General features: G+C 64.3%; 51 protein-coding genes (1 of these 51 only partly in view). 13 read left to right on the top strand and 38 right to left on the bottom strand.

The window, feature by feature from the left end; all coding sequences use genetic code 11:
* A protein-coding gene (gene erdR, locus IB261_RS08330; RefSeq protein ID WP_024765291.1) for a response regulator transcription factor ErdR crosses the window boundary here: on the bottom strand, positions 1-526 show its 5' portion. The gene continues 125 nt to the left of window position 1, outside the view; 526 of the gene's 651 nt are visible here — the first part of the coding sequence; it begins with the start codon at positions 524-526; its stop codon lies beyond the left edge, outside the window.
* Positions 527-791: 265 nt separating this feature from the next.
* On the opposite strand from erdR, the gene IB261_RS08325 reads away from it, so the two are divergent.
* Positions 792-1676, top strand: coding sequence for a DMT family transporter (locus IB261_RS08325; protein ID WP_081517924.1), 885 nt, complete (start codon positions 792-794; stop codon positions 1674-1676).
* 66 nt (positions 1677-1742) lie between these two features.
* Here IB261_RS08325 and IB261_RS08320 read toward each other — a convergent pair whose 3' ends face one another.
* Positions 1743-2459, bottom strand: a complete 717-nt coding sequence (locus tag IB261_RS08320) for a tRNA-uridine aminocarboxypropyltransferase (protein WP_192381957.1) — start codon at positions 2457-2459, stop codon at positions 1743-1745.
* Positions 2460-2612: 153 nt separating this feature from the next.
* Positions 2613-4310: an OmpP1/FadL family transporter gene (locus IB261_RS08315; protein ID WP_192381955.1), complete on the bottom strand. Its 1698-nt coding sequence runs from the start codon at positions 4308-4310 to the stop codon at positions 2613-2615.
* A gap of 331 nt (positions 4311-4641) precedes the next feature.
* Between IB261_RS08315 and IB261_RS08310 the strand changes: the two genes are divergently transcribed.
* Positions 4642-5049, top strand: coding sequence for a quorum-sensing-regulated virulence factor family protein (locus tag IB261_RS08310; RefSeq protein WP_017518004.1), 408 nt, complete (start codon positions 4642-4644; stop codon positions 5047-5049).
* A gap of 9 nt (positions 5050-5058) precedes the next feature.
* The gene (locus tag IB261_RS08305) at positions 5059-5274 is read left to right on the top strand and encodes a DUF3820 family protein (RefSeq protein WP_045210039.1); all 216 of its coding nucleotides are present in this window, start codon (positions 5059-5061) and stop codon (positions 5272-5274) included.
* Positions 5275-5314: 40 nt separating this feature from the next.
* Here IB261_RS08305 and IB261_RS08300 read toward each other — a convergent pair whose 3' ends face one another.
* Entirely contained in the window at positions 5315-7720 is a 2406-nt protein-coding gene (locus IB261_RS08300) for a phosphoketolase family protein (protein WP_192224936.1), read from the bottom strand.
* A 125-nt stretch (positions 7721-7845) separates the two neighbouring features.
* Between IB261_RS08300 and IB261_RS08295 the strand changes: the two genes are divergently transcribed.
* Together IB261_RS08295 and IB261_RS08290 are read left to right on the top strand one after the other, a co-directional pair.
* Entirely contained in the window at positions 7846-9267 is a 1422-nt protein-coding gene (locus IB261_RS08295; RefSeq protein WP_192381953.1) for an MBL fold metallo-hydrolase RNA specificity domain-containing protein, read from the top strand.
* Between the two features lie 167 nt (positions 9268-9434).
* A complete protein-coding gene (locus IB261_RS08290; RefSeq protein ID WP_192381951.1) occupies positions 9435-10508 on the top strand; it encodes an LOG family protein in 1074 nt (357 codons plus the stop codon).
* Between the two features lie 61 nt (positions 10509-10569).
* On the opposite strand, the gene recX is transcribed toward IB261_RS08290, so the two are convergent.
* From recX to IB261_RS08275, 3 genes are all read right to left on the bottom strand, one after another.
* Positions 10570-11034, bottom strand: a complete 465-nt coding sequence (gene recX / locus IB261_RS08285; RefSeq protein WP_151186349.1) for a recombination regulator RecX — start codon at positions 11032-11034, stop codon at positions 10570-10572.
* A gap of 5 nt (positions 11035-11039) precedes the next feature.
* Positions 11040-12095, bottom strand: a complete 1056-nt coding sequence (gene recA / locus IB261_RS08280) for a recombinase RecA (RefSeq protein WP_081517917.1) — start codon at positions 12093-12095, stop codon at positions 11040-11042.
* 85 nt (positions 12096-12180) lie between these two features.
* Entirely contained in the window at positions 12181-12693 is a 513-nt protein-coding gene (locus tag IB261_RS08275; protein ID WP_081517916.1) for a CinA family protein, read from the bottom strand.
* Positions 12694-12775: 82 nt separating this feature from the next.
* Here IB261_RS08275 and mutS point away from each other — a divergent pair, with 82 nt between their 5' ends.
* A complete protein-coding gene (mutS, locus tag IB261_RS08270; protein ID WP_192381949.1) occupies positions 12776-15349 on the top strand; it encodes a DNA mismatch repair protein MutS in 2574 nt (857 codons plus the stop codon).
* Between the two features lie 65 nt (positions 15350-15414).
* Positions 15415-15738 (top strand): ferredoxin FdxA, encoded by a 324-nt coding sequence (gene fdxA / locus IB261_RS08265; RefSeq protein WP_015476292.1) that lies wholly within the window; start codon positions 15415-15417, stop codon positions 15736-15738.
* Between the two features lie 435 nt (positions 15739-16173).
* Here the strand turns inward: fdxA and rpoS are convergent, their stop codons facing one another.
* The 8 genes from rpoS to IB261_RS08225 form a co-directional block, all read right to left on the bottom strand.
* Entirely contained in the window at positions 16174-17178 is a 1005-nt protein-coding gene (gene rpoS, locus IB261_RS08260; protein ID WP_045210031.1) for an RNA polymerase sigma factor RpoS, read from the bottom strand.
* Positions 17179-17273: 95 nt separating this feature from the next.
* Positions 17274-18122 carry a peptidoglycan DD-metalloendopeptidase family protein gene (locus IB261_RS08255; protein ID WP_081517914.1) on the bottom strand — a complete coding sequence of 283 codons (849 nt, stop codon included), beginning with the start codon at positions 18120-18122 and terminating at the stop codon, positions 17274-17276.
* A 73-nt stretch (positions 18123-18195) separates the two neighbouring features.
* The gene (locus IB261_RS08250) at positions 18196-18831 is read right to left on the bottom strand and encodes a protein-L-isoaspartate(D-aspartate) O-methyltransferase (protein WP_139791561.1); all 636 of its coding nucleotides are present in this window, start codon (positions 18829-18831) and stop codon (positions 18196-18198) included.
* A gap of 25 nt (positions 18832-18856) precedes the next feature.
* Positions 18857-19615 (bottom strand): 5'/3'-nucleotidase SurE, encoded by a 759-nt coding sequence (surE, locus tag IB261_RS08245; RefSeq protein WP_081517912.1) that lies wholly within the window; start codon positions 19613-19615, stop codon positions 18857-18859.
* On the bottom strand, positions 19603-20661 hold the full coding sequence (truD, locus tag IB261_RS08240; protein ID WP_081517911.1) for a tRNA pseudouridine(13) synthase TruD: 1059 nt from the start codon (positions 20659-20661) through the stop codon (positions 19603-19605). Before truD ends, surE begins: the two co-directional genes overlap by 13 nt.
* On the bottom strand, positions 20658-21131 hold the full coding sequence (gene ispF, locus IB261_RS08235) for a 2-C-methyl-D-erythritol 2,4-cyclodiphosphate synthase (RefSeq protein WP_192381947.1): 474 nt from the start codon (positions 21129-21131) through the stop codon (positions 20658-20660). The genes truD and ispF overlap by 4 nt, the downstream gene beginning before the upstream one ends.
* Before the next feature lie 59 nt (positions 21132-21190).
* Complete coding sequence (gene fghA / locus IB261_RS08230; RefSeq protein WP_192381945.1) at positions 21191-22042, bottom strand: S-formylglutathione hydrolase; 852 nt, start codon at positions 22040-22042, stop codon at positions 21191-21193.
* 45 nt (positions 22043-22087) lie between these two features.
* A complete protein-coding gene (locus tag IB261_RS08225) occupies positions 22088-23200 on the bottom strand; it encodes an S-(hydroxymethyl)glutathione dehydrogenase/class III alcohol dehydrogenase (RefSeq protein WP_138522672.1) in 1113 nt (370 codons plus the stop codon).
* A 215-nt stretch (positions 23201-23415) separates the two neighbouring features.
* On the opposite strand from IB261_RS08225, the gene IB261_RS08220 reads away from it, so the two are divergent.
* From IB261_RS08220 to yedF, 3 genes are all read left to right on the top strand, one after another.
* Complete coding sequence (locus tag IB261_RS08220) at positions 23416-24309, top strand: LysR substrate-binding domain-containing protein (RefSeq protein WP_081517907.1); 894 nt, start codon at positions 23416-23418, stop codon at positions 24307-24309.
* A gap of 68 nt (positions 24310-24377) precedes the next feature.
* Complete coding sequence (gene yedE / locus IB261_RS08215; RefSeq protein WP_192224929.1) at positions 24378-25604, top strand: selenium metabolism membrane protein YedE/FdhT; 1227 nt, start codon at positions 24378-24380, stop codon at positions 25602-25604.
* Positions 25570-25818 (top strand): sulfurtransferase-like selenium metabolism protein YedF, encoded by a 249-nt coding sequence (gene yedF / locus IB261_RS08210; protein WP_081517905.1) that lies wholly within the window; start codon positions 25570-25572, stop codon positions 25816-25818. The genes yedE and yedF overlap by 35 nt, the downstream gene beginning before the upstream one ends.
* 219 nt (positions 25819-26037) lie before the next feature.
* On the opposite strand, the gene ispD is transcribed toward yedF, so the two are convergent.
* The 23 genes from ispD to rpsB all read right to left on the bottom strand — a co-directional run bounded on the left by ispD (position 26038) and on the right by rpsB (position 51739).
* On the bottom strand, positions 26038-26736 hold the full coding sequence (gene ispD / locus IB261_RS08205; RefSeq protein ID WP_151186279.1) for a 2-C-methyl-D-erythritol 4-phosphate cytidylyltransferase: 699 nt from the start codon (positions 26734-26736) through the stop codon (positions 26038-26040).
* The gene (gene ftsB / locus IB261_RS08200) at positions 26733-27017 is read right to left on the bottom strand and encodes a cell division protein FtsB (RefSeq protein WP_041711814.1); all 285 of its coding nucleotides are present in this window, start codon (positions 27015-27017) and stop codon (positions 26733-26735) included. The genes ispD and ftsB overlap by 4 nt, the downstream gene beginning before the upstream one ends.
* Before the next feature lie 73 nt (positions 27018-27090).
* Positions 27091-28380 carry a phosphopyruvate hydratase gene (eno, locus tag IB261_RS08195; protein WP_192381943.1) on the bottom strand — a complete coding sequence of 430 codons (1290 nt, stop codon included), beginning with the start codon at positions 28378-28380 and terminating at the stop codon, positions 27091-27093.
* Positions 28381-28487: 107 nt separating this feature from the next.
* The gene (gene kdsA / locus IB261_RS08190; RefSeq protein WP_192381941.1) at positions 28488-29333 is read right to left on the bottom strand and encodes a 3-deoxy-8-phosphooctulonate synthase; all 846 of its coding nucleotides are present in this window, start codon (positions 29331-29333) and stop codon (positions 28488-28490) included.
* Between the two features lie 2 nt (positions 29334-29335).
* Complete coding sequence (gene pyrG, locus IB261_RS08185) at positions 29336-30964, bottom strand: CTP synthase (RefSeq protein WP_024766069.1); 1629 nt, start codon at positions 30962-30964, stop codon at positions 29336-29338.
* 171 nt (positions 30965-31135) lie between these two features.
* Positions 31136-32455: a tRNA lysidine(34) synthetase TilS gene (tilS, locus tag IB261_RS08180; RefSeq protein WP_192381939.1), complete on the bottom strand. Its 1320-nt coding sequence runs from the start codon at positions 32453-32455 to the stop codon at positions 31136-31138.
* A gap of 69 nt (positions 32456-32524) precedes the next feature.
* Complete coding sequence (gene accA / locus IB261_RS08175) at positions 32525-33475, bottom strand: acetyl-CoA carboxylase carboxyl transferase subunit alpha (RefSeq protein ID WP_081517900.1); 951 nt, start codon at positions 33473-33475, stop codon at positions 32525-32527.
* A 123-nt stretch (positions 33476-33598) separates the two neighbouring features.
* Positions 33599-37129 (bottom strand): DNA polymerase III subunit alpha, encoded by a 3531-nt coding sequence (gene dnaE / locus IB261_RS08170; protein ID WP_081517899.1) that lies wholly within the window; start codon positions 37127-37129, stop codon positions 33599-33601.
* A 154-nt stretch (positions 37130-37283) separates the two neighbouring features.
* On the bottom strand, positions 37284-37895 hold the full coding sequence (gene rnhB / locus IB261_RS08165; protein WP_081517898.1) for a ribonuclease HII: 612 nt from the start codon (positions 37893-37895) through the stop codon (positions 37284-37286).
* Positions 37895-39037 (bottom strand): lipid-A-disaccharide synthase, encoded by a 1143-nt coding sequence (lpxB, locus tag IB261_RS08160; RefSeq protein WP_192289339.1) that lies wholly within the window; start codon positions 39035-39037, stop codon positions 37895-37897. Before lpxB ends, rnhB begins: the two co-directional genes overlap by 1 nt.
* A 2-nt stretch (positions 39038-39039) precedes the next feature.
* Positions 39040-39816 carry an acyl-ACP--UDP-N-acetylglucosamine O-acyltransferase gene (gene lpxA, locus IB261_RS08155; RefSeq protein WP_081517896.1) on the bottom strand — a complete coding sequence of 259 codons (777 nt, stop codon included), beginning with the start codon at positions 39814-39816 and terminating at the stop codon, positions 39040-39042.
* The gene (gene fabZ, locus IB261_RS08150; RefSeq protein ID WP_081517895.1) at positions 39813-40253 is read right to left on the bottom strand and encodes a 3-hydroxyacyl-ACP dehydratase FabZ; all 441 of its coding nucleotides are present in this window, start codon (positions 40251-40253) and stop codon (positions 39813-39815) included. The genes lpxA and fabZ overlap by 4 nt, the downstream gene beginning before the upstream one ends.
* A 48-nt stretch (positions 40254-40301) precedes the next feature.
* A complete protein-coding gene (gene lpxD, locus IB261_RS08145) occupies positions 40302-41363 on the bottom strand; it encodes a UDP-3-O-(3-hydroxymyristoyl)glucosamine N-acyltransferase (protein WP_192381937.1) in 1062 nt (353 codons plus the stop codon).
* Positions 41363-41866, bottom strand: a complete 504-nt coding sequence (locus IB261_RS08140; RefSeq protein ID WP_081517893.1) for an OmpH family outer membrane protein — start codon at positions 41864-41866, stop codon at positions 41363-41365. Before IB261_RS08140 ends, lpxD begins: the two co-directional genes overlap by 1 nt.
* Positions 41867-41914: 48 nt before the next feature.
* Positions 41915-44290: an outer membrane protein assembly factor BamA gene (gene bamA / locus IB261_RS08135; protein ID WP_081517892.1), complete on the bottom strand. Its 2376-nt coding sequence runs from the start codon at positions 44288-44290 to the stop codon at positions 41915-41917.
* Positions 44291-44363: 73 nt separating this feature from the next.
* On the bottom strand, positions 44364-45716 hold the full coding sequence (gene rseP, locus IB261_RS08130; RefSeq protein WP_192381935.1) for a sigma E protease regulator RseP: 1353 nt from the start codon (positions 45714-45716) through the stop codon (positions 44364-44366).
* A gap of 16 nt (positions 45717-45732) precedes the next feature.
* Positions 45733-46923 (bottom strand): 1-deoxy-D-xylulose-5-phosphate reductoisomerase, encoded by a 1191-nt coding sequence (gene ispC, locus IB261_RS08125; protein ID WP_192381933.1) that lies wholly within the window; start codon positions 46921-46923, stop codon positions 45733-45735.
* The gene (locus IB261_RS08120) at positions 46920-47735 is read right to left on the bottom strand and encodes a phosphatidate cytidylyltransferase (RefSeq protein ID WP_192224919.1); all 816 of its coding nucleotides are present in this window, start codon (positions 47733-47735) and stop codon (positions 46920-46922) included. The genes ispC and IB261_RS08120 overlap by 4 nt, the downstream gene beginning before the upstream one ends.
* Positions 47729-48484, bottom strand: coding sequence for a polyprenyl diphosphate synthase (gene uppS / locus IB261_RS08115; protein WP_192381931.1), 756 nt, complete (start codon positions 48482-48484; stop codon positions 47729-47731). The genes IB261_RS08120 and uppS overlap by 7 nt, the downstream gene beginning before the upstream one ends.
* A gap of 16 nt (positions 48485-48500) precedes the next feature.
* Positions 48501-49058 carry a ribosome recycling factor gene (frr, locus tag IB261_RS08110; RefSeq protein WP_045210004.1) on the bottom strand — a complete coding sequence of 186 codons (558 nt, stop codon included), beginning with the start codon at positions 49056-49058 and terminating at the stop codon, positions 48501-48503.
* A 1-nt stretch (position 49059) separates the two neighbouring features.
* Positions 49060-49797 (bottom strand): UMP kinase, encoded by a 738-nt coding sequence (gene pyrH, locus IB261_RS08105; RefSeq protein WP_017521181.1) that lies wholly within the window; start codon positions 49795-49797, stop codon positions 49060-49062.
* A gap of 206 nt (positions 49798-50003) precedes the next feature.
* Positions 50004-50873 (bottom strand): translation elongation factor Ts, encoded by an 870-nt coding sequence (gene tsf / locus IB261_RS08100; RefSeq protein ID WP_017521180.1) that lies wholly within the window; start codon positions 50871-50873, stop codon positions 50004-50006.
* Between the two features lie 125 nt (positions 50874-50998).
* The gene (gene rpsB, locus IB261_RS08095; RefSeq protein WP_045210003.1) at positions 50999-51739 is read right to left on the bottom strand and encodes a 30S ribosomal protein S2; all 741 of its coding nucleotides are present in this window, start codon (positions 51737-51739) and stop codon (positions 50999-51001) included.
* A gap of 317 nt (positions 51740-52056) precedes the next feature.
* On the opposite strand from rpsB, the gene map reads away from it, so the two are divergent.
* The 3 genes from map to dapC all read left to right on the top strand — a co-directional run bounded on the left by map (position 52057) and on the right by dapC (position 56930).
* A complete protein-coding gene (map, locus tag IB261_RS08090) occupies positions 52057-52839 on the top strand; it encodes a type I methionyl aminopeptidase (protein ID WP_081517886.1) in 783 nt (260 codons plus the stop codon).
* A 143-nt stretch (positions 52840-52982) separates the two neighbouring features.
* A complete protein-coding gene (locus IB261_RS08085; protein ID WP_192381929.1) occupies positions 52983-55682 on the top strand; it encodes a [protein-PII] uridylyltransferase in 2700 nt (899 codons plus the stop codon).
* 51 nt (positions 55683-55733) lie between these two features.
* Complete coding sequence (dapC, locus tag IB261_RS08080; protein ID WP_192381927.1) at positions 55734-56930, top strand: succinyldiaminopimelate transaminase; 1197 nt, start codon at positions 55734-55736, stop codon at positions 56928-56930.
* Positions 56931-56982: the final 52 nt, after the last annotated feature.

Here is a 56982-nt window from a genome sequence, read left to right as displayed (position 1 = left end):
CGAAGGCGATCTGCTTGTTCAGCAGGCCTTCGCAGACCATGGTCAGCACGCGGAACTGCTGCGGGGTGAGGCTGGCCAGACCGGCGCTGGCGGCGCGCACGTCGTCGCTCATCTCGGTCACGGCGTCCACCTGCGGCGGCCACCAGACATCACCATCGAGCACCGCACGCACGGCCTGCTGCAGCACGCTCAGCTCGCTGGACTTGGGGATGAAGCCGCTGGCACCGAACTCGCGGGAGCGCTGCACCACGGCGGCGTCTTCCTGGGCCGAGACCATCACCACCGGAATCTGCGGGTACTGCCCGCGCAGCAGTACCAGGCCGGAGAAGCCATAGGCGCCGGGCATGTTCAGGTCCAGCAGGACCAGGTCCCAGTCGGCCTTCTCGTTCAGGCGCGTCTCCAGCTCCGCGATACTCGCCGCCTCCGACAGCCGCGCCTCGGGGCCGAGACCGATGGTCAGGGCCTGGTGCAGGGCACTGCGGAACAGCGGGTGATCGTCAGCGATCAGGATCTCGTAGGAAGCCATGAATTTTCCTTGAAGGCCGCGCCGAAGTCCCGCCGTGGATAACAGCCAGACTTGCGCAGGAAAGGTCGGAGCACGGATAGAGCACTACTTGTCACATTGTACGCAAAGAGCGGCTTCGCTGTCCGCCGCGAATACGTCCCTCGCAGTACATGCACAATGGCCTGAAAGCCCCTGCCACTGTGCCCGCCGGGAACCCTGTCCCCTTTCCAAAGGCCCGGCGTTACGGCAGAGTTCCGCTTTTTTTCCTGCCCGTTACGAGAACAAGATGAAAAGCCATGCGCTGCGCGCCGATTTCCTGATGCTGTTCACCGCGATGATCTGGGGGGTCTCCTTCGTCGCGCAACGCCTCGGGATGGATGCCATCGGTCCCTTCCTCTATACCGGCCTGCGCTTCACCCTCGGCGCCGTGGCACTGCTGCCGCTGCTGGCCTGGTCGAGCAAGCGCGGCGCCCAGCCGTTCAACCGCGGCCTGATCCTGGCCGGTCTGGCCATCGGCACCGCGCTGACCGTGGGGATCAACCTGCAGCAGGTCGGCCTGATGTTCACCAGCGTGACCAACTCCGGCTTCATCACCGGCCTGTACGTCATCATCGTGCCGCTGCTCGGCCTGCTGATCGGTCATCGCGCCGGCACGGGCACCTGGATCGGTGCTGCGCTGGCGGTGACCGGCATGGCGATGCTGAGCATCGGCCCGGACTTCCACGTCGCTTCCGGTGACTGGCTGCAACTGACCGGCGCCTTCGTCTGGGGCGGCCACGTCCTGCTGGTGGGCCTGTTCGCCAGCCGCTACGACCCGATCCGCCTGGCCTTCCTGCAGTTCGCCACCTGCGCGGTGGTGAGCATGATCCTGGCGCTGGTGTTCGAGGAGATTCACCTCGACGCCATCCTCCAGGCCGGCCCTGCCCTGCTCTACGGCGGCCTGTTCGGCGTCGCCACCGGCTTCACCCTGCAGGTCATCGCGCAGAAGCACGCCATCGCCTCCCACGCGGCGATCATCCTCTCGCTGGAAGCCGTGTTCGCCGCCATCGCCGGCGCGCTGTTCCTCAACGAAACTCTGCACGTGCGCGGCTACTTCGGCTGCGCGCTGATGCTCGCCGGCATGCTGGTCGCTCAGCTGTGGCCGAAGAAGGCTGACGCCAAGGCGGCTTGAAACACCCAATAAGCCTGCAGGCGCGCGCATGGCCCGCGCCTGTAATGGTTGCGTTGGCGAGGCAGGCTATCGCTGGGTAAACGGCCTCAACGCCTGATGCGCCGGGCTCTGCTCGTCCAGCGGCTGCTGGCGCTTGGAGCCCAGGTAGCGTTCGCTGAACACATCCAGGTAGGCATCCAGCGCATCGCCGGCGCGGCGGTCGCCGGCCAGCCCCAGGCACAGCGCGGCAACCTCGGCGGTGCACAGGTGTTCGTCGAACTTGGAGCGGCGCAGGCGATAGCGCGACAGCGCATCGGGGGTGATGCTCAGCACCGGGAAGCGGTCCAGGTACGGGCTCTTGCGGAACATCTTGCGCGCCTCGTTCCAGGTGGCATCGAGCAGGATGAACAACGGGCGCTTGCCGTCCTGCGGCTCCACCGTGGTGACCACGCGCTCGGGCTGGACGAACTCGCCAGGGAACACCACATACGGCTGCCACTGCGGATCGTCGAGCAGCACCAGCAGCGCAGGGTCGACCTCGATGCGCGACCAGCCGAAGGCCCAGGTCTCGGGCACGGTCTCGGCGATCAGCCAGCCGGTGTTGCTGGGCTTGAGCGGTTCGGTGTCGAACATCACCAGGCACATCGCCGAGTTGGACTCGACCTGCGGGCGCAGGCTGCACATGCAGTAGTTCGGCCGCAGGCGGCAACCGGGGCAGCGCGGCGAGCGTGAGCCACGGGCGAAGAACGGCTTGATGCAGCGGGCCAGGCGTTCATCGCGAAGGCGGGCGACGGCGTGGCTCATGCTGCAGCCACCGGGATGAGGAAAAGCGAACGGGACATCGAAGGCTCGAACGGGACGACGGTTGCGGACCGCCGATTGTACCAGAGCCGCCGCCCGCCTCCCTGCGAGCGGCGCGGTGGCGTTCAAGGCAAGTAGCTTGGAGATAAGCGGCCTTCAGAAGCTGTGGTTAAGCGCCAGGCCGATGAACTGGATCTGCTGCTTGTATTCGCCCTTGTAGTTGCCTCCGTTGCCGGTGCAGCGCACGCCGCTATCGACGTAGAGCCCTCCGGAACCGGGCGCCCAGCCAGCCGGCGAGCAGCCGTCGGCGTAGTCCATCTTGCCGCTGTCGAACTTCACGAAGCTGTAGGCCAGGTCCACCGAGGTGTCCTTGGTGAAGTGGTAGTTGGCCCCCAGCGACAGCCACTTGCGATTGGCGTCGGGGAAGGCCGGGTGGCGTAGCCCGTCGCCGCTGACCGGGGTCTTGTCGTAGGCGATGCCGCTGCGCAGCAGCAGGTCGTCGTTGAACTGGTAGTTCATCCCAAGCGAGACCTTGTAGGTGTTCTTCCAGTCCTGCTTGACGCTCAGGTCCCCCTCGTTGACGCCATTGAAGTACGGGTAGCCCTGCACCTGGTCGATGCCGATATCCACCGAGTCCAGCCGCGAGTGCCGCGTCCAGGTCACGTCGGCCATCAGCGCGACCTTGTCGTTGAGCTGGTGGAAGCCGTTGATGGACAGAGATTCGGGCGTGTCGATGGTGACCTTGGCCTTGGAGTTGGGGTGCAGCCGGGTGGCGGCGAACTGGCCGGGGTTGACCCACTGGTCCGGGTCGAACAATTGCTGGATGGCGTCCTTGGGCGGCAGTTCGATGATGCCCAGGTCCAGGCCGCCGCTGAGGTCGGTATCCGGCGAGGGCACCGTGCCCTGCACGTCGGAGAAGCTCCACTTGGTCTTGCCTTCCAGCTCATGCTTGATCCGCGAACGGTAGGCGATACCAAAGCGCGTGCGCTCCGTGGGTTCCCACAGGTAGCCGAAGTTCCAGCCGTAGCCCCAGTCGTCACCCTTCACGCGGAAGTAACCGTCGCCCTGGACGTTGTCGGAAAAGTTTTTCGCCACGCAGTCGACGAAGGCATCACCGTTCTGGCCGTTACAACTGGTCACCTCCTCCGGCACCTGCACGCCGTAGACCAGCGGGATCACCGCCTGCCCCAGGGGCGAGGCGGCCAGTTCGGTGACGTCCTGATTCTCCCTGACGAACTGCCCGGCCAGTTGCCGCGAGGCACCCTTCACGTCGGCCGCGCCGCGCTGGATGGAGCGGATGTACTGAGCCGAGACGCCGAAACCGACGCTATGGTGCTCGTTGAGGCGGAAGGAAATGCTCGGGTTGAAGGTGACGGTTTCCAGCGAGGCCGACTGGATGCCGTAGCGGCCGCTCCAGTCCTTCTCGTAGTCGAGCTTGGCGCCATAGGGCGTGAAGATGCCCAGGCCGATGTTGATGGTGTCGTTCACCTGGTGGGAGAAGTAGAAGTTCGGCGCGGCGGCCGCGTCCGGCAGGTAGGAGCCGGCGTCGCCGTCGCCCTCACCGGTGCGGTTGCCGAACACGTCGGTGGAGCCGTCGTCATCGTACTCGCCCTTGGGCAGCAGGATGGTCAGGCCGCCGGTGACCTGGTTGCCGGGCAGGCGGGCCATGCCGGCGGGGTTGTAGAAGATGGTCGAGGCGTCGGCCGCTTCGGCGCCGTTGGCGTGGGCGGTGCCCTGGGCGGACACCGACTGTGAGCCGAAGTGATAACCGGACGCCTCGGCCTGCTGCGCGGGGACTGCGATCAGGCACCAGGAGCCCAGGGCAAGCGGCCAGGGGCGCAATACTCTTGTCATTGTTCTTCTCCTGCGATGGGATGATTCGCCCGACGCATCGACAAGAGTCCGCCCTACCGCAGAAGCAGCATGAAAATGGCACCGCCTTGCGCGGCGGCTGGACCTCCCGATGGTCGACCCTCCCGCTCGGAGGGCAGAGGTTGTGACCGGAGAGCGGCGCCATCCTCCCCCCATCCTTTGACGGGGTTGGCCGCCCGGCGGCGCGGTCTGGGGTCTGAGGTAACAGTTCCTCGGCAGGCGCGCCGTTTTAAGGGACAATAGGCGGCTTGAATGACCGTCGAACCCGAAAGGCTCGCCACGGTCGAATCGGCACCATTGTCAGGAGATGCCCATGCTGCGCCTCACCGCCCTCGCCCTCTGCCTCGTCATTCCCGTCGCGCACGCCGCGTCGAAGAAGGACTTCGAACTGACCCAGACCCTGGAAAAGGTCGCCAAGGAAAGCAGCGAAGGCACCCCGCGCGCCATCAACGAGGACATCCTCGACCAGGGCTACACCGTCGACGGCCCGCAGTTGATCAACCACCTGAGCGTGCGCGCCAGCCATGCCGAGCGCATGCGCGAGAACCCCGACAGCGTGCGCAGCCAGTTGGGCGACAGCGTCTGCAGCAACACCGCCTACCGCCAGTTGCTGGCCGAGGGCGCGATCCTCACTTACAGCTTCACCGAGTACAAGACCAACGCCCCGGTCGCCACCGAGCGCTTCGACGCTGGCAGCTGCAAGATCAAGCTGAAGAAGTAAGCCGCACCCATGCTCGACAAGGAAATGCTGCTGAAGATCGCGCGTACGCCGATGCCCTTCGGCAAGTACCAGGGTCGCATGCTGGTGGACCTGCCTGACGAGTACCTGCTGTGGTTCCACAAAAAGGGGCAGTTTCCGGCCGGCGAATTGGGCCGGCTGATGCAGCTGACCCTGGAACTGAAGATCGATGGCCTGGACGACCTGATCAAAGCGCTCAAGCGCTGAGGCCCGCGCAACCGCCCTGTGGCGGTTGCGCCAGCGCTCGTCAGCGCAGCACGGCGGGGTTCTCCTTGCCGGCCACCGCCGCTGCTTCGTCCGGCGCCAGCAAGGCGCTGCGCGGCACATCCAGCAACCGCGCGCAGGCCGCCAGCACGTGGGCCCAGCTGCAGCGGTTGGCGAACAGCATGCCCGCCTCGTCCAGCGTACCGCCCTGGTTGCGATAGCCCAGCACCGCCGTCTTCAAGGCGTCCGGCAGGATCGGCCAGAGGTGCCCGCGCGCCACTTCCGGACGCATGTGAGTGAGCAGCACGCGGCGCTGGTAATGGTCTGGGAACAAACGCATGGCCACGGACTCATCCGTCAGCGCCTGCAACTCCCAGTTGTCACGCGGCGCGCGGAAGCGCCCCGGCTCCTGCAGATAGACCAACCGATACGGATAACCGGCCTCCTCCAGCCGCAACGCGGCGCGACGCATCTCGGCCAGTTGGTAGCTGCCGTTGGCGATCAGCAGCAGTGGCTCGGCGCCGGGATGTTCGTCCATCAGGATCGCGCCATCGCGGGCCAGCTGTTCCGCCTGGGCCTGGTTGAACACGGCCGGACGCTCGCGCTTGGGTGCCACGATGCAGGCCAGTTGCCCGCGACTGCGGTAGATGTCCGGCAGCAGGGCCAGGTGACTGTTGTGGTCGGCCGGGAAAACCACCCGAACCATGTCGCTCATCTCGCCCAGCAGCGCCTCGCAGAAGGTGGTGTCCTGGTGTGACTGCTGGTTCTTGCCGTTCTCCCACGTATGCGAAGTCGCCACCAGCGGCCAGCCGAGCCAGCCCGCAGGACGCCCGGCTTCCTTCTGCTGGCGGGCAAAAATCAGCGTCTGGCGCACGGCCCCGAGCATCTTCACGCAGAAGGCTTCGTAGCTGGCCACCAGGTTCAGTCCACCCTGGTTGGCCAGGCAGGCGGAAACCACCGCTTCCTCGTTGAGCGCGGTGATGATCCGGCCATCCACGGCCTCCAGATCGCTTTCCGGCTCACTCACCCGGTGCCGCAGCGCCTTGAGCACGCCGCCCAGGCGGTTGCTCGCCAGCTCGTCCGGGTTGCCGACGCGGGCGCGCAGGTCCGGGTTGGCGCCGCACAGGTCAACGAAAAAGCGATCCAGCGCGGCCATGGGCGAGCATTCGTCGTTGCGGTAATGCAGCGGCGGAATCGAAGGTTCGATAGGCCGACGCACGGCCAACGGGTTGTCCCGCTCCAACACCCGGCCGCTGCGCGAGGCAGTGAACAGGCCGCAGGCCTCGGCGAGCTCTTCCGGCTCCACCCACAGCGGCGCCGCATGCTGGTTGAACAGCTCGCGCGCCTCGGCGTCCACTCCGGGGTTACCCGGGAGTGGCAGGTTGTGCGCGGCGTTGCTGCCGGCCCCGTAGAAGCCGTAACCCTTGGTCGTCTCGGCAATGCCATAGGGAATCGGCAGCGGATAGCGCAGGATGCCGCGCTCCTTCTCGTCGACGCGATGTTGCAGGCGTTCTTCCATTTCCCACAGGGCGCAGACGAATGCCGCCGGGTCACGTCCATCGAAGCTGATCGGGTCGAAGCCACAGCGCCGCAGGTGCAGCTTGAAGCCTTCCAGTCCCTCGTGGGTGCCCAGGTCGGTACGCTGCTCGATGCGCCGGCCGTTGGCGATCATCACCGGCAGCGCCGTGCCGCAATCTTCGGCGCGCCACCAGCGGGGAATCCAGTCGCTGCCGCGCTGTTCCTCGGCGGCGCCGTCGGAAAGAAACGCCACCAGGGTTTCGCCCGGTAGCGGCATGTGCGCATACATCAGCTCGGCGAAGCCGAGGTAGCCGCCTTCGGCAATGCCACCAGCGGTATGCGGGTTGACGTGGCTGCCCAGCGGCGCGGCGACCTTGCCGTCCGGCTGCTGGGCGTAGCTGTAGAAGTCCTGCAACAGCCGATCCAGCCCAGCCGCGCCACTTCCGTAGGCGGCAGCCTGTTCCGGATGCAGGTTACCGGTGAGCACGTTGAGCGCGTCGATCGCCGCCACACAGTGCCCCTGCCCCATAAGCCAGCCGCGGGTCTTGCCGCTCAGGGCATTCAGGGCGAGGTAACCGGCATAGGCCGGCACCATGTTCAGCGCACCGCCGGTGTGCCCTTCGGGCTGCGCCTTGAAATCCTCGGCCTGCAAGGGAGCGCCATCAAGGCGGACGCGCCTGGCGTAGGTCATGTGCGCCACCAGCCAGAGCCCGGCGCAGGTCAGCCGGTCCAGCGCGCCAAACAGTCGGTAGACGCTGGCCAGATCAGGTTGCAGACCGTACTGGACCAATTGATGAGCAACACGAAAGACCGCCGCCTGGGTCTGCGGGCTATGCTGAAGCGGTCCACGGCCTTGCCGCCAACGGGCAAATTCCGGCTCGGCTGCCGCGTGGCTGTCGAGTTCCTCGGGACTGGGCAGTATCTGTGGCATCTCGGCTCTCCCTTGGCTTTGCAGGAAAGTCTAGGTCGCCACGGATCGGACCGGCGCTGACATGTATCAACGAGCGCCCCGACCATTCGAGCAAGGCTGAAAGAGAATTCCCACAAGGAGACGACATGGCGCTTCTCACTTTCATCGGCGCGATCCAGGAAGTCACCGGCTCCTGCTACCTCCTGGAAACCCGCGACGGCGTCCGCGTGCTGCTCGAATGCGGGATGCGCCAGGGGCGCGGCGGCAACGAGGGTACCCGCGAAAACGAAGCGACCAACCGCACGCCCTTCCCTTTCGACCCGAAGGAGCTCGATGCCGTCGTCCTGTCCCACGCCCACCTGGACCACAGCGGCCTGCTGCCGCGCCTGGCGAAGGAAGGCTACAAGGGTCCGATCTACGCCACCGAATCCTGCTGCGACCTGCTGGAGCTGATGCTGATGGACTCGGCGCACCTCCAGGAGAAGGACGCCGAATGGGAGAACAAGTGGCGCGCGCGCCTGGGCAAGCCGCCCGTCAAGCCGCTGTACACCGTCGAAGACGCTTCCCGCGCCCTGAACCAGCGCCGCCGCGTCAGCTATGGCAGCACGGTAGACGTAGCGCGCGGCATCCGCGTGACCTTCCACAACGCCGGGCACATCCTCGGCTCGGCCATCGTCGAACTGGAAATCCATGAGTTCGGCTCGACCCGCCGCCTGGTGTTCTCCGGCGACCTGGGCAGCACCTGCTCGCCACTGATGCGCACGCCGACCCCGCTGACCCGCGCCGACGTGGTGCTACTGGAATCCACCTACGGCGACCGCGACCACCGCGAAGCCAACGAAACTCTGCTGGAACTGGCCGGCATCCTGCAACGCGCGCAGAACGAAGGCGGCAACGTGCTGATCCCGTCGTTCGCCGTCGGCCGCACCCAGGACCTGATCTACTACCTCGGGCGCTTCTACCAGGAAGGTCGCCTGCCGCAGCAGGTGGTCTACCTCGACAGTCCCATGGCCGCCCGGGCCAACAACATCTACCTGCAACACATCGGCGAGATCGCCGACGTCGACCGCGAGTACATGCGCGGTACCGGCACGGCCAAGGTCGGCGAGTGGCTGCCGATCCTGCGCACCACCCAGAGCGCCGATGAATCCATGGCGCTGAACCGGATCAAGAGCGGGGCCATCATCATCGCCGGCAGCGGCATGTGCACGGGAGGGCGCATCGTCCACCACCTCAAGCACAACCTCTGGCGCGAGGAATGCCATATCGTCTTCCCTGGCTTCCAGGCCAAGGGCACGTTGGGCCGCGCCATCGTCGACGGCGCCCAGACGGTACGCATCCTGCGCCAGCGCATCAGCGTGAAAGCGCAGATCCATACCCTCGGAGGGTTCTCCGCTCACGCGGGACAATCACAATTAATTCAGTGGGTTGGCCACTTCGAGAACAAACCCGAGCTATACCTGATACATGGCGAGCGGGAAAAGATGGATGTACTCAAGGGTGCACTCCAGGATCGCCTGAACTGGACGGCCAACATTCCGGAGCCCGGAGACCGGATCGCCATCTGAAATCGGGGCCTCACCGACTGTCACACCCCGCGTGCCAGACTGGGCAGGCCTCCTGCTGAACCCTGTGCGTGCGGCGAAGCGCCAATGCGTCAACGCCAGAGCCACCTTGCGTGGCCGGCGCCGCCCATGGACAGGCGATCAGGGGTTGATGAACAAGGAGTATCAACATGCCCTATGAGCCCGACGACTACCTCTCCAGACACTTCCAGACCAGCGGCACCGACCTCGCACAGAAGATCGAGGAACTGGCCGAACTGGCCGCCCCCGGAAACAGCCAGAACCTGCCGCTGTACCGCGAGATGCTCACCACCGTGGCCCGCATGGCCCAGGCCGACCGCAACCGCTGGGACGCCAAGATCATGCTGCAGACCCTGCGCGAGATGGAGCACGCCTTCAGCACCCTGGAGCAGTTCAAGCGTCGCCGCAAAGTCACGGTGTTCGGCTCGGCCCGTACACCGGCCGACCACCCCGTCTACGTCCTGGCCCGCGAACTGGGCGAAACCCTCGCCCGCTACGACCTGATGGTCATCACCGGCGCCGGCGGCGGCATCATGGCCGCGGCCCACGAAGGCGCCGGGCTGGAAAACAGCCTTGGCTTCAATATCACGTTGCCCTTCGAACAGCACGCCAACCGCACCGTGGACGGCACCAGCAACCTGCTGTCCTTCCACTTCTTCTTCCTGCGCAAGCTGTTCTTCGTCAAGGAGGCCGATGCCCTGGTGCTCTGCCCCGGCGGCTTCGGCACGCTGGACGAAGCACTGGAAGTACTGACGCTGATCCAGACCGGCAAGAGCCCGCTGGTACCGATCGTGCTGCTGGACCAACCGGGTGGGCACTACTGGGACCACGCCCTGGAATTCATCAAGGAACAGCTGGAAGACAACGGCTACATCCTGCCCAGCGACATGAACCTGATGAAACTGGTGCACACCGCCGAGGAAGCCGCCGAGGAAATCGCCCAGTTCTACAGCAACTTCCACTCCAGCCGCTGGCTCAAGGATCGCTTCGTGATCCGCCTGAACCACCCGCTGAGCGTGCGCGCACTGCAGTTGCTGGAGCGCGAGTTCGGCAGCCTGTGCGTCACTGATGGCTTCCACCAGCAGCCCTACAGCGAATCGGAACTGGACGAGCCGGAGTTCTCCCACCTGACCCGCCTGGCCTTCGCCTTCAACGGCCGTGATCAGGGGCGCCTGAGAGAACTGCTGAACTTCATCAACCAGCCGGAGAACTGGGAGCGCTGATTTCCTGGGCAACTTCCAGAGCAAGAAAACAAAAAAGGCACCCGGTGGGTGCCTTTTTCGTTCAATCATCTGATCGTCGACCGCTCAGAAGCCGGCTGATGGCTTCCATCGAGTAGCCCCGATAGCTCAGGAACCGGCCCTGCTGGGCTCGCTCGCGAGCGTCCTGCGGCAGTCGGGCGAACTTGCGGCGCCATACTTCACGCAGGTTTTCACTCCAGTCGACACCCGACTCGCTCAGCGCACCGTCGATCTCGCTACGGGGCAAACCACGTTGCGACAGCTCCTCGCGAATCCGCACCGGACCGTAACCGGCCCGCGCACGGCTGGCGATGTAGCTTTCCAGGTAGCGGCTTTCGTTGAGCAGCCCTTCCTCGGCCAGACGGTCGAGGGCGGGATCGATCAGGTCCTGCGTGGCGCCGCGTTGCCGCAGCTTGCGTGAGAGCTCGGCCCGGCCATGCTCGCGTCTTGCCAGCAGGTCCATGGCGACCCGCCGCACCGCGACGGGGTTATCGAGCTCGACGGCCATCGCTATCAGTAGTCGGCTTCAGCTTCTGCTTCGGCTTCCGCCGCAGCGAGCTCGGCCTTGGTCGGCGGAGTCTGCTTGGACAACAGCTGGTCACGGATAGCCTTGTCCAGGGTGGTGCAGACCTCGGCGTTGTCTTCCAGGAACTTGGCGGCATTCGCCTTACCCTGGCCGATCTTGCTGCCCTGGTAGCTGTACCAGGCGCCGGACTTCTCGATCAGGCCCAGCTGTACGCCCAGGTCGATGATCTCGCCGGTGCGGTAGATGCCGCGGCCGTACATGATCTGGAACTCGGCCTGACGGAACGGCGGAGCAACCTTGTTCTTCACGACCTTGACGCGGGTTTCGCTGCCGACCACTTCGTCGCCTTCCTTCACCGCGCCGGTACGGCGGATGTCGAGACGGACGGAGGAGTAGAACTTCAGCGCGTTACCACCGGTGGTGGTTTCCGGGTTGCCGAACATCACGCCGATCTTCATGCGGATCTGGTTGATGAAGATGACCAGGCAGTTGGCGTTCTTGATGTTGCCGGTGATCTTGCGCAGCGCCTGGGACATCAGGCGGGCCTGCAGGCCGACGTGCTGATCGCCCATCTCGCCTTCGATTTCGGCCTTGGGTACCAGGGCCGCTACGGAGTCGACGATGATCACGTCAACGGCATTGGAGCGCACCAGCATGTCGGTGATTTCCAGGGCCTGTTCGCCGGTGTCCGGCTGGGAAACCAGCAGGTCGTCGACGTTGACGCCCAGCTTGCCGGCGTAGTCCGGGTCCAGGGCGTGTTCGGCGTCGACGAAGGCGCAGGTGGCGCCGATTTTCTGCGCCTGGGCGATGACCGACAGGGTCAGCGTGGTCTTACCCGAGGATTCCGGGCCGTAGATCTCGACGATACGGCCGCGCGGCAGACCGCCGATGCCCAGCGCGATGTCCAGGCCCAGCGAGCCGGTGGAGATGGCGGGGATTGCCTGGCGCTCATGGTCGCCCATGCGCATGACCGCGCCTTTGCCGAATTGGCGTTCGATCTGTCCCAGGGCCGCGGCCAGGGCGCGCTTCTTGTTGTCGTCCATTGAAGTCCTCGCGAAGTCAGGCGGCCGGGCGGCCACGAACAACTGTATAAGTAGACAGTATTATTCCACAGGGCAAGCCGCTCGCCTACCCCTGAATCGGATTTTCCCCGTCCGCCAGTCGCAATAGCCCTTCCAGAGCGGTCGCCACGGTCTGCCGGCGAACAGCTTCCCGATCACCGGCATACAGACGGCGTTCACTGAACACCTGTGCGCCTTTCCTCCAGGCCAGCCAGACGGTGCCCACGGGTTTCTCGGCAGAACCACCATCCGGTCCGGCAATACCGCTGACCGCTACGGCGATATCCGCGCCACTGCGCGGCAACGCACCGTCCACCATGGCCTCGACCACCTCACGGCTCACCGCGCCGACTTGCGGGAACAGCTCGGCCGGCACATCCAGCTGACGCGTCTTCTGGCTGTTGGAGTACGTGACGTAGCCTGCCTCGAACCAGGCGGAGCTTCCGGATATACGGGTGATCGCCTCGGCAATGCCGCCACCTGTGCAGGATTCGGCGGTGGTGACGCGCAATTTGTTGGCAGCCAGCCGCGCGCCAAGCCGGGAGGAGAGTTCAGTAATAAAGGAATCGGTAACGGGCACAGTGCGCTCCGGGGTTAAAGAAGGCCAGGCGGATACCGTACACTAGGCGCTTTTGCATGTTGAAGCCGGACAGCCAGAAGCCATGAGTCAGAGCGACCTCTCCGCCCACACACCGATGATGCAGCAGTACTGGAGGCTGAAGAACCAGCATCCGGACCAACTGATGTTCTACCGCATGGGCGACTTCTACGAGCTGTTCTACGAGGACGCCAAGAAGGCCGCCAAACTGCTGGACATCACACTGACCGCACGCGGCCAGTCCGCCGGCAACTCCATTCCCATGGCCGGCATTCCCTTCCACTCCGCCGAAGGCTACCTGGCCAAGCTGGTGAAGCTCGGCGAATCGGTGGTGATCTGCGAACAGATCGGCGACCCGGCCACCAGCAAGGGACCGGTTGAACGCCAGGTTGTACGCATCCTGACCCCCGGCACCGTCAGCGACGAAGCGCTGCTCGACGAGCGCCGCGACAACCTGATCGCCGCCGTGCTGGGGGACGAGCGCCTGTTCGGCCTGGCCGTGCTGGACATCACCAGCGGCCGCTTCAACGTCCAGGAAATAAAAGGCTGGGAAACCCTGCTGGCCGAACTGGAGCGCCTGAACCCCGCCGAGCTGCTGATCCCCGACGACTGGCCCCAGGGCCTGCCGGCTGAAAAGCGCCGTGGCGCACACCGCCGCGCCCCCTGGGACTTCGATCGTGACTCGGCGAAGAAGGGCCTGTGCCAGCAGTTCGGCGTGCAGGACCTCAAGGGCTTCGGCTGCCAGGAACTCACCCTGGCTATCGGTGCGGCCGGCTGCCTGCTGACCTACGCCAAGGAAACCCAGCGCACCGCCTTGCCGCACCTACGCAGCCTGCGTCACGAGCGGATCGACGACACCGTGATCCTCGATGGCGCCAGCCGCCGCAACCTGGAGCTGGACACCAACCTCGCCGGCGGCCGCGACAACACGCTGCAGTCGGTAGTCGACCGTTGCCAGACCGCCATGGGCAGCCGCCTGCTGACCCGCTGGCTGAACCGACCGCTGCGTGACCGAGCCGTGCTCGAAGCTCGCCAGGAGTCCATTGCCTGCCTGCTGGAGCGCTATCGCTTCGAAGTCCTCCAGCCGCAGCTGAAGGAAATCGGTGACGTCGAACGAATTCTCGCCCGAATCGGCCTGCGCAACGCCCGCCCGCGCGACCTCGCGCGCCTGCGCGACGCCCTCGCCGCCCTGCCGGAGCTGCAGACTGGCATGACCGAGCTGGAAGCCCCGCACCTGGGCGAATTGGCCGTCAGCATCCGCACCTACCCGGAACTGGCCGACCTGCTGGCCCGCGCAGTGATCGAGAACCCGCCGGCCGTGATCCGCGACGGCGGCGTCATCGCCCGCGGCTACGACGCCGAGCTGGACGAACTGCAGATGCTCAGCGAGAACGCCGGCCAGTACCTGATGGATCTGGAAACTCGCGAGAAGGCCCGCACCGGCCTGCCAAACCTGAAGGTCGGCTACAACCGCATCCACGGCTACTACATCGAACTGCCCCGCGTGCAGGCCGAACAGGCACCCGCCGACTACATCCGCCGCCAGACCCTGAAAGGCGCCGAGCGCTTCATCACGCCGGAACTGAAGGCCTTCGAAGACAAGGCGCTGTCGGCCCAAAGCCGTGCCCTGGCTCGCGAGAAGCAACTCTACGAAGAACTGCTGGAACTTCTGATAGGCCAACTGGCGCCACTGCAGGACACCGCTGCCGCCCTGGCCGAACTGGACGTGCTGTCCAACCTCGCCGAGCGCGCACTGAACCTCGACCTGAACCGCCCGCGCTTCGTCGAAGAGTCCGGCATCCTCATCGAGCAAGGCCGCCACCCGGTGGTCGAGCAGGTGCTGGATACGCCCTTCGTCGCCAACGACCTGAACCTCGACGAAGACACCCGCATGCTGGTGATTACCGGCCCGAACATGGGCGGTAAATCGACCTATATGCGACAAACAGCGCTGATCGTGCTGCTAGCGCACATCGGCAGTTTCGTCCCGGCTGCGCGTTGCGAACTGTCCCTCGTGGACCGAATTTTCACCCGTATCGGCTCCTCCGACGACCTCGCCGGTGGCCGCTCCACCTTCATGGTGGAGATGAGCGAAACCGCGAACATCCTGCACAACGCCAGCGACCGCAGCCTGGTGCTGATGGACGAAGTGGGCCGCGGTACCAGTACCTTCGACGGCCTGTCGCTGGCCTGGTCGGCCGCCGAACACCTGGCCAAACTTCGCGCCTTTACCCTGTTCGCGACGCACTATTTCGAGCTGACCGTGCTGCCCGAAAGCGAACCGGCGGTGGCCAACGTTCACCTGAACGCCACCGAACACAACGAGCGCATCGTGTTCCTGCACCACGTACTGCCCGGTCCCGCCAGCCAGAGTTATGGTCTTGCGGTTGCACAATTGGCCGGTGTGCCGGGTGCGGTAATTCAGCGCGCCCGCGAGCATCTGTCGCGCCTGGAAACCACCAGCCTGCCCCATGAAGCACCGCGTTCGAGCGACCCGAAAAGCCCGGCACCACTGCAAAGCGACCTGTTCGCCAGCCTGCCGCACCCGATCGTCGAAGAGCTGATGCGTGTCAGCCCCGATGACCTGACTCCGCGTCAAGCTCTCGAATTGTTATATGCATGGAAGATGCGGGTCTGACGGACCGCTGGACAAGCTGCTAGAATCGCGCGCGCTTAGCCGCCCGCCTGAGGAGAAAATTAGAAATGACCTTCGTCGTCACCGACAACTGCATCAAGTGCAAATACACCGACTGCGTGGAAGTATGCCCGGTGGACTGCTTCTACGAAGGCCCGAACTTCCTGGTCATCCACCCGGATGAGTGCATCGACTGCGCCCTGTGCGAACCGGAGTGCCCGGCACAGGCGATCTTCTCCGAGGACGAGGTCCCGGATGGCATGCAGGAGTTCATCGAGCTGAACAAGGATCTGGCCGATGTATGGCCGAACATCACCGAGAAGAAGGACTCCCTGCCGGACGCCGAAGAGTGGGACGGCAAGCCGAACAAGATGCAGTATCTGGAGCGCTGATTTCCAGCACCTCCGGAAATAGAAAGGCCCGCCTGGTGCGGGCCTTTCTGCATCTGGATGCTTCACTTTTCTGCAGGCAAAAAAAAGGGGCGGGATAACCCGCCCACTCTTTCTTCCCTTCTTCATCATCCTGATGAACCGCATCCTGCGGTGGGTCCTGACCGACATCCTTACCGGCCTGCGCCTTTCCGTGTACGCAGGAGTGATATTACCCGCCTGCCGGAACGCGGCAACTGGGACACTTCCGCGCATCCACCACCGCCAGCGCCCCATCATTGAAATAAAATGCTTACAAAACAACAAGATAAGAAAAATAGACGTCAAGGCTGGCGACACTTCAAGCTGAACGCTCACACACTGTGTAAGCGAATGCTTACATCGCGACGCATAAAAAAGCCCGGAATCATCCGGGCTTCTTCGTTGTCGACCTGAACGCTACTGGAACAGTGCGTCGCTCGACAGGCCGTTCTTCTCGAGAATCTCGCGCAGACGCTTGAGAGCCTCGACCTGGATCTGCCGAACCCGCTCGCGAGTCAGGCCGATTTCCTGGCCGACTTCCTCCAGGGTACTGCTTTCATGGCCACGCAGGCCGAAGCGGCGAATCACCACCTCGCGCTGCTTGTCGGTCAACTCCGACAGCCAAAGGTCGATGCTCTCGCTGAGGTCGTCGTCCTGCAGCAGTTCGCAGGGATCAGTGGGACGGTCGTCGGTCAGGGTATCGAGCAGGGTCTTGTCCGAATCCGGGCCGAGGGAAACATCCACCGAAGTGACCCGCTCGTTCAGACCAAGCATCCGCTTGACCTCTTCCACCGGCTTCTCGAGCAGGTTGGCGATTTCCTCGGGCGACGGCTCGTGGTCCAGCTTGTGGGTCAGCTCGCGAGCGGCCCGCAGGTAGACATTGAGTTCCTTCACCACATGGATCGGCAAACGAATGGTGCGGGTCTGATTCATGATGGCCCGTTCGATGGTCTGACGAATCCACCAGGTTGCATAGGTGGAGAAGCGGAAGCCACGTTCGGGGTCGAATTTCTCCACCGCGCGGATCAGCCCGAGGTTGCCCTCTTCGATCAGGTCGAGCAGGGAAAGGCCGCGGTTGACGTAACGTCGCGCGATCTTCACCACCAGACGCAGGTTGCTTTCGATCATTCGCCGCCGACCGGCCGGGTCGCCCTTCTGCGCGAGACGCGCGAAATGGACTTCCTCTTCCGGAGTCAGGAGCGGCGAGAAACCGATTTCATTCAGATACAGCTGGGTCGCGTCGAGCGCGCGGCTGTAGTCGATGTGCTTGTGTTGCTTGAGAGACGAGAGTGAGGTGGCTTTAGGAGTGACTCGAAGCGATACCTGCTCTTCGGCAAATGACTCTTCGAGGATGATGCCAGGCTCCAGCAGGAGCACTTCATCATCGACGTCAAACTCCGGCCCTTCTTTTTTAAGTGCCATGTCGTTATCCCTTGCTGAGTTCGACAACAAGCCCAGGTGCTTCCTTATCCTTAGGACACCTAGGCCCGCTCACCCACGCAGGGGAACAGCAAGCGTCAACGACTTGGCAGGTATTGCAGCGGATCTACAGGTTTACCCTGGCGGCGAATCTCGAAGTGCAGCTTCACCCGGTCGGTCCCTGTGGAGCCCATCTCGGCAATGTTCTGCCCGACTTTGACCTGTTGCCCTTCCCGCACCAGCAACCTGCGGTTGTGACCGTAGGCGCTTACGTAGGTATCGCTGTGCTTGATGATCACGAGTTCGCCGTAGCCCCGCAAACCACTACCGGCGTACACCACCGTGCCATTAGACGCAGCCAGGACAGGCTGGCCCAATTGCCCGCCTATATCAATCCCTTTATTCAAACTGCCGTTTGATGCAAAACGCCCAATGAGAGTGCCATTGGTCGGCCATATCCAGCCCCCCGGAGCCCCCCCTGCAACCGCCGGAGTTCCGCCGCTGGCGGGGGGCTGCGCCGGAGTCGTGACAGCAGGCGTGGTCGGTTTGCTGGCGGTTGCCGGTGTGGATGTCGGTTTGTTGACTACGACTGGAGCGACAGGCGTCGTATTTTTTGCGACAGACGGTGCTGTCGACGAGCCACCATCGAAGCGGATGGTTTGGCCGGGGCGAATGGTGTACGGCGCGGAGATGTTGTTGCGCGCGGCCAGGGCTTTCCAGTCCCAGCCGTAACGGAAGGCGATGGAGTACAGCGTGTCACCGCGGCGCACCAGATACTGCCCACTGGTGACAGCCGGCTTCTGCTGGGCATTGCGGTCCACCACGGTCGTGGTGCTGCGCGAAGTCGAAGAACAGGCCGCCAGCAGAGAGCAGACGGCAATGGCCACCACAGCGTGGCCCAGGCCCTTGATCCAGTTCCGTTGACACAGGGTCGCTGTCAAGCTCACCCATCCCCCTTATCCATGAATTGACGTCCAGCCTCACTGGCCGGCAGTTACCGCAGACTTGACCGGCTTGCTCTCAGCCTAGCGGACCGTTGAGCAGCGGGACGAAGCGTACGGAATCCAGCACCTGGCGCTGGAAGCCGTCCTCGGTGCGGACGATCAGCATCAGTTGCTGCACCTCGCCGCCGCCGACCGGAATCACCAGCCGCCCCCCAGGCGCCAGCTGGTCCAGCAGCGCCTGCGGGACCTCGGCCGCTGCCGCGGTGACAATGATGCCGTTGTAAGGCGCAAGGGCGGGCCAGCCTTCCCAGCCATCGCCCCAACGAAAGACAACATTTCTCAGGTTTAGCTCCGCAAGTCGCTCCTTGGCGCGATCCTGCAGGGCCTGGATGCGCTCGACGGAGAACACCCGCTCCACCAGTTGCGACAGCACGGCGGTCTGGTAGCCGGAGCCGGTGCCGATCTCCAGCACCTTGTCCAGCGGGCCGGCGGCCAGCAGCAACTCGGTCATCCGCGCCACCATGAAGGGCTGCGAGATGGTCTGGTTGTGCCCGATGGGCAGAGCGGTGTCTTCGTAGGCGCGGTGCGACAGCGCCTCGTCGACGAACAGGTGGCGCGGCGTACGACGGATCACTTCCAGCACGCGGGCGTTGGACAGGCCCTCTTCGTACAGACGCTGGATCAGACGCTCGCGGGTGCGCTGGGAGGTCATGCCGATCCCGCCGCGACGCGACAATTCATTGGCCATGGTCGAGCCCTCCGAGCCAGTCGCCAAGGACATTGAACGCCTCCCGGAAGGTCCGGTCCATCTGCAGCGGCGTGATCGACACGTAACCCTGCATGACCGCGTGGAAATCGGTGCCCTCGCCGCCATCCTCGGCATCGCCGGCAGCGGCGATCCAGTAGCCTTCCTTGCCACGCGGATTGACCACCTTGACCGGCGGCTTGGCGCGGGCACGATGCCCCAGGCGGGTCAGCTGGATGCCCTTGATGCGCTCCAGCGGCAGGTTGGGAATATTCACGTTGAGCACGGTGCGCGGCGGCAGCTCGAGCTTCTCGTGGGACTCCACCAGCAGGCGGGCGAAGTGCATGGCGGCCGGCAGGTTGTCGGTCAGGCGCGAGCACAGCGAGAAGGCAAAGGCCGGGCGGGACAGGAAACGCCCCTCCAGGGCCGCTGCCACGGTGCCCGAATAGAGTACGTCGTCGCCCAGGTTGGCGCCCAGGTTGATGCCCGAGACGACCATCTCCGGCACTTCTTCGAGCAGGCCGTTGAGGCCCAGGTGCACGCAGTCGGTCGGGGTGCCGTTGAGGCTGATGAAACCATTGCCCAGGCGATGGGGATGCAGCGGCCGATCCAGCGTCAGCGAACTACTCGCTCCGCTACGATCGGCTTCCGGGGCGATCACGATGCAGTCCGCATAGTCGGACAGCGCGTCGTGAAGCGCGGCGATACCGGGTGCAGTGACCCCGTCGTCGTTGGCAATCAATATGCGCATGGGCTTTCCGTCTGCCCTGCCGGCACGAGGTCGATCAGCTCGCGCACTACCACGGTGGCGAAGCAGCCAGCCGGCAGGACGAATTCCAGTTGCAGAATGTCAGGGGCGGGATAATGCCATGTAAGACCCGGGATGGGGAGGCGCAGAATGCGCCGTTCGTGCGCCATGTCCGCACTGGCGAGCCACTGGCAAAGCGCCATCTCCGCCTGCTGTACGCTGCTTTCGATCTCTCCGGGCTGGTTCGTCGCCGGTGAATCGCCCTCGCCCCACATCGGACCGGTGGGGTGCAGGTCGAGCGCGGCGAGGCGCGGGTCGGAGCACTCCGCTTCGCCAGCGGGGAAGAAGCTGCGGCTGTCGGTGAACGCCAGCAGGTCGCCGACCCGCGCCTGGTTCCAGGTGCCTTCCGCGACGCGGCGGGCCAGCACCTGATTGAAGATGAAGCTGCGGGCCGCCGAGAGCATCCGCGAGCGCATGTTGCGATGTTCCGGCAACTTGCCACGCTCGGCGAAGCCACGGGCATCGAAGACGTTGCCGCCGTCATGGCCGAAACGCTGAGTACCGAAGTAGTTCGGCACGCCCTGGGCGACCAGGGCCTTCAGGCGCGCTTCGAGCTGTTCGCGATCGGCCTGCAACTCGGTCAGGCGCAGGGTGAAGCCGTTGGCCGAATGGGCGCCGCGTTGCAGTTTGCGGCGATGGCGGTTGCGCTCGAGGATGCGCAGGCTGTCGTCCTCGGCGGCGGCCAGGTCCGGATCGGACTTGCCCGGCAGGTGCAGGCTGAACCACTGGCGGGTCAGCGCCTGGCGATCCTTGAGGCCGGCGTAGCTGATCATTTTCACCGGTACGCCGGCGGCACGGGCCAGGCGACGGGCGGCTTCTTCGGTGTTCAGGCCGCGCTTCTCGACCCACAGCCAGAGGTGTTCGCCGTCGCCGGAGAGCGGGATGTCCAGCACTTCGTCGACCTGGAAATCTTCCGCCACGGCCTTGAGCACGGCGCTTCCGCAAGCATCGCCGTGGGCGCGCGGGCCCAGCAGTTCCAGCTCCGTCATGCGCGAACCAGCAGGGCGACTGCGTGGACCGCGATGCCCTCTTCTCGGCCGGTGAAGCCGAGTTTCTCGGTGGTGGTGGCCTTGACGTTGACCTGGTCCAGTTCGACCTTCAGGTCGGCGGCGATGGTCTGGCGCATGCTCTGGATGTGCGGCGCCATCTTCGGTGCCTGGGCGATGATGGTGGTGTCGACGTTCTCGACCTTCCAGCCCTTGGCTTCCACCAGGCTCAGCACGTGACGCAGCAGGGCACGGCTGTCGGCGCCCTTGAACTGCGGGTCGGTGTCGGGGAAGTGCTTGCCGATGTCGCCCAGCGCGCAGGCGCCCAGCAGGGCATCGGAGAGCGCGTGCAGCAGCACGTCGCCGTCGGAGTGGGCGACGAGCCCGAACTTGTGGGGAATACGCACGCCGCCGAGGGTGATGAAGTCGCCCTCGCCGAAGCGGTGCACGTCGTAGCCATGTCCGATACGCATGAAAAAACGCCCTGTAGATGTCAGGGCGTCGATTCTACCGGATCACTGCGCCGAGGGTGTCAGCCACAGAGCGCCGCGGCGTGGTGGCGCAGGTGATCTTCGATGAAGCTCGCAATGAAGTAGTAGCTGTGGTCGTAGCCGGGCTGCAGGCGCAGTTCCAGCGGATGGCCGGCCGCAGCAGCCGCTTCGCGCAGGGCTTCGGGCTTGAGCTGCACGGCGAGGAAGTCATCGCGCTCGCCCTGGTCCAGCAGGATCGGCAGGCGCTCACTGGCATTCGCCAGCAATTCCACGGCATCCCATTCACGCCAGGCCGCCGGGTCTTCACCGAGGAAGCGGCCCAGGGCCTTCTGCCCCCACGGGCAATCGCTCGGATGGGTGATGGGTGCGAAAGCCGACAGCGACAGGTAGCGGCCCGGATTGCGCAGGGCGCAGACCAGTGCGCCATGGCCCCCCATGGAGTGCCCGCTGATGCCGCGCTTCTGGGAAACCGGGAAGTTCGCTTCGATCAGCGCCGGCAACTCCTGCACCACGTAGTCGTGCATCCGGTAGTGGCGCGCCCAGGGCTCCTGGGTGGCATTGACGTAGAAGCCGGCACCAAGGCCAAAGTCCCACGCACCATCCGGATCGCCCGGCACTTCCGGCCCGCGCGGGCTGGTGTCCGGCGCGACAATGACAATCCCCAGCTCGGCAGCCATGCGCTGGGCGCCGGCCTTCTGCATGAAGTTCTCGTCGGTGCAGGTCAGGCCGGACAGCCAGTACAGCACCGGCAAGCCCGCCTCGGGCTCGGCCTGGGGCGGCAGATACACCGCGAAGACCATGTCGCAGCCGAGGGTGGCGGAACGGTGGCGGTAGCGCTGATGCCAGCCGCCGAAGCTCTTCTGGGTGCTGATGAGTTCGATGGAATCCGTCATGGAGCCTCCTGTGAGGCCGGGCGCGTGGCGCGCCCGGCGGTTCGATCAGTAATGGATGACGGAGCGGATGCTCTTGCCTTCGTGCATCAGGTCAAAGGCCTCGTTGATCTTCTCCAGGCCCATGGTGTGGGTGATGAAGGTATCCAGCGGGATTTCGCCCTTCTGCGCCTTCTCCACGTAGCTCGGCAGCTCGGTGCGGCCCTTCACGCCGCCGAAGGCGGAACCGCGCCAGACGCGGCCGGTGACCAGCTGGAACGGACGGGTGCTGATTTCCTGGCCGGCACCGGCGACGCCGATGATGGTGGATTCGCCCCAGCCCTTGTGGCAGCACTCCAGCGCCGCACGCATCAACTGGACGTTGCCCACGCACTCGAAGGAATAGTCCACGCCGCCATCCGTCATTTCGACGATGACTTCCTGAATCGGCTTCTGATGATCCTTCGGATTGACGAAATCGGTGGCACCCAGTTCCTTGGCGATATCGAACTTCGCCGGGTTGATGTCCACCGCGATGATGCGCGAGGCCTTGGCCATCTTCGCGCCGATGATCGCCGCCAGGCCGATGCCGCCCAGGCCGAAGATGGCGACGGTAGCGCCCTCTTCCACCTTGGCAGTGTTCAGCACGGCGCCGATGCCGGTGGTCACACCGCAACCGAGCAGGCAGACCTTCTCCAGCGGCGCCTCCTCGGGGATCTTCGCCAGGGAGATTTCCGGCAGCACGGTGTACTCGGAGAAGGTCGAGCAGCCCATGTAGTGGAAGATCGGCTCGCCCTTGTAGGAGAAGCGGCTGGTGCCGTCGGGCATCAGGCCCTTGCCCTGGGTGGCGCGCACGGCCTGGCAGAGGTTGGTCTTGCCGGATTTGCAGAATTTGCACTCGCGGCATTCGGCGGTGTACAGCGGGATCACGTGGTCGCCCACTTTCAGCGAGGTCACGCCCTCGCCCACCGCTTCGACAATGCCGCCACCCTCATGGCCCAGGATGCACGGGAACACGCCTTCGGAATCCTGGCCGGACAGGGTGTACGCGTCAGTGTGGCAGACGCCGGTGGCGACGATGCGCACCAGCACTTCGCCCTTCTGCGGCGGCGCAACATCCACTTCGACGATTTCCAACGGCTTGTTGGGGGCGAAGGCGACGGCGGCACGGGACTTGATCATCGGGAAACTCCTGAGCGAAGGAAACGACAACGCCCGCCTGGGGCGGACGGGTCGGCGCGGTGGCCGAGAAACCGGGACGGGCCTGGGCCACGTCGGGGAGCGTTCGGGGCAGTGCGGCAAAAGCACGCCCCAAAGCCTTGGAAGTGTAGAAAACCCCGTTTCAGGGAATAATCAGGCAATAATCAAAACATTATTGCCATACAGGGATAATCCAGATGCACCGCTGGGAAGGACTGGACGAATTCGTCGCCGTCGCCGAAACCGGCCAATTCACCGCCGCCGCCGAACGCCTAGGGGTTTCTTCGTCGCACGTCAGCCGCCAGGTCGCGCGACTGGAAGAGCGACTGCAGACGCGCCTGCTCTACCGCAGCACGCGAAAGGTGACGCTGAGCGAAGCCGGGCAGACCTTCCTGCAGCACTGCCGACGCCTGCAGGATGCCCGCGAGGAGGCACTGCGCGCGGTCAGCGATCTGTCCGCCGAGCCCAAGGGCCTGCTGCGCATGACCTGCGCCGTGGCCTACGGCGAGCGCTTCGTGGTGCCGTTGGTGAACGAATTCATGGCGCAGTTTCCGCAACTGCGGGTGGAGATCGAGCTGTCCAACCGTCAGCTTGATCTGCTCCACGAAGGCTTCGACCTGGCGATCCGCCTCGGCCGCCTGAGCGATTCGCGGCTCGTGGCGACTCGCCTGGCGCCGCGCGTGATGTATCTCTGCGCTACCCCGGACTATCTGGCGCGTCACGGCGCACCACAGAGCGTCGCGGAACTGGCGCAACACAACTGCCTGGTGGGCAGCAGCGACCAGTGGAGCTTCCTCGAGGACGGCCGCGAAACCCAGCACCGGGTACAGGGCAACTGGCGCTGCAACAGCGGCCAGGCGGTGCTCGATGCGGCATTGCGCGGCTTCGGACTGTGCCAGTTGCCGGACTACTACGTACTGGAACACCTGCGCAGCGGCCGCCTGGTGTCCCTGCTGGATGCGCACCAGCCGCCCAACACGGGGGTCTGGGCGCTTTATCCACAGCAACGGCACCTGTCGCCCAAGGTGCGGCAGCTGGTGGATCATCTGAAGGAAGGCCTGCAGCATCTTCAACCCACTCCGTTGCCCTGAAACAAGCGCCTGAAAGACGCGTTGGCTAGAATGGGCGGTTTCCCACCCTTCGGATCAAGGACGACGAGATGTCAGCCCTATCTTCTTTCCGGGAGCGCTATCTGCTGCGCTTCTGGTCGCCCCTGCCAACCCTGGTTGCCCTGGGCGTCATCTCCGCCTACTACTTCGCCATGACCGGCACCTTCTGGGCAGTCACCGGCGAGTTCACCCGCTGGGGCGGCCACGTGCTGTCCTGGTTCGGCCTGCAGCCCCAGGAATGGAGCTACTTCAAGATCATCGGCCTCCAAGGCACGCCGCTCGACCGCATCGATGGCGTGATGATCATCGGCATGTTTCTCGGCGCGCTGGTCTGCGCGCTCTGGGCCGGCAACGTCAGCCTGCGCTGGCCGACCAGCAAGCGCCGCCTGCTGCAGGGCCTGGTCGGCGGAGTCATCGCCGGATTCGGCGCGCGCCTGGCGATGGGCTGCAACCTGGCGGCCTTCTTCACCGGCATCCCGATGTTCTCCGTGCACGCCTGGGCCTTCATGTTCTCCACCGTGATCGGTGCCTGGTTCGGCGTGAAGATCAGCCTGCTGCCCTTCCTGCGCATTCCGCTCAAAGTCGGCGGCAAGGCTGCCGCCCTGCCAACTGCCGAAGCGCTCGCTCGCCGTGCCAAGCTGCAATGGCGCCTGGGCATGGGCGTGCTGGCGATCGCTGCGCTGTTCGCTGCCTGGCGCTTCGAAGTCTCGCTGGTGCTGGGCATGGCCTGCCTGTTCGGCCTGCTGTTCGGCGGCCTGATCGAACGCGCACAGATCTGCTTCACCAGCGCCGCCCGTGACCTCTGGACCACCGGCCGAACCCAGGCCGCACTGGGTATCCTGCTGGGCATGGCAGCCGCCTGCGTCGGCACCTTCGCGGCGATCCACAACGGCCTGCCGCCGAAGATCTTCTGGATGGGTCCGAACGCCGTGATCGGTGGTGTGCTGTTCGGCATCGGCATCGTGCTGGCCGGCGGCTGCGAAACGGGCTGGATGTATCGCTCGATGGAAGGCCAGGTGCACTTCTGGGTGGTAGGCGTCGGCAACGTCATCGGCGGCACCCTGGTCGCGGTGTACTGGGACCAGCTCGGCACCAGCCTTGCCCTGCCCTATCCCAAGCTCAACCTGTTGCAGGAGTTCGGCCCTGGCGGCGGCCTGCTGATCACCTTCGCCGGCCTCGCCCTGTGCATGCTGCTGGTACAACTCAACGCGCAACGCTTCACCCGTAAACGGAAACCGTCCGATGCCCGACACCAAGACGCCGACGCTGTCGCTTGATCTGCGCGGCGAACACTGCCCCTACAACGCCATCGCCACCCTGGAAACTCTGGAGACGCTCAAGCCAGGCGATCTGCTGGAGGTGATCACCGACTGTTCGCAGTCAGTGCACGGCATTCCGGAAGACACGAAGCGCCATGGCTATCACTGCCTGGCGGTGGAACAGCACGGGGCGCTGTTTCGCTTCCTGATCGAGGTGCCGCTGCTGGGCTGAGAGGCTTTCGTAGGGCGCATAACGCGCCAGCGTTATCCGCCGCTTAAAAACAGGCGAATAACCTGGAACAGGTTATTCGCCCTACGATACCGCCGGGGATAACGGTTTTCGTAGGAGCGGACTCCGTCCGCGATTGTTGTCGGCCGGCACACTCTCCACCTGGGCGATGCCGATCGCGGATAAATCCGCTCCTACGACATTCCAAACATCGCGACTGTTTCAGTGCTTGGCGAAATTGCGCTGCAGGCGCTGCAGGTCTTCCGGGGTGGTGACCTTGATGTTGTCCACCCGCCCTTCCACCATGCGCGGCGCATAGCCCGCCCACTCCATGGCAGAGGCCTCGTCGGTGATGGCCGCATCGGCCACCAGCGCATCGGCGAGCGCGCGGTGCAGCGCGCCGAGGCGGAACATCTGCGGGGTATAGGCCTGCCAGACCACGCTGCGGTCGATGGTTTCCACCACGCGGCCGTCAGCACCAACGCGTTTCAGGGTATCCCGCGCGGGGACCCCGAGCAGGCCACCCACGGCGTCGAACTCCAGCTCGCCCAACAGGCGATCCAGATCAGCGCGAGCCAGGTTCGGCCGGGCGGCGTCATGCACCAGCACCCAGTCGTCGCTGCCTGCGCCCAACTCGGTCAGACGCAGCAGGCCATTGAGCACGGAATCGGCGCGCTCGCGGCCACCGTCGGCACGCTGGATCAGTTCGTTGGAAGCACTCGGCAAGGTCGGCCACCAGGGATCGTCGGCGGCCAGGCACACCACCAGACCCTTCAGCCGGGGATGGCCGAGGAAGCAGTCGAGGGTGCGTTCGAGAATGCTGCGACCGGCAAGGTCGAGGTATTGCTTGGGGCGGTCGGCGCGCATCCGCGAACCGATGCCGGCGGCCGGGATCACGGCCCAGAAGGCGGGTGTGGTCATTGCGCGAGCTGGTAGAGGGTTTCCTTGTCCTTGACCATGCCGAGTTCGTGGCGCGCACGCTCCTCGACGGTCTCGGTGCCTTTCTTGAGCTCGGCGACTTCCGCCTCGAGGATGCGGTTACGCTCGAGCAGGCGCTCGTTCTCGCCCTGCTGGTCGGCGATCTGCTTCTGCAGGTCGCGCACCTGCGCCAGACTGCCATCGCCAATCCACAGGCGATACTGCAGGCCGGCCAGCGCCAGGATCAGCACGACGAACAGCCAGTAAGGGCTACGTAACCTCAAACCATCAGCTCCATACGCAAAGGGGTGGCTCGTGCCACCCCTTTACCGTACCAGACTAGTATCAGGATCAGGATCAGCCGCGGAATTCCGCGCGACCACGGTACGGCGCCTTGGCGCCCAGCTGCTCTTCGATGCGCAGCAGCTGGTTGTACTTGGAAACGCGGTCGGAGCGGCAGAGGGAACCGGTCTTGATCTGACCAGCGGCAGTGCCGACAGCCAGGTCAGCGATGGTGCTGTCCTCGGTTTCGCCCGAACGGTGCGAGATCACCGCGGTGAAGCCAGCGGCCTTGGCCATCTGAATGGCTTCCAGGGTCTCGGTCAGCGAGCCGATCTGGTTGAACTTGATCAGGATCGAGTTGCCAATCTGCTCGTCGATGCCGCGCTTGAGGATCTTGGTGTTGGTGACGAACAGGTCGTCACCGACCAGCTGTACCTTCTCGCCGATCTTGTCGGTCAGGACTTTCCAGCCAGCCCAGTCGGACTCGTCCATGCCGTCTTCGATGGAGATGATCGGGTAGCGCTGGGTCAGGCCGGCCAGGTAGTCGGCGAAACCTTCGGCGCTGAACACCTTGCCTTCGCCTTCCAGATCGTACTGGCCGTCCTTGAAGAACTCGGAGGAGGCGCAGTCCAGGGCCAGGGTAACGTCGTCGCCCAGCTTGTAGCCGGCGTTGGCGACAGCTTCGGCGATGGCAGCCAGGGCGTCTTCGTTGGAAGCCAGGTTCGGCGCGAAGCCGCCTTCGTCACCCACGGCAGTGTTCAGGCCACGGGCCTTCAGCACGGCTTTGAGGTGGTGGAAGATCTCGGCGCCCATGCGCAGCGCGTCGGCGAAGTTCTTGGCGCCAACCGGCTGAACCATGAACTCCTGGATGTCGACGTTGTTATCGGCGTGCTCGCCGCCGTTGATGATGTTCATCATCGGAACCGGCATGGAGTACTGGCCAGGGGTGCCGTTCAGGTCGGCGATGTGCGCGTACAGCGGTACGCCCTTGGCCTGAGCGGCGGCCTTGGCGGCAGCCAGGGAGACGGCCAGGATGGCGTTGGCGCCCAGCTTGCCCTTGTTCTCGGTGCCGTCGAGGTCGATCATCGCGTGATCCAGACCTTTCTGGTCAGTCGCGTCCTTGCCCAGCAGCAGGTCGCGGATCGGGCCATTGATGTTGGCCACGGCTTTCAGCACGCCCTTGCCCAGGTAACGGCTCTTGTCGCCATCGCGCAGTTCGAGAGCCTCGCGGGAACCGGTGGATGCACCGGACGGGGCGCAAGCGCTGCCGACGATGCCGTTGTCCAGGATCACGTCCGCTTCAACGGTCGGGTTGCCGCGGGAGTCCAGGACCTCACGGCCCTTGATGTCGACGATCTTTGCCATTCTTGATAACACTCCGAAGATAGAGATAAACGGGGCGGCTGGTGAGACATCAGAACCTGCCCGATGCCCCGCCGAGCTTGACGCTACGGGGCACATCGGGCGGATTCTCAGGCAGTCTCGATAATGGGGAAACTCTTGACCAGGTCGTCCAGCTGCTTGAGCTGGGACAGGAAAGGCTCGAGCTTGTTCAGACGCAGGGCGCACGGACCGTCGCACTTGGCGTTCTCGGGGTCCGGATGGGCCTCCAGGAACAGGCCGGCGAGGCCCTGGCTCATGCCGGCCTTGGCCAGGTCGGTGACCTGGGCGCGGCGGCCGCCGGCGGAATCGGCGCGACCGCCTGGCATCTGCAGGGCGTGGGTCACGTCGAAGAACACCGGGTACTCGAACTGCTTCATGATGCCGAAGCCGAGCATGTCCACCACCAGGTTGTTGTACCCGAAGGAGGAGCCACGCTCGCAGAGGATCAGTTGGTCGTTACCCGCCTCCTCGCACTTGCGCAGGATGTGTTTCATCTCCTGCGGCGCGAGGAACTGGGCCTTCTTGATGTTGATCACCGCTTTGGTCTGGGCCATGGCCACGACCAGGTCGGTCTGCCGGGACAGGAAGGCCGGCAACTGGATGATGTCGCAGACCTCGGCCACCGGAGCAGCCTGGTAAGGCTCGTGCACATCAGTGATGACCGGCACGTTGAAGGTCTTCTTGATCTCTTCGAAGATCTTCAGCCCTTCTTCCATGCCCGGACCACGGAACGAGGTGATCGAGGAACGGTTGGCCTTGTCGAAGCTGGCCTTGAACACGTAAGGGATACCGAGCTTCTCGGTAACCTTCACGTACTCTTCGCAGACCTGCATCGCCAGGTCGCGCGATTCCAGCACGTTCATGCCGCCAAACAGCACGAACGGCAGGTCGTTGCCGATCTGGATATCGCCGACGCGGATGATCTTCTGTGTCATGTTCAGGCTTTCCCGGCTTGCTTCAGGGCGGCGTTGACGAAGCCGCTGAACAGCGGGTGACCATCACGCGGGGTGGAAGTGAATTCCGGGTGGAACTGGCAGGCCACGAACCACGGGTGGTCCGGCGCTTCCACGACTTCCACCAGCGCACCGTCGCCGGAGCGGCCGGAAATCTTCAGGCCGGCGGCTTCCAGTTGCGGACGCAGGTTGTTGTTCACTTCGTAGCGGTGACGGTGACGCTCGACGATCACTTCCTTGCCGTAGCAGTCGTGCACCAGGGTGCCGGCGGAGAGCAGGCATTCCTGGGCGCCCAGGCGCATGGTGCCGCCCAGGTCGGAGGCTTCGGTGCGCACTTCGGTGGCGCCGGTAGCGTCCTGCCATTCGGTGATCAGGCCGACGACCGGGTGGCCGCTGGACTTGTCGAACTCGGTGGAGTTGGCATCGGTCCAGCCCAGCACGTTGCGGGCGTATTCGATGACGGCCACCTGCATGCCCAGGCAGATGCCCAGGTACGGAACCTTGTTCTCGCGAGCGTACTGCACGGCGGTGATCTTGCCTTCCACGCCGCGCAGGCCGAAGCCGCCCGGAACCAGGATGGCGTCGGCGCCTTCGAGCAGGCTGGTGCCCTGCTGCTCGATGTCCTCGGAGTCGATGTAGCGCAGGTTGACCTTGGTGCGGCTCTGGATGCCGGCATGGGTCATGGCTTCGATCAGCGACTTGTAGGCGTCGAGCAGTTCCATGTACTTGCCGACCATGGCGATGGTGACTTCACGCTCGGGGTTGAGCTTGGCGTCGACCACGCGGTCCCATTCGGACAGGTCGGCCGGGCCGCACTCCAGGCCGAAGCGCTCGACGACCAGGTCGTCGACGCCCTGGGCGTGCAGTACCGACGGAATGCGGTAGATGGTGTCGACGTCTTCCAGCGAGATGACCGCGCGCTCTTCCACGTTGGTGAAGAGGGCGATCTTGCGGCGGGAGGACACGTCCACCGGATGGTCGGAACGGCAGATCAGGATGTCCGGCTGCAGGCCGATGGAGCGCAGTTCCTTGACCGAGTGCTGGGTCGGCTTGGTCTTGGTCTCGCCAGCGGTGGCGATGTACGGGACCAGCGTCAGGTGCATCAGCATGGCGCGGCGCGAACCGATCTCCACGCGCAGCTGGCGGATAGCCTCGAGGAAGGGTTGCGACTCGATGTCACCGACGGTGCCGCCGACTTCAACCAGGGCCACGTCGGCATCGCCGGCGCCCTTGATGATGCGACGCTTGATCTCGTCGGTGATGTGCGGGATGACCTGCACGGTGGCGCCCAGATAGTCACCACGGCGCTCCTTGCGCAGCACGTCCATGTAGACGCGGCCGGTGGTGAAGTTGTTGTTCTGGGTCATCGTGGTACGAACGAAACGCTCGTAGTGGCCCAGATCAAGGTCGGTCTCAGCGCCGTCGTGGGTGACGAACACCTCACCGTGCTGGAACGGGCTCATGGTGCCCGGATCGACGTTGATGTAGGGGTCCAGCTTGAGCATCGTGATCTTCAGGCCACGCGCTTCCAGAATGGCAGCCAAGGAAGCCGAGGCGATGCCTTTCCCCAATGAAGAAACAACACCACCCGTGACGAAGATGTAGCGCGTCATGAAAAGCCCTGAATGTCAGCGTTTAGGCGGCTCGGCCGCCGGGGAAGCGAAGGTGTCGGGTACAAGACCCGGCTCACGACTTCGTCGTGAAAATAGCGAACTCCCACTGATTCGAAGGCGAATCAACAGGAGCGGTACAAGACGGGAGCGTAGTCTACCGGAAAGCCGCTATCAGCTCAAACCCGAGTCATTCGTCGGAGGTGTCCAGCGCAGAGTCCAGCCCTGCCCCGCCTCCCCCCGCAGGTCCGGCAGCAGGGCTACGCCAAGCAGTTCGTCGGCTCGCCAGAGCAGCGGCAGACGACCACGCAGGAAGGCCGGCACGGCCGCTTCATTGAGCAGGCGTTTGAGGTCGCGGGAGCCTCGACCGGCCAGCAGCATGACCTCCCCACCCTGCCGGTAGCGAACCTCCAGCGGCCCGTTCGGCGGTTCGCCCTCGAAACGCAGCGAGCCGTTGTCCGGCAGCGAAAGCGGCTGCGCCGGATCACGCCAGGCCTGATTCGCCGGTACGAAGCCGAGCCAGGGGTTGGCCAACCACCAGAGCCGGCCATGAGCGCGGCGCAGTTCACCATCGGCGAGGCGCCAGATCGGTTCGGCATCCTCGCGGGCGTCACGCAGGTCCTGCCAGCCAGCCCAGTGCGCGCGGTCGGGCAGACGAGCCAACGGTGCCAGCCAGTGACGCAATGCATTGCGCTGGCGCGGCTCACTCAGCTCCGCCAGCGCGGCGATGGCCAGCGAGGGCAATTGCATGCCGATGTATTCGTTGCGCGCCCCAGCGGAAATCAGGTCGCTTTGTGCCAGCTCGCCCAGCAGCCCGTCGGCTTCCGCCAGGTGCTCGGCGCTGCGGCTGATGGTTTCGACGGCCGCAGGCCAGCGCTCGACGATGCCCGGCAACACCCGGTTGCGCAAGTAGTTGCGGTCGTAATCGTCGTTGGCATTGGACGGGTCCTCCACCCAGGTCAGCCCATGACTGCGGGCGTACCGCTCCAGCTCCGCGCGACTGAAATCCAGCAACGGACGCAGCAGCATTCCAGCGCCAAACGGACGACTGGCCGCCATTGCCGACAGGCCCCGCACCCCGGCGCCGCGGAACAGCCGGAACAGGACGGTTTCCGCCTGATCGTCACGGTGCTGGCCGGTCAACAGGCACTCGCCCTCCCCCAGCGCCGCGGCGAAAGCCGCATACCGCGCCTCGCGCGCCGCGCGCTCCAGGCTGGCGCCGTCATCGACTTGCACGCGCGCCACCTGCATCGGCACGCCAAGGGAGTCGCAGAAACGCTGGCAATGTTCCGGCCAGGCATCAGCGACAGCCTGCAGGCCGTGGTGCACGTGAATGGCGGAAATCGGCGGCAAGGCCTCGCGGGCAGCGAGTTGCGCCAGGAGATGCAGGAGAACGGTGGAATCCAGCCCGCCGGACAAGGCGACACGCCACGCCGGCGCGTTGCGCCAGGGCGCGAGAAAAGTCAGCAGTCGGGATTGGAAATCAGCAGGCATGGCGCAGATCGGCAGGGTCGGGGACGAGGCAAGGATACCTCGTCACCCGCGCTGCGCCGAAGGCGTCGATCAGGCGACGCCGTAGCTCATCAGGCGCTCGTAACGGCGCGCCAGGAGCTCTTCGCTGCTCAGCTGGTTCAGCGTGTCGAGCTGGCCGAGCAGGGACTTGCGGATGGTCTCGGCCATCGCGGCCGGGTCGCGGTGGGCGCTGCCCAGCGGCTCGGGGATGACGCTGTCGACGATACCCAGGTCCTTCAGGCGGTTGGCGGTGATGCCCATGGCTTCGGCCGCTTCCGGCGCCTTCTCGGCGGTACGCCAGAGGATCGAGGCGCAACCTTCGGGCGAGATCACCGCGTAGGTGGAGTACTGCAGCATGTTCAACTGGTCGCACACGCCGATGGCCAGTGCGCCGCCGGAGCCACCCTCGCCGATCACGGTGGCGATGATCGGGGTCTTCAGACGCGCCATGACGCGCAGGTTCCATGCGATCGCCTCGCTCTGGCCGCGTTCTTCGGCGTCGATGCCCGGGTAGGCGCCGGGAGTGTCGATGAAGGTCAGGATCGGCATCTTGAAGCGTTCGGCCATTTCCATCAGGCGGCAGGCCTTGCGGTAGCCTTCCGGACGCGGCATGCCGAAGTTGCGGCGCACCTTCTCGCGCACTTCGCGGCCCTTCTGGTGGCCGATGATCATCACCGGCTGGTCTTCCAGGCGGGCAACGCCACCGACAATCGCGGCGTCGTCGGAGAAGTGGCGGTCACCGTGCAGCTCTTCGAACTCGGTGAAGATGTGCTCGATGTAGTCCAGGGTGTAGGGGCGACGCGGATGGCGCGCGAGCTGGGCGATCTGCCAGCTGGACAGGTTGCCGAAGATGTTCTCGGTCAGCGCCTTGCTCTTCTCCTGCAGACGGGAGATTTCGTCGGTGATGTTCAGGGCGTTGTCGTTACCGACCAACCGCAGCTCTTCAATCTTGGCGTGCAGGTCGGCAATGGGCTGTTCGAAATCGAGAAAATTCGGGTTCATGGGCTATCCGTCGTTCTGTTGGCGGCTGGGCCTGGTCCGTAGGCGCCCTACCTTACGGTATCGGGCGCCAAGGGTCGAGACTGGCGGGCGGCCTTTGGCCACCGGCTTCACTAGCGGGCTTCACTAGCGGTAGTTGAGGAAGACGTTGTCGCGGCCAAACTGGTCACGCAACGCTTGAATCAGGTTGTCTGCCGGGTCGATCCGCCACTGCTCGCCGAACTGCAACAGGGCGCGCGCCTGCTCGCCACTGTAGTCGACGGTGACCGGGCAGCTGCCGCGGTGACGGGTGCACAGGTCGGCCAGCCAGCGCAGACGGTCGCCCTTGAGCGCGTCGGCATGGACGCGCACGCGCAGGCTTTCCGCCAGCGAGGTGCGCGCCTCTTCCAGGCCCATCACGCGCTTGGCGCGCAGGCGCAGGCCGCCGGAGAAATCGTCCTGGCTGACTTCGCCCTCGATCACCACCAGCGCGTCGGTCTGCAGCAGCGCCTGGTTGGCGGCGAAGGCTTCGGCGAACAACGAGGCTTCGATGCGGCCGGAGCGGTCGTCCAGGGTCACAAAGCCCATCTTGTCGCCGCGCTTGTTCTTCATCACCCGCAGGTTGACGATCAGGCCGGCGACGGTCTGGGTATCACGTGCAGGCTTCAGCTCGACGATGCGCTGGCGGGCAAAACGTCGCACCTCCCCCTCGTACTCGTCGATGGGGTGACCGGTCAGGTACAGGCCGAGGGTGTCCTTCTCGCCCTTCAGGCGCTCCTTGAGGTTGAGCTCCTTGACCTTGCGGTGGTTGGCATAGACATCGGCCTCAGGCTCGGCGAACACGCCGCCGAACAGGTCCATGTGGCCGCTGTCGTGGCTGCGCGAGGTCTGCTCGGCGGCCTTGACGGCTTCTTCCATGGACGCAAGCAGCACGGCGCGGTTGATGTCGACGTGGGCGTGGTAGGCCTTCTGCTCTTCATGGAAGTGCGGGCCGAGGCGATCCAGCGCGCCGGCGCGGATCAGCGCCTCCAGGGTGCGCTTGTTGACGCGCTTGAGGTCGATGCGATCGCAGAAGTCGAACAGGGTCTTGAATGGCCCGCCTTCGTTGCGGCACTCGGTGATGGCTTCCACCGGGCCTTCGCCGACGCCCTTGATCGCGCCCAGGCCGTAGACGATCTGGTTGTCCTCGTCGACGGTGAAGCGGAACTCGGAGTTGTTCACGTCCGGCGCCAGGATGCGCAGCTTCATGTGGCGGCACTCTTCGATGAGCGTCACCACCTTGTCGGTGTTCTGCATATCCGCGGTGAGTACCGCGGCCATGAACGGGGCTTTCCAGTGGGTCTTCAGCCAGGCGGTCTGGTACGACACCAGACCGTAGGCGGCCGAGTGCGACTTGTTGAAGCCGTAGCCGGCGAATTTTTCCACCAGGTCGAAGATGTTGCCCGAGAGGTTTTCGTCGATGCCATTGCTGGAGCAGCCTTCGATGAAGCCGCCGCGCTGCTTGGCCATTTCCTCGGGCTTCTTCTTGCCCATGGCGCGGCGCAGCATGTCCGCGCCGCCGAGGCTGTAGCCCGCCATCACCTGGGCGATCTGCATCACCTGTTCCTGGTACAGGATGATGCCGTAGGTCGGCTTGAGCACCGGTTCGAGGCCGGCGTACTGGTAATCCGGGTGCGGGTAGGAGATTTCCTCACGACCGTGCTTCCGGTTGATGAAGTCGTCCACCATGCCCGACTGCAGCGGACCGGGACGGAACAGCGCCACCAGTGCGATGAGGTCTTCCAGGCAGTCCGGCTTGAGCTTCTTGATCAGCTCCTTCATACCGCGCGATTCAAGCTGGAAGACCGCAGTGGTTTCCGCCTTCTGCAGCAGGTCGTAGGTCTTCTTGTCGTCCAGCGGAATGCGATCGATGTCGACCAGATCGGTCTCGCCAGCCTTCTGCTGGATGCGATGGATGATTTCCATCGCCCATTTGATGATGGTCAGGGTGCGCAGGCCGAGGAAGTCGAACTTCACCAGACCGGCGGCCTCCACGTCGTCCTTGTCGAACTGGGTCACCAGGCCGGCGCCCTCTTCGTCACAGGCGATGGGGGCGAAGTCGGTCAGCTTGGTCGGCGCGATCACCACACCACCGGCGTGCTTGCCGGTACCGCGGGTAACGCCTTCCAGCTTGAGGGCCATGTCCCAGATTTCCTGGGCTTCCTCGTCGGTCTTGAGGAAGTCGCGGAGCATTTCCTCCTGCTCGAAGGCCTTCTCCAGGGTCATGCCCACTTCGAAGGGAATCATCTTCGACAGCTTGTCGGCCAGGCCGTAGGACTTGCCCTGCACCCGCGCCACGTCGCGCACCACCGCCTTCGCGGCCATGGAACCGAAGGTGATGATCTGGCTCACCGCGTTGCGGCCGTAGGCGCCGGCCACGTAGTCGATCACCCGGTCGCGGCCCTCCATGCAGAAGTCGACGTCGAAGTCGGGCATGGAAATACGTTCGGGGTTCAGGAAGCGCTCGAACAGCAGGTCATAGGCCAGCGGGTCGAGGTCGGTGATCTTCAGCACATAGGCGACCAGCGAACCGGCACCCGAGCCCCGGCCGGGGCCCACCGGCACGCCGTTGTTCTTGGCCCACTTGATGAAGTCCATCACGATCAGGAAGTAGCCGGGGAAGCCCATCTGGATGATGGTGCCCAGCTCGAACTCCAGGCGATCAACGTAGAGCTGCCGCTTCTCTTCGTAATTGGGCGTGGTGTCCTTCGGCCAGAGCACCGCCAGGCGCTCCTCTAGGCCCTCGTAGGAGACATGGCGCAGGTAGTCGTTGATGTCCATGTCATCAAAGGGAATCGGGAAGTTGGGCAGGAAGTACTTGCCCAACTGCACGTCGATATTGCAGCGCTTGGCGATCTCGACGGAGTTTTCCAGAGCCTCGGGAATGTCGCTGAACAGCTCGGCCATTTCTTCCGGGCTCTTCAGGTACTGCTGGTCGGAATAGCTGCGCGAACGGCGCGGGTCATCCAGGGCACGGCCTTCGCCGATGCATACGCGGGTCTCGTGGGCCTCGAAGTCCGCTTCCTTGATGAAACGCACGTCGTTGGTCGCCACCAGCGGCGCGCCGCTGCGCGCGGACAGGGCCACGGCGGCATGCACGTGTTCTTCGTCGTTGACGCGACTGGTGCGCTGGATATCCAGGTAGAAGCGGTCCGGGAAGACCTCCAGCCACTCAGCCAACAGCGAGTCCGCCAGGGCGTCGTCACCCTCCAGCAACGCCATGCCGATCTCGCCTTCCTTGGAGCCGGACAGCGCGATCAGGCCTTCGGCGGCGTCCTTGACCCACTGCCGCTCGATGATGATCTCGCCGTTGCGCTGGCCTTCCTGCCAGCCACGGGAAATCAGCTCGGTGAGGTTGCGGTAGCCCTTGGCGTTCATCGCCAGCAGGGTCAGGCGGGTCAGAGGGCCGTCCTCGTCGCGGTTGGCCAGCCAGATGTCGGCGCCGCAGATCGGCTTGATCCCGCCACCCATGGCCGTCTTGTAGAACTTCACCAGCGAGCACATGTTGCTCAGGTCGGTCACCGCCACCGCCGGCATGCCCGCCCCACCCACCGCCTTGATCAGCGGCTTGACCCGTACCAGGCCGTCGACCAGGGAGAATTCGGTGTGCAGACGCAGGTGAACGAAGGTGGCGGTCATGGTGGTCCTTGGCAAACGCGAAAAACGGCAAGCCCCGGATTGTACCGGGGCTGTCCGCAAAGCTACAGGGATCAATGGGCCAGCCGTCGCGCCGGGTGTTTGAAGTCACCGGCGGGCCGCTGGCCGCGAGGAATTCCAGAGTAATAACAGGGTGTTACAGGATGCCGGCAGGGTTTTCCAGCAACGCGCGCACCGGCCCGAAGGAGCGACGGTGGATGGGCGTCGGGCCCAGACGCTTTAGCGCCTCCAGGTGGACTGGCGTCGGGTAGCCCTTATGGCCGCCGATGCCGTAGCCGGGGTACTGCGCTTCCATTTCCTGCATCTCGCGGTCGCGGCTGACCTTGGCCAGGATCGACGCGGCAGCGATGGCCGGCACCTTGGCGTCGCCCTGCACGACCGGCGCGGAAGGCACCTTCAGTTTCGGGCAGCGGTTGCCGTCGATCAGCGCCAGTTTCGGCGTGACGCTGAGGCCTTCCACCGCGCGCTGCATGGCGAGCATGGTGGCGTGAAGGATGTTCAGCTGGTCGATCTCGTGCACATCGGCACGGGCGATACACCAGGCCAGGGCCTTCTCGCGGATCTCGTCGAACAGCGCTTCGCGGCGCGCTTCGCTGAGCTTCTTCGAGTCGTTGAGGCCCTTGATCGGACGAGCCGGATCGAGGATCACCGCCGCGGTGACCACGGGACCGCAGAGCGGACCACGACCGACTTCGTCGACACCGGCCACCAGTTCTTCCACCAGGGTGAAGTCCAGGCCCATCTGCATCAGCGTTTCTCCACCAGGGCGAGCACCGCTTCGGCGGCCTGCGCGGACGCATCCTGGCGCAGGGCGCGATGGATGGCGTCGAAGGATTCGGTCTGCACACTGCCGTCGTCGAGCAGGGGCAACAAGGTCGTGGCCAGCGCCTCTGGAGTCGCCGCATCCTGGATCAGCTCGGGCACCAGCAGGCGGCCGGCCATCAGGTTCGGCAGCGAGATGTACGGACTCTTCACCAGGCGCTTGAGGATGCGGTAGGTCATCGGCGCCACCTTATAGGCGACGACCATCGGCCGCTTGTACAGCAGGGCTTCCAGCGTGGCGGTGCCGGAGGCGATCAGTACAGCGTCGCAGGCGGCGAACGCTTCGTGGGAAGCTCCGTCGAGCAATTGCACCGGCAGATCGCGACCCGCAAGCATTTCTTCGATCTGCACGCGGCGTTCGGGGCTCGCGCAAGGCAGCACGAAGCGCAGGCCAGGGCGATCCTGGAGCAGGCGCTGGGCGGTATCGAGGAACAACGCGCCGAGCTTCCCGACCTCTCCTCCCCGGCTACCGGGCAGGAGCGCGACGACGCTGGCTTCCTGCGGCAAACCGAGACGCTCGCGCGCACCGGCGCGGTCGGCCTCCAGCGGAATGGTATTGGCCAGCGGATGCCCGACGAAACGCACCGGCACCGCATGTTCTTCGTAGAAACGCGCCTCGAAGGGGAAAAGCGCGAGCATCAGGTCGCAAGCTTCCTTGATCTTCAGCACACGCTTCTGCCGCCAGGCCCAGACCGAGGGGCTGACGTAGTGCACCGTACGGATGCCCGCGCGGCGCAGCTTCAATTCAAGAGTCAGGTTGAAGTCCGGCGCGTCGATGCCGATGAACACGTCCGGTTTGGCCGCGATCAGCATCTTCAGCAGGTCCTTGCGCCGGCGCAGCAGTTCGCGCAGGCGACCCAGCACCTCAACCAGGCCCATGACGGCCAGGCGCTCCATCGGGAAATGCGACCGCAGCCCTTCGGCCTGCATGCGCGGGCCGCCGACGCCGATGAACTCGATGTCGGGGTGGCGCTGCTTGAGCGCCTGCATGAGGCCGGAGCCGAGGATATCGCCGGACGCCTCGCCCGCGACCAGGGCGACGCGCAGCTTGCGTGCGGTCGATTGCATGGTCAGCGGGTGATGCCGCGGGTGGAGCTCTGGATGGAGTCGCGGAACACCGCGACTTCCGGGAACTGCTCGGAGACTTCGGCCAGTTCGGCCAGCGCCTCGTCCACCGTCAGACCCTGGCGGTAGACCACCTTGTAGGCACGGCGCAGCGCCTGGATCGATTCGGCGCTGAAACCGCGACGGCGCAGGCCCTCGAAGTTCATGCTGCGGGCCTCGGCGGGGTTGCCGAAGACTGTGACATAGGCCGGAACGTCCTTGCCGATGGTGGTGCCCATGCCGGAGAAGGCGTGCGCGCCAATGCGGCAGAACTGATGCACCAGGGTGTAGCCGGAGAGGATCGCCCAGTCATCCACATGCACATGCCCCGCCAGCGCGGTGTTGTTCACGAGGATGCAATGGTTGCCGATCACACTGTCGTGGCCGATGTGCACATAGGCCATGAGCAAGTTGTGATCGCCGATGGTGGTTTCCGAGCGATCCTGGATGGTGCCGCGATGAATGGTCACACCTTCGCGGATCACATTGTTGTCACCGATCACCAGGCGAGTCGGTTCGCCCTTGTACTTCAGGTCGGGGGTATCTTCACCCACGCTGGAGAACTGGAAAATCCGATTGTGCTTACCGATCTTCGTGGGACCTTTGACCACCACGTGCGGACCGATCACCGTACCTTCGCCGATCTCCACATCCGGCCCGACCATGGACCAGGGGCCCACTTCTACGTCGTCAGCCAGCTTTGCGCGCGGGTCGATGATGGCGCGAGGATCGATCAAACTCATAGTTTGCGTTCCGCACAGATGATTTCGGCCGAGCATACCGGCTTGTCATCGACGGTGGCATGGCAATCGAACTTCCAGATGCCACGCTTGACGCTCAGGAACTGGGCATTGAGCTGCAACTGGTCGCCCGGCAGCACCGGCTGGCGGAAGCGCAGCTTGTCGGAGCCGACGAAGTAATACAGGGTGCCGTCGGCCGGCTTCACGTCGAGCATCTTGAAACCGAGGATGCCGGCCGCCTGGGCCATGGCCTCGATGATCAGCACGCCCGGCATGATCGGATGCTGCGGGAAGTGGCCATTGAAGAACGGCTCGTTGATGCTGACATTCTTGTAGGCGCGAATGCGCTTGCCTTCGATGTCCAGCTCGACCACCCGATCCACCAGCAGGAAGGGGTAGCGATGAGGCAGGTATTCGCGAATCTCGTTGATGTCCATCATGTTCAGGGGAGCCTGTTCAGAAAAGGGAAACGCCAAAAAATGCGTGGATCACGCATCTGATGGAGCGTCTCCGCTTGGGGTCACGGCGGCCACGCGCTTTTCCAGCTGCTGCAGACGACGGGCCATGTCATCCAGCTGACGAATGCGCGCGGCACTCTTCTTCCATTCAGCCGCAGGCTGCATGGCGGTACCGGACGAGTAGGAGCCCGGTTCGGTGATCGAACGGGTCACCATGGTCATCCCGGTGACGAAGACGTTGTCACAAATCTCGATGTGGCCGACCAGGCCGACACCGCCAGCAAGCATGCAGTGCTTGCCGATCTTGGCGCTGCCGGAAATCCCGCAGCAGCCGGCCATGGCAGTGTGATCACCGATCTGCACGTTGTGGGCGATCATGATCTGGTTGTCCAGCTTCACGCCATTGCCCACCAGGGTATCGGACAGCGCACCACGGTCGATGGTGGTGTTGGCCCCGATCTCGACGTCGTCACCCAGGGTCACGCCGCCAATCTGGGCGATCTTCTGCCAGATGCCCTTGTGGTTGGCGAAGCCGAAGCCCTCCCCCCCCAGCACGGCGCCGGACTGGATCACCACGCGCTTGCCAATGCGCACGTCGTGGTAGAGCGTCACGCGGGGCGCAAGCCAACCACCGTCGCCAACCACGCTGCGCGCACCGACGAAGCAGTGGGCACCGATGGTGACGTTGGCACCGATCTGCGCACCGGCCTCGATCACGGCATAGGGGCCGACACTGGCGCTCGCGTCGACCTGCGCACCTTCATCGACCACCGCAGTGGGATGAATGCCGACCGGCGCCTTGGGCTTGCGGTCGAACTGGTGGGACAGGCCGGCATAGGCCAGGTAGGGATTGGGGACGATCAGCGCATTACCGCTATAGCCTTCGGCATCGGCAGCAGTCAGCAGAATGGCGCTGGCCTGGCTGCCTTCGAGGAACTTGCGGTACTGCGGATTGGCCAGGAAGCTCAGCTGACCGGCGCCTGCGTCCTGCAGGGTAGCCAGCCCGCTGATCACCTGAGCGGGATCGCCGCGCAACTCGGCATCGAGTTGCGCAGCCAGTTCGGCGAGGGTAAAGGACAGCTCGGTCATCATCAGCGCAGTTGGTTCATGCGCTCGATGACTTGGCGGGTGATGTCGTACTGCGGCTTGACGTCGACCACGGCACCACGCTCGACCACGAGGTCATAACCACCTTTTTTGATGGTTTCCTCGACGGCCTGGTCCAGCTTCGGCTTGAGCTTCTTCAGCATGTCGCGGTCGGCGACGGCCTTGGCTTCGTTCAGCTCCTTGGACTGGAACTGGAAGTCACGGGCCTTCTGCTTGAAGTCACCTTCGGCCTTGTCGCGCTCGGAAGCGGACATCTTGCTGCCGCCGTTGACCAGCTTGTCCTGCAGGGCCTTGGCATCGGTTTCCAGGGCCTTGAGCTTGGTCAGCTGGGGGCCGAACTTCTTCTCGGCATCCACGGCGTACTGCTTGGCCGCATCCGACTCGAGGAGTGCCATCTGATAGTTGAGCACCGCGATCTTCATGTCGGCGAACGCGGGGCTCGCTGCCAAGGCGGCGGTGATCAGGACGAACTGGGTCAACTTACGCACAATGCACTCCTGCACAAAGCATGGTTGTCATTACAACGATACGGCCAATTAGAAGGTCTGCCCGAGGGAGAACTGGAAGATCTGGGTTTCGGCGTTATCCGGTTTCTTGATCGGAGTCGCCAGGCTGAAGCTCAGCGGGCCCAGAGCGGTGATCCAGGTCAGACCGACACCCGCGGACATCGCCATGTCCTGGAACTTGACGCCGTCACAGCCCTGGGTGGTGGAGATCGGGCAATCGGTGTCGAACACGTTACCGATGTCATAGAACAGCACGGTACGCAGTTGGCGCTGATCCTTCACGAACGGCAGCGGGAACAGCAGTTCGGCGCCGCCGGTGATCAGGATGTTACCACCGAAGGCTTCCGGATCCTGATCCGGGTCGGTGTAGCGGCCATCCGCGTCAGGACCGTCGCCGTTGCTGCGCGCCTTGCTCGGAGTACTGCGCGGACCAAGGGAGCTGTCCTTGAAGCCACGCACCGAGTTGAAGCCACCGGCGTAGTAGTTCTCGTAGAACGGCAGGCGATCGGTGTCGCCGTAAGCGCCGCCGTAACCGAGTTCGGTATGGAAGCGCATGGTGTAGTTTTCGGTGAGCGGCGCGAAGATCTGGCCACGGTAGTCGAGCTTGTAGAACGACAGGTCGCTGCCCGGAATAGTGGTTTCCAGCACCAGGCTCTGCGAGTGACCGCGGTTCGCCAGCACGCCCTTGTTCAGGGTCGACTCGGACCAGCCGATGGACGCCTTGAAGTTGGTGAAGCTGTCGCCTTCCTTCTCGATGAAGTCGAAGATCTCGTCGACGGTATAGGCACCGGTGTCGATGTCGTCGCGCTGCACGGTCAGGCCGTAGGTCAGGCGCGAGGTCTCACTGATCGGGTAGCCGATGCTGACGCCGGCACCCAGGCTGTTCACCGAGTAGCTGGAAACGTCGACATCGAGCTCGTCGTAGTCGGTCTTGCGGTAGAAGGCGTTGTAACCCAGGCTCACGCCGTCGACGGTCCAGTAGGGGTCGACGAAGCCGAAGTTGTAGCGTGTCTGGTAATCGGACTTGGTCAGGCCGATGCTGACCTTGTTACCGGTACCCAGGAAGTTGTTCTGGCTGATCGAGCCGCCGAGGATCAGACCGGCGCTCTGGGCGAAGCCCACGCTCGCGGTGATCGAGCCGGACGGTTGCTCTTCCACGCTGTAGTTGACGTCGACCTGGTCGTCGGTGCCCGGAACAGCCGGGGTTTCGACGTTGACTTCCTTGAAGTAGCCCAGGCGCTCGAGACGCTGCTTGGACTGGTCGATCAGGTAGGTCGAGGCCCAGCCGCCTTCCATCTGGCGCATTTCGCGACGGAGTACTTCGTCCTCGGTCTTGGTGTTGCCACGGAAGTTGATGCGGTTGACGTAGGCGCGCTTGCCCGGATCGACCACGTAGGTGATCGATACGGTCTTGTTCTCGTCGTTCGGCTCGGGAACACCGTTGACGTTGGCGAAGGTATAACCCTCGTTACCCAGGCGACGGGTGATCAGGTCGGAGGTGGTGGTCATCACCTTGCGGGAGAACACCTGCCCCTTCTTCACCAGCAGGAGCTTCTTCACTTCGTCTTCCGGCACTTTCAGGTCGCCGGAGAGCTTCACGTCGCTGACGGTGTACTTCTCGCCTTCGTTGACGTTGACGGTGATGTAGACGTGCTTCTTGTCCGGGGTAATGGACACCTGGGTGGAGGCGATATCCATGTGGATGTAGCCACGGTCCAGGTAGTACGAACGCAGACGTTCCAGGTCGCCGGAGAGCTTCTCGCGGGAGTACTTGTCGTCGTTCTTGAAGAAGGACAGCCAGTTGGTGGTCTTCAGCTCGAACAGGTCGGTCAGGTCTTCCTCGGAGAAGACGGTGTTGCCCACCACGTTGACATGGGCGATGGCCGCCACGGTGCCTTCGTTGATGTTGATCTTCAGCGCGACGCGGTTGCGCGGCTGCGGCACGACTTCGGTCTCGATCTCGGCGGAGTAGCGGCCCTGGGCCACGTACTGGCGCTGCAGCTCGTTGCGCACGCCCTCGAGGGTCGCACGCTGGAAGATTTCGCCTTCGGAGAGGCCGGACTGCTTCAGACCCTTCATCAGGTCTTCGGTGGTGATGGCCTTGTTGCCCTCGATCTCGATGCTGGAGATGGACGGACGCTCGACCACGTTGACGATCAGCACATTGCCATCACGGCTGAGCTGGATGTCCTGGAAGAAGCCGGTCTTGAACAGCGAGCGGGTCGCTTCGACCAGGCGGCGATCGTCGATCTGCTCGCCGACGTTCAGCGGCAGGGCCGCGAACACGCTGCCGGCAGACACGCGCTGCAGGCCGTTGACCCGGATATCGGAAACAGTGAAGGACTCGGCGTGAACCTGGGCGATCATCAGCGCGGAAAGGGCCGCGGGAAGCAGAAAGCGTTTCATGGAGTCCTTTTATTCCAACTGACAAATAGAGAATCTGCCGCAAAGGGCGGCAGATCCGAAAACCAACGGGCGGTTACAGTCGACTCAGATCGTTGACCAGGGCCAACAACATGACCCCGACTACCAGGCTGATGCCAATCTGCATCCCCCAAGCCTGGACCCGCTCCGACAGTGGGCGACCTCGCACCCACTCGACCATGTAGAACAGCAGATGCCCGCCATCGAGGACGGGAATCGGCAACAGGTTGAGAACCCCCAAGCTGATGCTCAGATAGGCGAGGAAATGCAGAAAATCCCCTACGCCGGACTGGGCTGAAGCGCCCGCCACTTTAGCAATGGTTATCGGCCCGCTCAAGTTTTTTACCGAGAGCTGCCCGAGCACCATTTTCTTTAGAGAATCCAGAGTTAGCAGGCTCATGGACCAGGTTCGGGAGAGCGCCTGCCCCACCGCAGCCACCGGCCCATAGCTCACTTCGCGGAGCATTTCCGGCGGCCACTGACCACCGGCGACACCCGCGCCCAGGTAGCCGGTACGGGCCTTGCCCTCCCCTTTGGCCGCCAGGGTCAGGGCAAGCTCCTCGCGCTGGCCTGCGCGCTCGATGCCGAGCGTCACCTTGCCTTCAGGCATGGCGCGGACACGCGAGACCACTTCCTGCCAATCCGTGACCGACTGACCATCCAGACTGACGAGCCGGTCACCAATCTGCAGGCCGGCAGCCTTGGCAGGTCCTTTTTCATCCAGTTCAGCGATCACCGGTGCGACAGCGGGTCGCCAGGGCTGGATTCCCAGACCACCGATGGGATCGGGATTGTCTTCGTTCTTCAGCCAGGAACTGATGCGCACCTGGTGCACGGTCGGAGCACTCGAACCCTGCTCCAGCACCGAAACGCTCAGCTCGCCGGTTTCACCGAGACGGCGCACCAGCTGCAGGTTGACGCCGCTCCAGCCGTCGACGGCCTCGCCATCCACCGCCACGACTTCCTGGCCGGACGCCAGACCGGCGATGGCCGCGGGACTGTTCGCCACCACGGAACCGATGATCGGCTTGATCTGCTGACTGCCCAGCATGGCCAGGACCCAGAAGAACAGGATGGCCAGCAGGAAGTTGGCAATCGGCCCCGCCGCAACGATGGCGATGCGCTGGAATACGGTCTTGCGATTGAAGGCGCGGTCGAGCAGCTCGGCGGGAACATCGCCTTCCCGCTCATCGAGCATCTTCACGTAGCCGCCCAGCGGAATGGCAGCGACAACGAACTCAGTGCCCTGGCGATCATGCCAGCGCACCAGCGGCGTGCCGAAGCCCACGGAGAAGCGCAGGACCTTGACCCCGCAGCGGCGGGCGACCCAGAAGTGTCCGAACTCGTGGAAGGTGACCAGTACGCCCAGGGCGACAATCAGTCCCACCACCATATAAAGGGCGCTCATCGCTACCTCCTCGGGCTCAATGCCCGCGCTCCTGCAACCACGCCTGTGCGGCGCCGCGTGCACGCTGGTCGGCCGCCAGCACCGCATCGAGCGATTCGACCGGTGTGCGCGCCTCGCAGTTCAGCACTTCGTCGATGATAACCGGGATATCCGTGAAGCGGATGCGCCGCTCGAGGAACGCCGCGACGGCCACCTCGTTCGCCGCATTGAGCATCGCAGGCACGCTACCACCCGCCTCGGCGGCCTGCCGCGCCAGGCGCAGACAGGGGAAACGCTGCTCATCGGGCGCACTGAAGTCCAGGCGAGCGATGGAGAACAGGTCCAGCGGCGAGACACCGGAGTCGATTCGCTGCGGCCAGGCCAGGGCGTGGGCGATGGGGGTCCGCATATCCGGATTGCCCAACTGTGCGAGCACCGAGCCATCGACGTAGTCCACCAGGGAGTGGATCACGCTCTGAGGGTGGATCACCACCTCGACCTTTGACGGCGCGGCATCGAACAGCCAGCAAGCCTCGATCAGCTCCAGGCCCTTATTCATCATGCTGGCCGAATCGACGGAAATCTTCCGCCCCATCGACCAGTTGGGGTGTGCGCAAGCCTGCTCCGGGGAAACCCGGGCCAACTGCTCCAGCGGCGTTTCGCGGAACGGGCCACCCGAGGCCGTCAGCAGGATACGACGAACACCGACCTCACCCAGGCCGCGAGCGTAGTCCGCCGGCATGCACTGGAAGATCGCATTGTGCTCGCTGTCGATGGGCAGCAGGACGGCGCCGCTGGCTCGCACCGCATCCATGAACAGGGCGCCGGACATCACCAACGCTTCTTTATTGGCCAGCAAGACCCGCTTGCCAGCCTCGACGGCTGCCAGAGTAGGTTTCAGACCCGCAGCGCCAACGATGGCCGCCATCACCGCGTCCACTTCCGGATGAGCGGAAATCTCGCAAAGACCGGCCTCGCCGACCAGCACCCGGACCTCGAGCCCCGCAGAGCCCAGGCGATCCTGCAAGGCACGCGCCTGCTCAGCCTCCGGCACGACGACGAAGCGCGGCTGGTGGCGCAGGCAAAGCGCCTCGAGCTCAGCCAGGCGGGAAAAGCCGCTGAGCGCGAAGACGCGATAACGATCAGGATGACGCGCGATGACGTCGAGGGTACTGAGGCCGATCGACCCGGTCGCCCCCAGCACGGTAATCCACTGCGGATGACTCACGGCGTACCCCAGCCCACGGCCCAAAGCAGCGCAGTGAACACCGGGATGGCTGCGGTCAGGCTGTCGATGCGGTCCAGCACGCCACCATGACCCGGCAGCAGGTTGCTGCTGTCCTTGAGCCCGGACTGGCGCTTGAACATGCTTTCGGTCAGGTCACCGATGACCGACAAGGCCACCACGATGGCCGCACACGGCAGCGCCAGCAGCAGTTCACGCACAGTCCAGTCACGGTAGATGGCGACAGCAACGGTGATCGCCAGGCACAGCGCCATGCCGCCGAAGAAGCCTTCCCAGCTCTTGCCCGGGCTGACGCGCGGGGCGAGCTTGCGCTTGCCGAAGGCCTTGCCGGAGAAGTAGGCGCCGATGTCGGCAGCCCAGACCAGCACCATCACGGCAACGATCAGCCAGTTGGACAGCGGCCATTGCTTGAGCAACACCAGCCCTTGCCAGGCCGGCAGCAGGATCAGCAGGCCGATCAGCAGGCGACGCCAACGGCCGCCCCAGCTCGACGCGCTATCCGGATAGGTCAGCACCATGACGGTCGCGAGCGCCCACCAGAGCAGTGCCAGCACCAGGACTGCACCTGCCAGCTGTGGCAACCAGGCCAATACCAGCATCAGAACGGCCACCACGGCGGCATAGCCGACGCGGGCGGGTTGTTCGTTGTAGCCCGCCAGCCGCGCCCATTCCCAGGCACCCAGGCTGACCACCAGACCGATGAACAGCGAGAACGCCGCACCATCGAGCAGGAAGAAACCACCCAGCGCGATCGGCAACAGGATCAGCGCCGTGATGATTCGTTGTTTCAACATTTCGGGGGTGCCTCGGCCTCGACCTGCTCACTGGTCTTGCCGAAACGGCGCTGACGAGAGGCGTAGTCCTGCAACGCAGCCTGCATGGCTTCGTGCTTGAAGTCGGGCCAGTAGAGATCGGAGAAATACAGCTCGGCATAAGCCAGCTGCCAGAGAAGGAAATTACTGATGCGGTGCTCGCCACCGGTACGGATGCACAGGTCGGGCAGCGGCTGGTCAGCAGTGGAGAGACAACCCTGGATCAACTCCGGAGTGATGTCCTCTGCCGCCAGATGGCCGGCCTGCACTTCACGGGCGAGACGCTGGGCCGCCTGGGTGATATCCCACTGGCCACCGTAGTTCGCCGCCACCTGCAGCAGCATGCTGCCGCCATTGGCGGTCAGCGCCTCGGCCTCGCGCATCGCCGCCTGCAAGTCAGGAGCAAAGCGACTGCGGTCGCCGATGATGCGCAGGCGGATGCCGTTGGCACTGAGCTTGCGTACCTCACGGCGCAGCGCCATGAGGAACAGCTCCATCAGCGCACCGACCTCTTCCGCCGGGCGCTGCCAGTTCTCGCTGGAAAAGGCGAACAGCGTCAGCACCTCGACGCCCGCCTCGGCGCAGGTCTTGATGACTGCACGAACGGCATCCACGCCAGCTTTGTGCCCGGCAACGCCGGGCATGAAACGTTTCTTTGCCCAGCGGTTGTTGCCGTCCATGATGATCGCCACGTGCCGAGGCACGGGCGTCACCTGCTTGGTCTTTTCCATGACGAGAGCCCGGCCGTCAAACGGCCATCAGGTCCGCTTCCTTGGCCTCGAGGGCCTTTTCGATCTCGGCGACGAACTTGTCGGTGATCTTCTGCACATCGTCACCAGCGCGGCGCTCTTCGTCCTCGCTGATTTCCTTCTCTTTCTGCAGATCCTTCAGCTGTGCCAGTGCGTCGCGGCGGATGTTGCGCACGGAAACACGGGCCTGCTCGGCCTCGGCGCGAGCCTGCTTGGTGAAGCCCTTGCGGGTCTCCTCGGTCAGCGCCGGCATCGGTACGCGAATGGTGGTACCGGCGGTCGCCGGGTTCAGGCCCAGGTCGGAGGTCATGATGGCCTTCTCGACCGCCTGGATCATGCTCTTGTCGAACACGCTCAGAGCCAGGGTACGGGAGTCTTCCACGGTGACGTTGGCCACCTGGCGCAGCGGAGTGTCGGAACCGTAGTAGGACACCATCACGCTATCCAGGATGCTCGGGTGCGCACGGCCGGTACGAATCTTGGCGAAGGCATGGCCCAGGGCTTCCAGGGTTTTGCCCATACGATCCTGCGCTTCCTTCTTGATCTCGTTGATCATCTCAATCCTCCTCGATCAGGGTGCCTTCAGCACCACCTACAACAATATTCAGCAGCGCGCCGGGCTTGTTCATGTTGAACACGCGCAGCGGCATTTTCTGGTCCCGGCACAGGCAGATGGCGGTGAGGTCCATCACACCCAGCTTGCGATCGAGCACTTCATCGTACGTCAGACGTTCGAACTTCTCGGCATTCGGGTCCTTGAACGGGTCGGCAGTGTACACGCCGTCCACCTTGGTCGCCTTGAGTACTACGTCAGCATCTATTTCGATGGCACGCAGGCAGGCGGCGGAATCGGTGGTGAAGAACGGATTGCCGGTACCGGCGGAGAAGATCACCACTTCGCCACTCTTCAGGTGACGCATGGCCTTGCGGCGGTCGTAGTGATCGGTCACGCCGACCATGGAAATGGCGGACATGACGATGGCGGTGATGTTGGAGCGTTCCAGGGCATCACGCATGGCCAGGCCGTTCATCACGGTGGCGAGCATGCCCATGTGGTCGCCGGTGACGCGATCCATGCCGGCCGCGGACAGCGCCGCGCCACGGAACAGGTTGCCACCACCGATCACCAGGCCGACCTGCACGCCGATACCGACGAGCTGGCCGATCTCCAGCGCCATGCGGTCCAGCACCTTGGGATCGATGCCGAACTCCTCGGAGCCCATCAGGGCTTCGCCGCTCAGTTTTAGAAGAATGCGTTTATAGCGAGGTTGACGAGCGCTCAGCTGCTGAGCCATGACCTTTTTCTCCTGCGGCGATTGAATGCTGTGCGCCTTGTGGGCGCTTGGCGGAAAGCTTGGACCAGCCAGCCTTACGGCGCTCTTAAACCCGCCTTGCGGGCCCGCGCCGTGGAAACCGCCCCTTTTGGTTTCCCCAGTTTGGCAAAGAGGCCGCGCGCGTTAGCGGGCAGCCTCTTGCGGGGCGACAGTCGTGAGACTGTCTATTACTGCTTGGAAGCGGCTACTTGAGCGGCAACCTCGGCAGCAAAGTCAGCTTCGACTTTCTCGATGCCTTCGCCTACTTCGAAGCGAACGAAGGAAACGATTTCGGCGCCGGCTTTCTTGGCCAGGTCACCAACCTTGACTTCCGGATCCTTGACGAACGCTTGTTCGACCAGGCTGGCTTCGGCCAGGAACTTCGAGATACGGCCTTTGACCATGTTCTCGACGATGTTTTCCGGCTTGCCAGCGATCTTGTCGGCGTTCAGAGCGAGGAAGATTTCCTTCTCTTTGGCCACGGCTTCTTCGGAAACCTGCGACGGATCGAGGAACTGCGGGTTGCTGGCAGCGACGTGCATGGCGATGTCGCGAGCCAGTTCAGCGTTGCCGCCCTTCAGGGTGACCAGAACGCCGATGCGGTGGCCGTGCAGGTAGGCGCCAACCACTTCGCCTTCGGTACGAGCCAGGCGACGGATGTTGACGTTCTCGCCGCACTTGGCGACCAGGGCTTCACGGGCCGGCTCTTGTTCCGCGATCAGCGGAGCAGCATCGGTCAGCTTCTGGGCAACCGCCTTGTCCAGGCTGGCAGCGACGAAGTTCTTGAAGTCGTCCTGCAGGGCCAGGAAGTCGGTCTGCGAGTTGACTTCGATGATGGTGGCCGATTTGCCGTCGTCAGCCACTTTGGCGGCGATGGCGCCTTCGGCGGCGATGTTGCCAGCCTTCTTGGCAGCCTTGATGGCGCCCGAAGCGCGCATGTCGTCGATGGCCTTCTCGATATCGCCTTCGGCGGCTACCAGTGCCTTCTTGCACTCCATCATGCCCTGGCCGGTACGCTCACGCAGTTCCTTGACCAGTGCTGCAGTAATTTCTGCCATTTCGAAATCCTCTTGAGTTGTTCTCAAAACCAGATCGCCCGGATACCCGGGCGGAATTCTCAGGGTGGCAAAAAGGGGGCCTAGCCCCCTTCCTGCTCACCGTAGGACGTCTGGACGTCCTGGAATCAGCCTTCGGCGGATTCGGCCGGTGCTTCTTCGACGAACTCGTCAGCAGTCACGCCGCCGGCATTCTTGCCGCGCAGGACGGCTTCAGCCATCGAGCCCAGGTACAGCTGCACGGCGCGGATGGCGTCGTCGTTACCCGGGATAACATAGTCAACGCCTTCCGGGCTGCTGTTGGTATCGACGATGCCGATAACCGGGATGCCCAGCTTGTTGGCTTCGGTGATAGCAATGCGCTCGTGGTCAACGTCGATCACGAACAGAGCGTCCGGCAGGCCGCCCATGTCCTTGATGCCGCCCAGGCTGCGATCCAGTTTTTCCAGATCACGGGAGCGCATCAGAGCTTCTTTCTTGGTCAGTTTGGCGAAGGTGCCGTCCTGGGACTGCACTTCCAGCTCGCGCAGACGCTTGATCGACTGACGGATGGTCTTGTAGTTGGTGAGCATGCCGCCCAGCCAACGGTGGTCGACGTACGGCATGCCGCAACGGGCAGCTTCTTCGCGAACGATCTTGCCGGCGGAACGCTTGGTGCCGACGAACAGGATCTTGTTCTTGCCCTGGGCCAGGCGCTCAACGAAGGTCAGAGCCTCGTTGAACATCGGCAGGGTTTTTTCGAGGTTGATGATGTGGATCTTGTTACGCGCGCCGAAAATGAACTTGCCCATTTTCGGGTTCCAGTAACGGGTCTGGTGGCCGAAGTGCACACCGGCCTTCAGCATATCGCGCATATTGACTTGGGACATGATAGTTCCTCGATAAGTCGGGTTAGGCCTCCATGCATCCCAACGGCCAACCCTCCGACTGTGTCGAAAGGCACCCAGGCCATCGTGTCGATGCATGTGTGGGTTAATGCCCCGAAATGGCCGTAGCCTTCAGAGCGGGGCGCTTTATACCACAACCATGGCCAGAACAAAACCCGAAAGGACGCCCGGCACCTCTCCCGCCGCCTCGCCTGAGCAGCCCCTCGGCCGCCTGCCCTTAATAGAAAGGCGCCAAATCTGATAGACTTGCGTATTCCTCTCATTTACCCGCGCGTACGCAGCGCCTGAAGAGAAGTCGCATGACCGTCACCATCAAGACGCCCGAAGACATCGAGAAAATGCGCGTCGCCGGCCGTCTGGCCGCCGAAGTGCTGGAAATGATCGGCGAACACGTCAAGCCCGGCGTCACCACCGACGAACTGGACCGCATCTGCCACGACTACATCGTCAATGTGCAGAAGGCCATTCCCGCGCCGCTGAACTACAAGGGCTTCCCCAAGTCCATCTGCACCTCGATCAACCACGTGGTGTGCCACGGCATCCCCAACGAGAAGCCGCTCAAGGAAGGTGACATCGTCAATATCGACGTCACTGTGATCAAGGACGGCTACCACGGCGACACCAGCAAGATGTTCTCCGTGGGCAAGACCCCGGAATGGGCAGATCGCCTGTGCCAGATCACCCAGGAATGCATGTACAAGGGCATCGACGTGGTCAAGCCGGGCGCGCGCCTGGGTGACATCGGCGAAGTGATCCAGAAGTACGCCGAGAAGAACGGCTTCTCCGTGGTGCGCGAGTACTGCGGCCACGGCATCGGCCAGGTGTTCCACGAAGAGCCCCAGGTGCTGCATTACGGCCGCGCCGGCACCGGCCTGGAGCTCAAGGAAGGCATGATCTTCACCATCGAGCCGATGATCAACCAGGGCCGCCCGGAAACCCGTTTGCTGGGCGACGGCTGGACCGCCATCACCAAGGACCGCAAGCTGTCCGCACAGTGGGAGCACACCGTGCTGGTCACCGCCGACGGCTACGAGATCCTGACCCTGCGTAACGACGAAAGCTTCCCGCGCACCTCGGCCTGAGGCGCGGTTTGCAATCTCGCCGACGGCTGGGTAGAACATAGAAATCCCGGCCCGGCACAGCCATCGGGCCTTGCGCCATGCGCACAGGCCCGGTTGCCCTCTTGCCCCTGCCCTCCCCTAAGCCATTGATCAGGAAGGCCGCCATGCCGCAGGTGGATCCCGAGTTGTTCGACCGTGGGCAGTTCCAGGCGGAACTGGCCCTCAAATCCAGCCCCATCGCCGCCTTCAAGAAGGCCATTCGTCAGGCCAACGAGGTGCTCGACGCCCGCTTCAATGGCGGCCGCGACATCCGCCGTCTGATCGAGGACCGCGCCTGGTTCGTCGACCAGATCCTGCAGCAGGCCTGGAACCGCTTCGACTGGGGCGACGACGCCGACATCGCGCTGGTTGCCGTGGGCGGCTACGGGCGCGGCGAATTGCACCCGCATTCGGACATCGACCTGCTGATCCTGCTCGACAGCGAGGACCAGGAAAGCTTCCGCGAGCCGATCGAGGGCTTCCTCACCCTGCTCTGGGACATCGGCCTGGAAGTGGGCCAGAGCGTGCGCTCGGTGGCCGAGTGCGCCGAGGAAGCGCGCGCCGACCTGACGGTGGTCACCAACCTGATGGAATGCCGGACCATCTCCGGCCCGGACAGCCTGCGCCTGCGCATGCTCGAAGCCACCAGCACGAAACAGATGTGGCCCAGCGGGCAGTTCTACCTGGCCAAGCGCAAGGAACAGATTCACCGCCACACCAAATACAACGACACCGAATACAACCTCGAACCCAACGTGAAGGGTTCGCCCGGCGGTCTGCGCGACATCCAGACACTGCTCTGGGTCGCCCGCCGCCACTTCGGCAGCCTCAACCTGCATGCCCTGGTCCGCGAAGGCTTCCTGGTGGAAAGCGAATGCGCGGTGCTTGCCTCCAGCCAGGAATTCCTCTGGAAGGTCCGCTACGCCCTGCACATGCTCGCTGGCCGCGCCGAAGACCGTCTGCTGTTCGACCATCAGCGGCGCATCGCCGGGCTGCTCGGCTATGAAGGCAACGACGCCAAGCTGGCCGTCGAGCGCTTCATGCAGAAGTATTACCGCGTGGTGATGGCCGTTTCCGAACTGAACGACCTGATCACCCAGCACTTCGAGGAAGTGATCCTGCGGGCCGGCGAGAACGGCCAGATCCAGTCGCTCAACAGCCGTTTCCAGCTGCGCGACGGCTACCTGGAGGTCACTCACGCCAACGTCTTCAAGCGCACCCCGTTCGCCCTCCTGGAAATCTTCGTCCTGCTGGCCCAGCACCCGGAGATCAAGGGCGTGCGCGCCGATACCATCCGCCTGCTGCGCGACAGCCGGCACCTGATCGACGACGACTTCCGCCACGACATCCGCAACACCAGCCTGTTCATCGAGCTGTTCAAGTGTCAGGAAGGCATCCACCGCAACCTGCGGCGAATGAACCGCTACGGCATTCTTGGCCGCTACCTGCCGGAATTCGGCCTGATCGTCGGGCAGATGCAGCACGACCTGTTCCACATCTATACGGTCGACGCGCACACCCTCAACCTGATCAAGCACCTGCGCAAGCTGCGCCGCCCGGACATGGCGGAGAAATATCCGCTGGCCAGCAAGATCATGGAGCGCCTGCCCAAGCCCGAGCTGATCTACATCGCCGGCCTCTACCACGACATCGCCAAGGGCCGCGGCGGCGATCACTCGGAACTGGGCGCGGTTGACGCCGAGCACTTCTGCCAGCGCCACCAGCTGCCGCCGTGGGACACCAACCTGGTGTCCTGGCTGGTGCAGAACCACCTGATCATGTCGACCACGGCCCAGCGCAAGGACCTGTCCGACCCGCAGGTGATCTACGACTTCGCCCAGCTGATGGGCAACCAGACCTACCTGGACTACCTCTACGTGCTCACCGTGGCCGACATCAACGCCACCAACCCGACGCTGTGGAACTCCTGGCGCGCCAGCCTGCTGCGCCAGCTCTACACCGAGACCAAGCGCGCACTGCGGCGCGGCCTGGAGAACCCGGTGGACCGCGAGGAGCAGATTCGCCAGACGCAGAGCGCGGCCATCGACATCCTGGTGCGCGGCGGCATCGACCAGGACGATGCCGAGCAGCTCTGGAGCCAGCTGGGCGACGACTACTTCCTGCGCCACAGCGCCGCCGACGTGGCGTGGCACACCGAAGCCATCCTCCAGCACCCGGACGACGGCACCCCGCTGGTGCTGATCAAGGAAACCGCCCAGCGCGAATTCGAGGGCGGCACGCAGATATTCATCTACGCCGGTGACCAGCACGACTTCTTCGCCGTGACCGTGGCGGCGATGGACCAGCTCAACCTGAACATTCAGGACGCGCGGATCATCACTTCCACCAGCCTGTTCACCCTCGACACCTACATAGTGCTCGATGCCGATGGCGGCTCGATAGGCAATAATCCCAGCCGGGTCGAGGAAATTCGCGAGGGTCTGGTCAACGCCCTGAAAGACCCGGACGAGTATCCGACCATCATCCAGCGCCGCGTGCCGCGCCAGCTCAAGCACTTTGCCTTCAACCCGCAGGTGACCATCTCCACCGACGCGGCCCGCCAGGTCAGCGTGCTGGAAGTCACCGCGCCCGATCGCCCCGGCCTGCTGGCGCGCATCGGCGGGCTGTTCCTGGACTTCGACCTGTCGGTACAGAACGCCAAGATCGCCACCCTGGGCGAGCGCGTGGAGGACGTGTTCTTCGTCACCGATGCGCACAACCAGCCGCTCTCCGACCCGGAGCTGTGCAAGCGCATCCAGACGGCCCTGGTGGACATCCTCTCGGATGGCGGCCAGCCGAGCATGCCGGTGCGCATCAGCATCTAGCCCCCATTCAGTCAGAATCAGTCGTCAGAATCAGAAAGAAAGAGCCTTGCCATGAACCCTGCCCTCGACTCGCTCCAGCCCTACCCCTTCGAGAAGCTCCGCGCCCTGCTGGCCGGCGCCCAGCCGCCGGCTGAGCTGAAGCCCATCGCGCTGTCCATCGGCGAACCCAAGCACCGCTCACCGGACTTCGTCGCCAAGGCCCTGGCCGACAGCCTCGACCAGTTGGCCGTCTACCCGACCACCCTGGGCATCCCCGCCCTGCGCGAAGCCATCGCTGCCTGGTGCGAGCGCCGCTTCAAGGTGCCGGCCGGCTGGCTGGACGCCGCGCGCCACGTGCTGCCGGTGAACGGCACCCGTGAAGCGCTGTTCGCCTTCACCCAGACCGTGGTGGACCGCAACGCCAAGGGCCTGGTGATCAGCCCGAACCCGTTCTACCAGATCTACGAAGGCGCAGCCCTGCTGGCCGGCGCGGAGCCGCACTACCTGCCCTGCCTGGAAGACAACGGCTTCAACCCGGACTTCGACGCCGTCCCGGCGGACATCTGGGCGCGCTGCGAGATCCTCTTCCTCTGCTCGCCGGGCAACCCCACCGGCGCGCTGGTTCCGCTGGAAACCCTGAAGAAGCTGATCGCCCTGGCCGACGAGCACGATTTCGTGATCGCCGCTGACGAGTGCTACAGCGAGCTGTACTTCGACGAACAGAACCCGCCGGCCGGCCTGCTGACCGCCTGCGCCGAACTGGGCCGCTCGGATTTTGCGCGCTGCGTGGTGTTCCACAGCCTGTCCAAGCGCTCCAACCTGCCGGGCCTGCGCTCGGGCTTCGTCGCCGGCGATGCCGAAGTACTGAAGAAATTCCTCCTGTACCGCACCTACCACGGCTGCGCCATGCCGGTTCAGACCCAGCTGGCCAGCGTCGCGGCCTGGAACGACGAGGACCACGTGCGCGCCAACCGCGACCTGTACCGCGAGAAGTTCGACGCCGTGCTGGACATCCTCGGCGGCGTGCTCGACGTGCAGCGCCCGGACGGCAGTTTCTACCTGTGGGCGAAAACTCCGGTGGCCGACACCGAGTTCTGCCGCGGCCTGTTCGACCAGCAGCACGTCACCGTGGTGCCGGGCTCCTACCTGTCCCGCGAAGTGAACGGCGAGAACCCCGGCGCCAACCGCGTGCGCATGGCGCTGGTGGCTCCGCTGGCGGAATGCGTGGAAGCGGCCGAGCGCATCAAACAGTACGTGAAAAGTCTCTGACGCTGCACCGCCCCTTGTAGGAGTGGGCCATGCCCGCGATCGCGCCCACGGG

It is taken from the genome of Pseudomonas sp. PDM20, assembly GCF_014852575.3.
In the GTDB taxonomy this organism is placed as follows: domain Bacteria; phylum Pseudomonadota; class Gammaproteobacteria; order Pseudomonadales; family Pseudomonadaceae; genus Pseudomonas.
Note: the sequence above shows the minus strand (reverse complement) of the source record. Positions and strands in the feature narration are given on the sequence as shown.

Excerpts from the sequence above, each read along its gene's own strand:
- eno (WP_192381943.1), bottom strand. The coding sequence starts at position 28,380 with ATGGCAAAGATCGTCGACATCAAGGGCCGTGAGGTCCTGGACTCCCGC.
- IB261_RS08290 (WP_192381951.1), top strand. The coding sequence starts at position 9,435 with ATGCCCTATGAGCCCGACGACTACCTCTCCAGACACTTCCAGACCAGC.
- pyrH (WP_017521181.1), bottom strand. The coding sequence starts at position 49,797 with ATGGCTCAGCAGCTGAGCGCTCGTCAACCTCGCTATAAACGCATTCTT.
- IB261_RS08085 (WP_192381929.1), top strand. The coding sequence starts at position 52,983 with ATGCCGCAGGTGGATCCCGAGTTGTTCGACCGTGGGCAGTTCCAGGCG.
- tilS (WP_192381939.1), bottom strand. The coding sequence starts at position 32,455 with ATGCCTGCTGATTTCCAATCCCGACTGCTGACTTTTCTCGCGCCCTGG.
- IB261_RS08225 (WP_138522672.1), bottom strand. The coding sequence starts at position 23,200 with ATGATCAAGTCCCGTGCCGCCGTCGCCTTCGCCCCCAACAAGCCGTTG.
- ispF (WP_192381947.1), bottom strand. The coding sequence starts at position 21,131 with ATGCGTATCGGACATGGCTACGACGTGCACCGCTTCGGCGAGGGCGAC.
- rpsB (WP_045210003.1), bottom strand. The coding sequence starts at position 51,739 with ATGTCCCAAGTCAATATGCGCGATATGCTGAAGGCCGGTGTGCACTTC.
- recX (WP_151186349.1), bottom strand. The coding sequence starts at position 11,034 with ATGGCCGTCGAGCTCGATAACCCCGTCGCGGTGCGGCGGGTCGCCATG.
- IB261_RS08120 (WP_192224919.1), bottom strand. The coding sequence starts at position 47,735 with ATGTTGAAACAACGAATCATCACGGCGCTGATCCTGTTGCCGATCGCG.
- rseP (WP_192381935.1), bottom strand. The coding sequence starts at position 45,716 with ATGAGCGCCCTTTATATGGTGGTGGGACTGATTGTCGCCCTGGGCGTA.
- lpxA (WP_081517896.1), bottom strand. The coding sequence starts at position 39,816 with ATGAGTTTGATCGATCCTCGCGCCATCATCGACCCGCGCGCAAAGCTG.
- tsf (WP_017521180.1), bottom strand. The coding sequence starts at position 50,873 with ATGGCAGAAATTACTGCAGCACTGGTCAAGGAACTGCGTGAGCGTACC.
- dapC (WP_192381927.1), top strand. The coding sequence starts at position 55,734 with ATGAACCCTGCCCTCGACTCGCTCCAGCCCTACCCCTTCGAGAAGCTC.
- IB261_RS08310 (WP_017518004.1), top strand. The coding sequence starts at position 4,642 with ATGCTGCGCCTCACCGCCCTCGCCCTCTGCCTCGTCATTCCCGTCGCG.
- IB261_RS08250 (WP_139791561.1), bottom strand. The coding sequence starts at position 18,831 with ATGACCTCCCAGCGCACCCGCGAGCGTCTGATCCAGCGTCTGTACGAA.
- rpoS (WP_045210031.1), bottom strand. The coding sequence starts at position 17,178 with ATGGCACTTAAAAAAGAAGGGCCGGAGTTTGACGTCGATGATGAAGTG.
- bamA (WP_081517892.1), bottom strand. The coding sequence starts at position 44,290 with ATGAAACGCTTTCTGCTTCCCGCGGCCCTTTCCGCGCTGATGATCGCC.
- yedF (WP_081517905.1), top strand. The coding sequence starts at position 25,570 with ATGCCCGACACCAAGACGCCGACGCTGTCGCTTGATCTGCGCGGCGAA.
- rnhB (WP_081517898.1), bottom strand. The coding sequence starts at position 37,895 with ATGCAGATGGGCCTGGACTTCACCCTGGTGGAAGAACTGGTGGCCGGT.
- mutS (WP_192381949.1), top strand. The coding sequence starts at position 12,776 with ATGAGTCAGAGCGACCTCTCCGCCCACACACCGATGATGCAGCAGTAC.
- IB261_RS08325 (WP_081517924.1), top strand. The coding sequence starts at position 792 with ATGAAAAGCCATGCGCTGCGCGCCGATTTCCTGATGCTGTTCACCGCG.
- pyrG (WP_024766069.1), bottom strand. The coding sequence starts at position 30,964 with ATGACGCGCTACATCTTCGTCACGGGTGGTGTTGTTTCTTCATTGGGG.
- yedE (WP_192224929.1), top strand. The coding sequence starts at position 24,378 with ATGTCAGCCCTATCTTCTTTCCGGGAGCGCTATCTGCTGCGCTTCTGG.
- ispD (WP_151186279.1), bottom strand. The coding sequence starts at position 26,736 with ATGACCACACCCGCCTTCTGGGCCGTGATCCCGGCCGCCGGCATCGGT.
- recA (WP_081517917.1), bottom strand. The coding sequence starts at position 12,095 with ATGGACGACAACAAGAAGCGCGCCCTGGCCGCGGCCCTGGGACAGATC.
- map (WP_081517886.1), top strand. The coding sequence starts at position 52,057 with ATGACCGTCACCATCAAGACGCCCGAAGACATCGAGAAAATGCGCGTC.
- IB261_RS08315 (WP_192381955.1), bottom strand. The coding sequence starts at position 4,310 with ATGACAAGAGTATTGCGCCCCTGGCCGCTTGCCCTGGGCTCCTGGTGC.
- fdxA (WP_015476292.1), top strand. The coding sequence starts at position 15,415 with ATGACCTTCGTCGTCACCGACAACTGCATCAAGTGCAAATACACCGAC.
- dnaE (WP_081517899.1), bottom strand. The coding sequence starts at position 37,129 with ATGACCGCCACCTTCGTTCACCTGCGTCTGCACACCGAATTCTCCCTG.
- IB261_RS08320 (WP_192381957.1), bottom strand. The coding sequence starts at position 2,459 with ATGAGCCACGCCGTCGCCCGCCTTCGCGATGAACGCCTGGCCCGCTGC.
- kdsA (WP_192381941.1), bottom strand. The coding sequence starts at position 29,333 with ATGACACAGAAGATCATCCGCGTCGGCGATATCCAGATCGGCAACGAC.
- IB261_RS08305 (WP_045210039.1), top strand. The coding sequence starts at position 5,059 with ATGCTCGACAAGGAAATGCTGCTGAAGATCGCGCGTACGCCGATGCCC.
- IB261_RS08220 (WP_081517907.1), top strand. The coding sequence starts at position 23,416 with ATGCACCGCTGGGAAGGACTGGACGAATTCGTCGCCGTCGCCGAAACC.
- surE (WP_081517912.1), bottom strand. The coding sequence starts at position 19,615 with ATGCGCATATTGATTGCCAACGACGACGGGGTCACTGCACCCGGTATC.
- lpxD (WP_192381937.1), bottom strand. The coding sequence starts at position 41,363 with ATGATGACCGAGCTGTCCTTTACCCTCGCCGAACTGGCTGCGCAACTC.
- truD (WP_081517911.1), bottom strand. The coding sequence starts at position 20,661 with ATGACGGAGCTGGAACTGCTGGGCCCGCGCGCCCACGGCGATGCTTGC.
- fghA (WP_192381945.1), bottom strand. The coding sequence starts at position 22,042 with ATGACGGATTCCATCGAACTCATCAGCACCCAGAAGAGCTTCGGCGGC.
- fabZ (WP_081517895.1), bottom strand. The coding sequence starts at position 40,253 with ATGATGGACATCAACGAGATTCGCGAATACCTGCCTCATCGCTACCCC.
- IB261_RS08295 (WP_192381953.1), top strand. The coding sequence starts at position 7,846 with ATGGCGCTTCTCACTTTCATCGGCGCGATCCAGGAAGTCACCGGCTCC.
- uppS (WP_192381931.1), bottom strand. The coding sequence starts at position 48,484 with ATGGAAAAGACCAAGCAGGTGACGCCCGTGCCTCGGCACGTGGCGATC.
- accA (WP_081517900.1), bottom strand. The coding sequence starts at position 33,475 with ATGAACCCGAATTTTCTCGATTTCGAACAGCCCATTGCCGACCTGCAC.
- IB261_RS08300 (WP_192224936.1), bottom strand. The coding sequence starts at position 7,720 with ATGCCACAGATACTGCCCAGTCCCGAGGAACTCGACAGCCACGCGGCA.
- frr (WP_045210004.1), bottom strand. The coding sequence starts at position 49,058 with ATGATCAACGAGATCAAGAAGGAAGCGCAGGATCGTATGGGCAAAACC.
- lpxB (WP_192289339.1), bottom strand. The coding sequence starts at position 39,037 with ATGCAATCGACCGCACGCAAGCTGCGCGTCGCCCTGGTCGCGGGCGAG.